This is a genomic window from Vibrio sp. T20 (assembly GCF_007858795.1).
Taxonomy (GTDB): Bacteria; Pseudomonadota; Gammaproteobacteria; order Enterobacterales; family Vibrionaceae; genus Vibrio; species Vibrio satsumensis.
Window position 1 is genome coordinate 56,970 of sequence record NZ_VFEB01000080.1, and the last position, 57,671, is coordinate 114,640.

50 protein-coding genes, 8 tRNA genes and 1 pseudogene (2 of these 59 cut by a window edge) are annotated in these 57,671 nt (G+C 44.9%); 46 read left to right on the forward strand and 13 right to left on the reverse strand.

Features of this window, described 5'->3' with window-relative positions:
* The 12 genes from relA to rpoS form a co-directional block, all read left to right on the forward strand.
* Nucleotides 1–285: the 3' end of a GTP diphosphokinase gene (relA, locus tag FTW16_RS07670; protein WP_060982689.1), read on the forward strand. The gene continues 1,938 nt to the left of window position 1, outside the view; only the last 285 of its 2,223 coding nucleotides appear in the window; the start codon falls outside the window, past its left edge; its stop codon occupies nt 283–285.
* Nucleotides 286–546: 261 nt separating this feature from the next.
* Nucleotides 547–1,344 (forward strand): nucleoside triphosphate pyrophosphohydrolase, encoded by a 798-nt coding sequence (mazG, locus tag FTW16_RS07675; protein ID WP_146490604.1) that lies wholly within the window; start codon nt 547–549, stop codon nt 1,342–1,344.
* Between the two features lie 150 nt (nt 1,345–1,494).
* On the forward strand, nt 1,495–3,135 hold the full coding sequence (locus tag FTW16_RS07680) for a CTP synthase (RefSeq protein WP_017063214.1): 1,641 nt from the start codon (nt 1,495–1,497) through the stop codon (nt 3,133–3,135).
* 81 nt (nt 3,136–3,216) lie between these two features.
* Nucleotides 3,217–4,515, forward strand: coding sequence for a phosphopyruvate hydratase (eno, locus tag FTW16_RS07685; protein WP_017059033.1), 1,299 nt, complete (start codon nt 3,217–3,219; stop codon nt 4,513–4,515).
* A gap of 624 nt (nt 4,516–5,139) precedes the next feature.
* On the forward strand, nt 5,140–5,421 hold the full coding sequence (gene ftsB, locus FTW16_RS07690) for a cell division protein FtsB (RefSeq protein WP_010435786.1): 282 nt from the start codon (nt 5,140–5,142) through the stop codon (nt 5,419–5,421).
* Entirely contained in the window at nt 5,421–6,122 is a 702-nt protein-coding gene (ispD, locus tag FTW16_RS07695) for a 2-C-methyl-D-erythritol 4-phosphate cytidylyltransferase (RefSeq protein ID WP_146490605.1), read from the forward strand. Before ftsB ends, ispD begins: the two co-directional genes overlap by 1 nt.
* Nucleotides 6,123–6,124: 2 nt before the next feature.
* Nucleotides 6,125–6,604, forward strand: coding sequence for a 2-C-methyl-D-erythritol 2,4-cyclodiphosphate synthase (gene ispF, locus FTW16_RS07700; RefSeq protein WP_086711987.1), 480 nt, complete (start codon nt 6,125–6,127; stop codon nt 6,602–6,604).
* A gap of 22 nt (nt 6,605–6,626) precedes the next feature.
* A complete protein-coding gene (gene truD, locus FTW16_RS07705; protein ID WP_146490606.1) occupies nt 6,627–7,673 on the forward strand; it encodes a tRNA pseudouridine(13) synthase TruD in 1,047 nt (348 codons plus the stop codon).
* Nucleotides 7,674–7,754: 81 nt separating this feature from the next.
* Nucleotides 7,755–8,498 (forward strand): 5'/3'-nucleotidase SurE, encoded by a 744-nt coding sequence (surE, locus tag FTW16_RS07710; RefSeq protein ID WP_086711985.1) that lies wholly within the window; start codon nt 7,755–7,757, stop codon nt 8,496–8,498.
* Nucleotides 8,499–9,125 (forward strand): protein-L-isoaspartate(D-aspartate) O-methyltransferase, encoded by a 627-nt coding sequence (locus tag FTW16_RS07715; protein WP_146490607.1) that lies wholly within the window; start codon nt 8,499–8,501, stop codon nt 9,123–9,125. It begins immediately after the preceding gene.
* Between the two features lie 34 nt (nt 9,126–9,159).
* Nucleotides 9,160–10,074, forward strand: a complete 915-nt coding sequence (gene nlpD, locus FTW16_RS07720) for a murein hydrolase activator NlpD (protein ID WP_050620526.1) — start codon at nt 9,160–9,162, stop codon at nt 10,072–10,074.
* Nucleotides 10,075–10,172: 98 nt separating this feature from the next.
* Nucleotides 10,173–11,153, forward strand: a complete 981-nt coding sequence (gene rpoS, locus FTW16_RS07725) for an RNA polymerase sigma factor RpoS (RefSeq protein WP_146490608.1) — start codon at nt 10,173–10,175, stop codon at nt 11,151–11,153.
* A gap of 139 nt (nt 11,154–11,292) precedes the next feature.
* Here the strand turns inward: rpoS and mutS are convergent, their stop codons facing one another.
* Nucleotides 11,293–13,854, reverse strand: coding sequence for a DNA mismatch repair protein MutS (gene mutS / locus FTW16_RS07730; RefSeq protein WP_146490609.1), 2,562 nt, complete (start codon nt 13,852–13,854; stop codon nt 11,293–11,295).
* A gap of 124 nt (nt 13,855–13,978) precedes the next feature.
* Between mutS and pncC the strand changes: the two genes are divergently transcribed.
* The 22 genes from pncC to luxS all read left to right on the forward strand — a co-directional run bounded on the left by pncC (nt 13,979) and on the right by luxS (nt 32,723).
* On the forward strand, nt 13,979–14,473 hold the full coding sequence (pncC, locus tag FTW16_RS07735) for a nicotinamide-nucleotide amidase (protein ID WP_146490671.1): 495 nt from the start codon (nt 13,979–13,981) through the stop codon (nt 14,471–14,473).
* 139 nt (nt 14,474–14,612) lie between these two features.
* A complete protein-coding gene (recA, locus tag FTW16_RS07740; protein ID WP_017056586.1) occupies nt 14,613–15,653 on the forward strand; it encodes a recombinase RecA in 1,041 nt (346 codons plus the stop codon).
* Between the two features lie 332 nt (nt 15,654–15,985).
* Nucleotides 15,986–18,568 (forward strand): alanine--tRNA ligase, encoded by a 2,583-nt coding sequence (alaS, locus tag FTW16_RS07745; RefSeq protein WP_146490610.1) that lies wholly within the window; start codon nt 15,986–15,988, stop codon nt 18,566–18,568.
* Nucleotides 18,569–18,788: 220 nt separating this feature from the next.
* Nucleotides 18,789–19,970 (forward strand): aspartate kinase, encoded by a 1,182-nt coding sequence (locus FTW16_RS07750; RefSeq protein ID WP_146490672.1) that lies wholly within the window; start codon nt 18,789–18,791, stop codon nt 19,968–19,970.
* 92 nt (nt 19,971–20,062) lie between these two features.
* Nucleotides 20,063–20,260, forward strand: coding sequence for a carbon storage regulator CsrA (gene csrA / locus FTW16_RS07755; RefSeq protein WP_004415691.1), 198 nt, complete (start codon nt 20,063–20,065; stop codon nt 20,258–20,260).
* A 474-nt stretch (nt 20,261–20,734) separates the two neighbouring features.
* Nucleotides 20,735–20,827 (forward strand) — tRNA-Ser (locus FTW16_RS07760).
* Nucleotides 20,828–20,870: 43 nt separating this feature from the next.
* Nucleotides 20,871–20,947: transfer RNA gene (locus FTW16_RS07765), tRNA-Arg, on the forward strand.
* 44 nt (nt 20,948–20,991) lie between these two features.
* Nucleotides 20,992–21,084, forward strand: a tRNA-Ser gene (locus FTW16_RS07770).
* 89 nt (nt 21,085–21,173) lie between these two features.
* Nucleotides 21,174–21,250: transfer RNA gene (locus FTW16_RS07775), tRNA-Arg, on the forward strand.
* A gap of 53 nt (nt 21,251–21,303) precedes the next feature.
* Nucleotides 21,304–21,380 (forward strand) — tRNA-Arg (locus FTW16_RS07780).
* Nucleotides 21,381–21,438: 58 nt separating this feature from the next.
* A tRNA-Arg gene (locus FTW16_RS07785) sits at nt 21,439–21,515 on the forward strand.
* Nucleotides 21,516–21,572: 57 nt separating this feature from the next.
* Nucleotides 21,573–21,649: transfer RNA gene (locus FTW16_RS07790), tRNA-Arg, on the forward strand.
* Nucleotides 21,650–21,730: 81 nt separating this feature from the next.
* Nucleotides 21,731–21,807 (forward strand) — tRNA-Arg (locus FTW16_RS07795).
* 375 nt (nt 21,808–22,182) lie between these two features.
* Complete coding sequence (locus FTW16_RS07800) at nt 22,183–22,440, forward strand: oxaloacetate decarboxylase subunit gamma (protein WP_146490611.1); 258 nt, start codon at nt 22,183–22,185, stop codon at nt 22,438–22,440.
* A gap of 31 nt (nt 22,441–22,471) precedes the next feature.
* Entirely contained in the window at nt 22,472–24,247 is a 1,776-nt protein-coding gene (gene oadA, locus FTW16_RS07805; RefSeq protein WP_146490612.1) for a sodium-extruding oxaloacetate decarboxylase subunit alpha, read from the forward strand.
* 9 nt (nt 24,248–24,256) lie between these two features.
* Nucleotides 24,257–25,387, forward strand: coding sequence for a sodium ion-translocating decarboxylase subunit beta (locus FTW16_RS07810; RefSeq protein ID WP_019825842.1), 1,131 nt, complete (start codon nt 24,257–24,259; stop codon nt 25,385–25,387).
* Between the two features lie 174 nt (nt 25,388–25,561).
* A complete protein-coding gene (locus FTW16_RS07815; protein ID WP_146490613.1) occupies nt 25,562–26,515 on the forward strand; it encodes an NADP-dependent oxidoreductase in 954 nt (317 codons plus the stop codon).
* A 6-nt stretch (nt 26,516–26,521) separates the two neighbouring features.
* Nucleotides 26,522–26,983: a YqaA family protein gene (locus tag FTW16_RS07820; RefSeq protein WP_146490614.1), complete on the forward strand. Its 462-nt coding sequence runs from the start codon at nt 26,522–26,524 to the stop codon at nt 26,981–26,983.
* 9 nt (nt 26,984–26,992) lie between these two features.
* Entirely contained in the window at nt 26,993–29,851 is a 2,859-nt protein-coding gene (locus FTW16_RS07825) for a M16 family metallopeptidase (RefSeq protein ID WP_146490615.1), read from the forward strand.
* A 99-nt stretch (nt 29,852–29,950) separates the two neighbouring features.
* A complete protein-coding gene (gene gshA, locus FTW16_RS07830; protein WP_146490616.1) occupies nt 29,951–31,519 on the forward strand; it encodes a glutamate--cysteine ligase in 1,569 nt (522 codons plus the stop codon).
* A 10-nt stretch (nt 31,520–31,529) separates the two neighbouring features.
* Nucleotides 31,530–32,180 carry a hypothetical protein gene (locus tag FTW16_RS07835; protein WP_032554094.1) on the forward strand — a complete coding sequence of 217 codons (651 nt, stop codon included), beginning with the start codon at nt 31,530–31,532 and terminating at the stop codon, nt 32,178–32,180.
* 24 nt (nt 32,181–32,204) lie between these two features.
* The gene (luxS, locus tag FTW16_RS07840; RefSeq protein ID WP_146490617.1) at nt 32,205–32,723 is read left to right on the forward strand and encodes an S-ribosylhomocysteine lyase; all 519 of its coding nucleotides are present in this window, start codon (nt 32,205–32,207) and stop codon (nt 32,721–32,723) included.
* Between the two features lie 132 nt (nt 32,724–32,855).
* Here the strand turns inward: luxS and FTW16_RS07845 are convergent, their stop codons facing one another.
* A complete protein-coding gene (locus FTW16_RS07845; protein ID WP_019825852.1) occupies nt 32,856–34,127 on the reverse strand; it encodes an HlyC/CorC family transporter in 1,272 nt (423 codons plus the stop codon).
* A gap of 127 nt (nt 34,128–34,254) precedes the next feature.
* Nucleotides 34,255–35,049 carry an inner membrane protein YpjD gene (locus tag FTW16_RS07850; RefSeq protein WP_019825854.1) on the reverse strand — a complete coding sequence of 265 codons (795 nt, stop codon included), beginning with the start codon at nt 35,047–35,049 and terminating at the stop codon, nt 34,255–34,257.
* Between the two features lie 200 nt (nt 35,050–35,249).
* On the opposite strand from FTW16_RS07850, the gene ffh reads away from it, so the two are divergent.
* The 5 genes from ffh to rplS all read left to right on the forward strand — a co-directional run bounded on the left by ffh (nt 35,250) and on the right by rplS (nt 38,864).
* Entirely contained in the window at nt 35,250–36,644 is a 1,395-nt protein-coding gene (gene ffh, locus FTW16_RS07855) for a signal recognition particle protein (protein ID WP_146490618.1), read from the forward strand.
* A 212-nt stretch (nt 36,645–36,856) separates the two neighbouring features.
* Nucleotides 36,857–37,105, forward strand: a complete 249-nt coding sequence (gene rpsP, locus FTW16_RS07860; RefSeq protein ID WP_004410028.1) for a 30S ribosomal protein S16 — start codon at nt 36,857–36,859, stop codon at nt 37,103–37,105.
* A 24-nt stretch (nt 37,106–37,129) separates the two neighbouring features.
* Entirely contained in the window at nt 37,130–37,684 is a 555-nt protein-coding gene (gene rimM / locus FTW16_RS07865; protein ID WP_017063236.1) for a ribosome maturation factor RimM, read from the forward strand.
* A 26-nt stretch (nt 37,685–37,710) separates the two neighbouring features.
* Complete coding sequence (gene trmD, locus FTW16_RS07870) at nt 37,711–38,451, forward strand: tRNA (guanosine(37)-N1)-methyltransferase TrmD (RefSeq protein ID WP_019826347.1); 741 nt, start codon at nt 37,711–37,713, stop codon at nt 38,449–38,451.
* A 59-nt stretch (nt 38,452–38,510) separates the two neighbouring features.
* Nucleotides 38,511–38,864 (forward strand): 50S ribosomal protein L19, encoded by a 354-nt coding sequence (gene rplS, locus FTW16_RS07875; protein ID WP_004735514.1) that lies wholly within the window; start codon nt 38,511–38,513, stop codon nt 38,862–38,864.
* A gap of 294 nt (nt 38,865–39,158) precedes the next feature.
* Here rplS and yacG read toward each other — a convergent pair whose 3' ends face one another.
* From yacG to nadC, 8 genes are all read right to left on the reverse strand, one after another.
* Nucleotides 39,159–39,356: a DNA gyrase inhibitor YacG gene (gene yacG, locus FTW16_RS07880; protein WP_019823814.1), complete on the reverse strand. Its 198-nt coding sequence runs from the start codon at nt 39,354–39,356 to the stop codon at nt 39,159–39,161.
* An 80-nt stretch (nt 39,357–39,436) separates the two neighbouring features.
* Entirely contained in the window at nt 39,437–40,177 is a 741-nt protein-coding gene (gene zapD, locus FTW16_RS07885; RefSeq protein ID WP_086711973.1) for a cell division protein ZapD, read from the reverse strand.
* Between the two features lie 26 nt (nt 40,178–40,203).
* Nucleotides 40,204–40,818 (reverse strand): dephospho-CoA kinase, encoded by a 615-nt coding sequence (coaE, locus tag FTW16_RS07890; protein ID WP_146490619.1) that lies wholly within the window; start codon nt 40,816–40,818, stop codon nt 40,204–40,206.
* A gap of 2 nt (nt 40,819–40,820) precedes the next feature.
* On the reverse strand, nt 40,821–41,690 hold the full coding sequence (locus FTW16_RS07895; RefSeq protein ID WP_146490620.1) for a prepilin peptidase: 870 nt from the start codon (nt 41,688–41,690) through the stop codon (nt 40,821–40,823).
* 65 nt (nt 41,691–41,755) lie between these two features.
* On the reverse strand, nt 41,756–42,985 hold the full coding sequence (locus FTW16_RS07900; RefSeq protein ID WP_146490621.1) for a type II secretion system F family protein: 1,230 nt from the start codon (nt 42,983–42,985) through the stop codon (nt 41,756–41,758).
* 15 nt (nt 42,986–43,000) lie between these two features.
* Complete coding sequence (pilB, locus tag FTW16_RS07905) at nt 43,001–44,686, reverse strand: type IV-A pilus assembly ATPase PilB (protein WP_146490622.1); 1,686 nt, start codon at nt 44,684–44,686, stop codon at nt 43,001–43,003.
* Nucleotides 44,686–45,171, reverse strand: a complete 486-nt coding sequence (locus FTW16_RS07910; protein WP_146490623.1) for a prepilin-type N-terminal cleavage/methylation domain-containing protein — start codon at nt 45,169–45,171, stop codon at nt 44,686–44,688. The genes pilB and FTW16_RS07910 overlap by 1 nt, the downstream gene beginning before the upstream one ends.
* A 252-nt stretch (nt 45,172–45,423) precedes the next feature.
* Complete coding sequence (nadC, locus tag FTW16_RS07915) at nt 45,424–46,314, reverse strand: carboxylating nicotinate-nucleotide diphosphorylase (protein ID WP_146490624.1); 891 nt, start codon at nt 46,312–46,314, stop codon at nt 45,424–45,426.
* Between the two features lie 83 nt (nt 46,315–46,397).
* Here nadC and ampD point away from each other — a divergent pair.
* The 5 genes and pseudogenes from ampD to lpdA all read left to right on the forward strand — a co-directional run bounded on the left by ampD (nt 46,398) and on the right by lpdA (nt 54,579).
* Nucleotides 46,398–46,996, forward strand: a pseudogene (gene ampD / locus FTW16_RS07920) (1,6-anhydro-N-acetylmuramyl-L-alanine amidase AmpD).
* 483 nt (nt 46,997–47,479) lie between these two features.
* Nucleotides 47,480–48,241 carry a pyruvate dehydrogenase complex transcriptional repressor PdhR gene (gene pdhR, locus FTW16_RS07930; RefSeq protein WP_016768209.1) on the forward strand — a complete coding sequence of 254 codons (762 nt, stop codon included), beginning with the start codon at nt 47,480–47,482 and terminating at the stop codon, nt 48,239–48,241.
* A 62-nt stretch (nt 48,242–48,303) separates the two neighbouring features.
* A complete protein-coding gene (gene aceE / locus FTW16_RS07935) occupies nt 48,304–50,967 on the forward strand; it encodes a pyruvate dehydrogenase (acetyl-transferring), homodimeric type (protein ID WP_086711966.1) in 2,664 nt (887 codons plus the stop codon).
* A 26-nt stretch (nt 50,968–50,993) separates the two neighbouring features.
* Complete coding sequence (aceF, locus tag FTW16_RS07940) at nt 50,994–52,907, forward strand: pyruvate dehydrogenase complex dihydrolipoyllysine-residue acetyltransferase (protein ID WP_146490625.1); 1,914 nt, start codon at nt 50,994–50,996, stop codon at nt 52,905–52,907.
* A gap of 241 nt (nt 52,908–53,148) precedes the next feature.
* Complete coding sequence (gene lpdA, locus FTW16_RS07945; RefSeq protein WP_146490626.1) at nt 53,149–54,579, forward strand: dihydrolipoyl dehydrogenase; 1,431 nt, start codon at nt 53,149–53,151, stop codon at nt 54,577–54,579.
* A 193-nt stretch (nt 54,580–54,772) separates the two neighbouring features.
* Here lpdA and FTW16_RS07950 read toward each other — a convergent pair whose 3' ends face one another.
* Entirely contained in the window at nt 54,773–55,378 is a 606-nt protein-coding gene (locus tag FTW16_RS07950; RefSeq protein WP_019824386.1) for a LuxR/HapR/OpaR family quorum-sensing transcriptional regulator, read from the reverse strand.
* Nucleotides 55,379–55,715: 337 nt separating this feature from the next.
* Between FTW16_RS07950 and hpt the strand changes: the two genes are divergently transcribed.
* Nucleotides 55,716–56,246 (forward strand): hypoxanthine phosphoribosyltransferase, encoded by a 531-nt coding sequence (hpt, locus tag FTW16_RS07955; RefSeq protein ID WP_017633235.1) that lies wholly within the window; start codon nt 55,716–55,718, stop codon nt 56,244–56,246.
* Nucleotides 56,247–56,320: 74 nt separating this feature from the next.
* Here the strand turns inward: hpt and can are convergent, their stop codons facing one another.
* Nucleotides 56,321–56,989 (reverse strand): carbonate dehydratase, encoded by a 669-nt coding sequence (can, locus tag FTW16_RS07960; RefSeq protein WP_017633236.1) that lies wholly within the window; start codon nt 56,987–56,989, stop codon nt 56,321–56,323.
* A 286-nt stretch (nt 56,990–57,275) separates the two neighbouring features.
* Here can and FTW16_RS07965 point away from each other — a divergent pair, with 286 nt between their 5' ends.
* Nucleotides 57,276–57,671 carry the start of a SulP family inorganic anion transporter gene (locus tag FTW16_RS07965; protein WP_186728040.1) on the forward strand. It continues 1,236 nt past the right edge of the window, so only the first 396 of its 1,632 coding nucleotides appear in the window; the start codon lies at nt 57,276–57,278; the stop codon falls past the right edge of the window.

Below are 57,671 nucleotides of genomic sequence, written 5' to 3' on the forward strand. Positions count from 1 at the left end.
CCAGAACGTATTATTGATACTGTCTGGGGCAATGGCTTCGTCGGTTCTTACATCCTAACTCTGCGCGTTGAAGCGCTAGAGCGTAATGGCTTGTTGAAAGACATCACCTCACTGTTCTCGAACGAGAAGATCAGCGTGACAACAATGAAGAGCCGCATCGATTACAAGCGTCAGCTATCGGTAATGGATTTCGATTTGGAAGTGACCAATATTGAGATTCTGAGTCGAGTGACAAGTCGTGTCGAGCAGATCAAAGATGTAATGAGCGTCAAAAGACTAGGCTAGCTTTTACGTCGTACTTGGCTTTCTAACCGTGTTAACTGCACTATACTCGCTTCATCACATAGGCAAGCTATGCTCAGAAGTCTCGTAAGTTTGTTGCCTTGTTAGAAGAACCAATTACTTAGTAAAAACCGAACAATGCATTGAATGACGCGTTGGTTTAACAAGAAAAATAGAAAGGTGAGTGGTTTTAGCTGCTCACCTTTTTTAGTTTTAACAGAAGTTTTAAATTTAAAAATCAAAGACAGTGAATAGGAAGAAAAGATGAATCACCCGATTGAACAACTTGAACAGATTATGACTAAGCTGCGCGATCCAGAAGGTGGCTGTCCTTGGGATTTGAAACAAAATTTTGAAACCATTGTTCCGCATACTATCGAAGAAACCTACGAGGTGGTGGATGCGATTCATAATAAAGATTGGCCAAACCTACAAGAAGAGTTAGGTGATCTGTTGTTTCAGGTGATTTTCTACAGCCAGCTAGCGAAAGAGCAGGGGCTATTTGAGTTTTCTGATGTGGTTGATGGCATCAATGAGAAGCTAACGCGCCGCCATCCACATGTGTTCTCTGATACCGAGTTTGCGAGTGATGAAGAGATTAATGCCAATTGGGAAGCCGAAAAAGCCAAAGAAAAAGCGCAAGCAGGCAAAACTCCAGAAAGTATTCTAGACTCAATACCAAACTCTCTACCCGCGCTTTCACGTGCTACAAAGATTCAAAAACAGGTAGCGAAGTATGGCTTCGATTGGGACTCTATTGGCCCAGTGGCTAATAAGGTTTTAGAGGAAGTCGATGAGGTGCTAGAGGAAGCTCTTCAAGTGACGCCTAATGAAGATTTGGTTGAAGAAGAGTTAGGTGACTTGCTGTTTGCGACGGTCAATTTGGTGCGACATTTAGGTAAAAATCCAGAGTCGGCGCTCAATAAAGCCAATTTGAAGTTCTCACGTCGTTTTAAAGGGGTGGAACAAAAAGTTCGTCAGCAGGATAAAATTTTGAACGACTTTTCACTACAACAGCTTGATTCCATGTGGGATGAAGTCAAAGTGGCGGAGAAAAGATAACCAAAGCTTTTATCATGAATTGATTTGAAGCAAAAAATAAAAAATAGCAGTGTGATAGATTTCACGTTGTGGCGATAAGGGGCTTCTGGTATATTTTCATCCCGTCCAGAAGTAGTCCATTTCCCTCATTCAACCAATTTCAGGTTAAACATGACGACAAATTACATTTTTGTTACTGGCGGGGTTGTATCCTCTCTAGGTAAAGGTATTGCTGCAGCATCTCTTGCGGCTATTTTAGAAGCTCGTGGTCTTAAAGTGACTATGATGAAGCTTGACCCTTACATCAACGTTGATCCAGGCACTATGAGCCCGACTCAGCACGGTGAAGTGTTCGTTACGGAAGATGGCGCTGAAACTGACCTTGACCTTGGTCACTATGAGCGATTCATTCGCACCAAGATGACTAAGCGTAACAACTTCACTGCAGGTCGTGTTTACTCAGACGTACTCGCGAAAGAGCGTCGCGGTGATTACCTAGGTGCAACTATTCAGGTTATCCCACACATCACTAACTCTATCAAAGAGCGTGTAATTTCTGGCGCAGCTGGCCACGATATCGCGATCGTTGAAGTTGGTGGTACGGTTGGTGATATCGAATCTCTACCATTCATGGAAGCGATTCGTCAGCTAGCAGTAGAACTAGGCCGTGAACGCGCAATGTTCATGCACCTTACTCTAGTGCCATACCTAGCAGCTGCGGGCGAAGTTAAAACTAAGCCAACGCAACACTCTGTAAAAGAGTTGCTGTCTATTGGTATTCAGCCAGACATCCTAGTTTGTCGTTCAGACCGCAACATTCCTTCGAATGAGCGTAAGAAAATTGCTCTGTTCTGTAATGTGCAAGAAAATGCAGTTATTTCTATGCGCGATGTTGACTCTATCTACAAGATCCCTCAGCTTATTAAAGCTCAAGGCACTGATGAACTTGTATGTAAGCGTTTCGGCATTACAGCTCCAGAAGCAGACCTGTCTGAATGGGAACAAGTAATTTACGAAGAAGCTAACCCAACGGGTGAAGTGACGATTGGTATGGTTGGTAAGTACATTGAACTACCAGATGCATACAAATCAGTAAATGAAGCACTAAAACACGCAGGCTTGAAAAACCGCCTAAGCGTTAATATTAAATACGTAGATTCACAAGACGTTGAGTCTCGTGGCGTAGAAGTTTTAGAAGGCCTAGATGCAATCCTAGTTCCTGGTGGCTTTGGTGACCGTGGTGTTGAAGGTAAGATTCTTGCTGCTCAATACGCTCGTGAAAACAAAGTACCGTACTTAGGTATCTGTCTAGGTATGCAAGTAGCACTTATCGAGTACGCTCGTAACGTTGCGAAAATGGAAGGGGCACACTCTTCTGAATTCTGTACTGAAACTAAGTACCCAGTTGTTGGTCTTATCACTGAGTGGACTGATGGCGAAGGTAAAGTTGAAGAGCGTACAGAAACATCTGACCTTGGCGGCACAATGCGTCTTGGTTCACAGCTTTGTCACCTAGCTAAAGGGACGAAAGCTTACGAATTATACGGTAGCGCGACGATCCATGAACGTCACCGTCATCGTTACGAAGTGAACAACAATCTTCGTCCACAAATCGAAAAAGCTGGCCTAAAAGTATCGGGTCTATCTGCGGACAAGAAACTGGTTGAAGTCATTGAGAACCCGAACCACCCATGGTTCGTTGCTGCTCAATTCCACCCAGAGTTCACTTCAACACCTCGCGATGGTCACCCATTGTTTGCAGGTTTCGTTAAAGCGGCTGGTGAGTTCCAGCGCGGCGAGTTAGAAAAGTAAAAAGGAATACAGGTAGCTGCGTAAGTTGTGCTGCTACCTTTAAATTTGACATTTATATATTCAACGAGAAGGAAACATTCAATGTCTAAGATCGTTAAAGTTCTAGGTCGTGAAATCATCGATTCACGTGGTAACCCAACTGTAGAAGCTGAAGTACACCTAGAAGGCGGTTTCGTAGGTATGGCTGCTGCTCCATCTGGCGCATCTACTGGTTCTCGCGAAGCTCTTGAGCTACGTGACGGCGACAAATCACGTTTCCTAGGTAAAGGTGTTCTTAAAGCTATTGAAGCTGTAAACGGCCCAATCGCTGAAGCTCTAGTTGGTACTGACGCTAAAGCACAAGCTGACGTTGACCAAATCATGCTTGACCTAGACGGTACTGATAACAAGTCTAAGTTCGGCGCGAACGCTATCCTAGCTGTATCTCTAGCTAACGCAAAAGCTGCTGCTGCTGCGAAAGGCATGCCTCTATACGAGCACATCGCTGAGCTAAACGGTACTGCTGGTCAGTTCTCTATGCCTCTACCAATGATGAACATCATCAACGGTGGTGAGCACGCAGATAACAACGTTGACATCCAAGAGTTCATGATCCAACCAGTTGGCGCTAAGACTCTTAAAGAAGGTCTACGTATCGGCGCTGAAGTATTCCACAACCTAGCTAAAGTTCTTAAGTCTAAAGGCTACAGCACTGCAGTTGGTGATGAAGGTGGTTTCGCTCCTAACCTTAAGTCTAACGCTGAAGCTCTAGAAGTTATCGCAGAAGCTGTTGCAGCTGCTGGTTACGAACTAGGTAAAGACGTTACTCTTGCTATGGACTGTGCAGCATCTGAGTTCTTCGACAAAGAAGCTGGCATCTACAACATGAAGGGCGAAGGTAAAACTTTCACTTCTGAAGAGTTCAACCACTACCTAGCTGAGCTAGCGAACAACTTCCCAATCGTTTCTATCGAAGACGGTCTTGACGAGTCAGATTGGGATGGTTTCAAGCACCAAACTGAACTTCTAGGCGACAAGCTTCAAATCGTTGGTGACGATCTGTTCGTTACAAACACTAAGATTCTTGCTGAAGGTATCGAGAAAGGCGTAGCTAACTCTATCCTTATCAAGTTCAACCAAATCGGTTCTCTAACAGAGACTCTAGCTGCTATCAAGATGGCTAAAGACGCTGGCTACACTGCAGTAATCTCTCACCGTTCTGGCGAAACTGAAGATGCAACTATCGCTGATCTAGCGGTAGGTACAGCTGCAGGTCAAATCAAAACTGGTTCTATGAGCCGTTCTGACCGTGTTGCTAAGTACAACCAACTTATCCGTATCGAAGAAGCTCTAGGTTCTAAAGCTCCTTACAACGGTCTTAAAGAAGTTAAAGGTCAATAATTCCTAGCGAATTGTTAACTTAAAGCTTTTGAAACGCTCTACTTCGGTAGGGCGTTTTTTTATGTTTGTAAAAAAATGGTAGAAATAAGCTCTAGGTTCTAAAGCTCCTCCTTTTTACAACGAAAGCGGTCTTAAAGAAGTTGAAGGTCAATAATCTCTCTGGTTTTTAAACCACAGGAATTATTAACCTAAGCTTTAAATGCCTCGCTGATGCGGGGCATTTTTTTGTCTGTAGGAAAGTGAGGCAAAGAGGACCTAGATTCTAAAACTCCTCCTTTTTACAACGAAAGCGGCCTTAAAGAAGTTAAAGGTCAATAATTCACTTTGAATTATTAGCTTAAAGCTTTTGAAACGCTCTACTTCGGTAGGGCGTTTTTTTTGCCTGTAAAAAAGTGAGGTGAAGAACCTCTAGGCTCTAAAGCTATCTTTTTGATACCGAAAGTTCGTCATTCCCTAGACTAACGAAGAAAGGAGTAGGGAACTTCATTGTTACCACTCACTATTCTGTCCAATAATTCCCTGACTTCTTAATTCCCTGACACCGCATATCTCGCACCAATAAGCTCATTATGGTATATATGTGCCTTATTCTAGTTCCTTCTTTTTCAACCGGCGAAAGGTGTTATGCGAATTTTTGCTTTAGTACTGCTCATAGTGTTTGGCTGGCTACAACACACACTGTGGCTCGGTAAAAATGGTATCTCTGATTACTACGGTGTGAACAACGAAATCCAAGTTCAACAACAAGTAAACGAAAAGCTACATATTCGAAATGCAGAAATGTTTGCTGAAATTGACGATCTACGCCAAGGCTTAGACGCGATAGAAGAACGCGCACGTCATGAGCTTGGTATGGTCAAAGAAGGCGAAACGTTTTATCGCATCATTGGTGAGGAATCCCATTAATGTCGACTCAACTTCAAAGCGTGATTGCCGTTGTACCTGCAGCAGGCGTCGGTAGCCGAATGAGGGCTGATCGCCCTAAGCAATATCTTAAAATTCACGGCAAAACGATTTTAGAGCACACCCTCGAGAAATTACTGTCTCACCCACAAGTCGCTCAAATTGTCGTTGCGATCAGCGATGATGACCCATACTACCCTGAACTAGCACTCAATCAGAATCCACAAGTGATCAGAGTGTCTGGCGGAAGCGAGCGAGCGGACTCTGTGCTCTCTGCGCTAAACTATATCGCTGAGCAGCAACTTGGTGATTGGGTAATGGTTCACGATGCGGCAAGGCCTTGTGTTCAGCTAAGTGATATCGACAAGCTAATTTCTGGTGCGATGAGCCATGATGTGGGCGCTATTTTAGCGGCTCCAGTTCGTGACACCATGAAGCGAGGTTCCCAGGGGCAGATCGAGCATACCGTTGAGCGAGCCGATTTATGGCATGCTCTTACGCCGCAAATGTTCAGAGCAAAGCCTCTGTGGAATGCATTAAGTGAGGCGTTGCACCAAGGCGCTTCGATTACTGATGAAGCCTCAGCCTTCGAATGGAAAGGTTTATCGCCCGCTATAGTGGCAGGGCGCTCAGATAATTTTAAGATTACTCAGCCTGAAGATTTAGCGCTTGCTGAGTTCTATTTAAGTCAGAATAAGGAATAATGATGATTCGTATTGGCCATGGCTTTGATGTACATAAGTTTGGTGGTGAAGGCCCAGTAATTATTGGTGGTGTAAGCATCCCTTACGAGCAAGGTCTTATTGCACACTCAGACGGTGATGTTGCCCTTCATGCGTTGTGTGACGCTTTATTAGGTGCGATTGCTGCGGGTGATATTGGTCGTCATTTCCCAGATACTGACGACGAATGGAAAGGTGCAGATAGCCGTGAACTGCTGAAAGATGTTTATCGTCGAGTAAAAGAGCAAGGTTACGTGATTGGTAATGCTGATATTACTATCATGGCGCAAGCTCCAAAGATGGCGCCTCATATAGACTCTATGTGCCAAGCTATTTCTCAAGACTTAGAAACCAGCATTAGCAATGTGAATGTAAAAGCGACGACCACTGAGCGTTTAGGTTTTACAGGTCGCAAAGAGGGCATCGCATGTGAAGCGGTGGTCCTAATTACTAAAAGTGCGTAAGCACCAACACGAAAAGAACAGCATGTCAGATATTTTATCTTCATTGGCTTATCTAAACGGTAAACCAACTGCGAAAGCAAAACTAAAAGCAAAAGCCGAACACTTTGTCGTTAATGAAGACTTGGGTTTTGAGTTTACTGGTGAAGGCGAGCACCTAATGGTTCGTATTCGTAAAACTGGTGAAAACACGAGCTTCGTGGCAAACGAGCTGGCTAAAGCTTGCGGTGTTAAGTCGAAGGACGTGAGCTGGGCAGGTTTAAAAGACCGTCACGCGGTTACTGAGCAGTGGTTGAGTGTACACCTACCAAAAGGTGAGCCTGACTTTTCAGCTTTTTTAGCACAGTACCCAAGCATTGAGATCTTGGCGACAGCACGTCACAACAAAAAGTTACGTCCGGGTGATTTAGTTGGCAACCAATTCGAGCTGACTTTGTCTGAAGTAACAGATTGTGATGATGTCGTAAAACGTTTGGAAAAAGTCGCTCAAGTCGGCGTGCCAAATTATTTCGGTGCTCAGCGTTTTGGTAATGAAGGTAACAACTTATCTGAAGCTCGTCGTTGGGGCCGTGATAACGTTCGTACTCGTAACCAGAATAAGCGCAGCTTGTACCTTTCTTCGGCTCGCTCGTGGATTTACAACCTGATCCTGTCAGACCGTATTGAGCAAGATGCGTTTGCATCGGCATTGGTTGGCGATATTGTCATGAAAGACGGCGCTCAACTAGCGGTAACAGCGGACAATATTGAAGCAGTAAACCAAGACATCGCGAATGGCGCAGCATTGGTTACTGTTGCTTTGGCTGGTGATAATGCCTTACCAACAACAAATGAGTCTCAAGCGTTAGAGCAAAAACATCTTGATTCTGAACCTGACCTAATGGCGCTGATTCGCGGTAACCGCATGCGCCATGACCGTCGTGAAGCATCGTTAAAACCAACGGGTCTAACTTGGGAAGTGAACGAAGATAATGTCACTCTTAAGTTCTCTCTAGACGCAGGTTGTTTCGCAACCGCTATCGTTCGTGAGTTGGTTGAAGAAGTACACGTAGAGAGAACCTACGAGCAATAACGATTCTGCTTGGAGCTGGGTCACTTGATATTGGAATTTAAGTGACTTGGCTTAGCATGGAAACAAAAGAAAGGATACAAGATGAAGATTTTACTCAGCAATGATGATGGTGTGCACGCTCAAGGTATTCATGAGCTGGCAAATGAGCTACGTGATCTTGCTGAAGTTATCATTGTTGCCCCTGACCGTAATCGCTCGGGTGCGTCAAATTCATTAACTTTAGAACAGCCTCTGCGTGTTCAAGAGATTGCTGAAAATACCTATTCGGTACAAGGAACACCGACTGACTGTGTGCATTTTGCGTTAAACGAACTGCTAAAGAATGATATGCCGGATCTGGTGTTAACGGGTATTAATCACGGTGCTAACCTTGGTGATGACGTGCTTTATTCAGGCACGGTAGCAGCAGCAATGGAAGGGCACTTTCTAGGCGTTCAATCGGTAGCGTTTTCTCTGGTGGGAAAAAAACATTTTAAGACAGCGGCAACGATTGCTCGTCGTATTGTCGAACAACATTTAGCAAACCCAATCCCGACCAATCGTTTGTTGAACGTGAACGTTCCTGATTTAGCCTTAGAACAACTGTCAGGTACTCAGGTGACACGCCTAGGTGCTCGTCATCACGCTGAAGATATGATCAAGCAAAAAGACCCGCGTGGTCACGATATCTATTGGCTAGGCCCTCCGGGCAAAGAGCAAGATGCCGGTGAAGGTACCGATTTTTACGCGATTGAGCATGGTTTTGTATCGGTAACACCGTTACAAGTTGATCTAACGGCGCATGAGTCGCTGGGTGCGATGGCAACATGGTTAGGGGAGAAGTAAGTGAGTAATCCGCAAGCTGAGCGTTTAATTACTTTTCTGATTGAAAATGGTATTCAGGATCAAAAGGTTCTTGATGCGATCTACCAACTGCCGAGAGAGAGTTTTTTATCACAGGCGATGTATCACCAAGCCTATGATAATAATGCGCTGCCTATCGGTCAGGGTCAGACAATCTCACAGCCGTACATTGTTGCTAAAATGACAGAGCTACTTGAATTACAACAAGATAGCTGTGTCTTGGAGATCGGAACGGGTTCTGGTTACCAAACTGCGGTATTGGCTCAACTTGTTGATCATGTTTATTCGGTTGAAAGAATAAAGTCGCTACAATGGGATGCAAAACGTAGGTTGAAGCAACTCGATTTCTACAATATCTCAACTAAACACGGTGATGGTTGGCAAGGTTGGTCTTCAAAAGCCCCTTTTGATGCGATTATTGTCACCGCCGCTGCAGAGTCGATTCCTCAAGCGCTTCTGCAACAGCTGAAAGATGGTGGTCGTTTACTGATTCCAGTTGGTGATGACGAACAGCAACTATTGAAGATCGTTCGACACGGCGATGAGTTTTTATCGAGTGTTATCGAGATGGTGAGATTTGTACCTCTTGTTCCTGGTGAGCTAGCTTAATAAAAGACTAATGGTGTAGGTGGATAGAGAGTCGATGCGTTCGAAGTTGTTAAAAGGAAGTACTTTACTGCTTAGCTGTGCCCTTGTTGGGTGTGCAGCGAATTCGCCTGCGCCCGTTTCAAGCCTAAACAAGAATTACTCATCGATTGATCGTGGTAGTTATCGTGGCAGTTACTATGAAGTTAAAAAAGGCGACACCCTTTACTTCATTGCTTATGTCACCAATAAAGACGTTAAAGACCTCATCGGTTATAACAAGTTGTCTGCTCCTTACACTATCCACCCAGGGCAGAAGCTTAAGTTGTGGCGTCCTAGCTATAATGCGCCAGCGTATGGTAAGTCAACGGTAGCGGCAGCAGCAGTTGCAGCGCCTGTCGCCGCATCCACAACGTCATCTGCGGCAAGTAAACCGAAAACCACACCACAAAAGAGCAAAAACTCTAAACCGGCTCCAGCTCAAACTACCACCAAAGTGGTGAAAAAAGATCCACCAAAGAAGGTTGAACAATCCAAATCAAAGGAGTATGTTGGGTCTAAAGGTAAACAGAATGTTACACCGTCCACCAAACCAACAAGTGATAAAGTATCCAAATGGTTATGGCCAACTAAAGGGAGAGTAATCAAGAATTTCTCTGTAGGCGAACAAGGAAATAAAGGCATAGACATAGCAGGACAGCGAGGTCAGCCAATAGTATCTACTGCAGGGGGAACGGTTGTTTATTCGGGTAATGCATTACGAGGCTACGGCAATCTAGTGATTGTGAAGCACAATGATAATTACTTAAGTGCATACGCGCATAACGACCGACTATTAGTATCTGAAGGGCAAAGTGTGAAACCAGGGCAGAAGATTGCAACAATGGGAAGCTCTGGAGCCAGCAGTGTTAGGCTGCACTTTGAGATTCGTTACCAAGGTAAATCTGTTAATCCAAAACGATATTTACCTTAAATACAATATGCAAAAATTACGTATTGTATGGAGTGACATAGTCATTTAGCGACATATGAAGTTGTAATGTCATGCTAATTTCGCCAGGGGGAGGCGTTATGAGTATAAGCAATGCAGTAACCAAAGAAGAGTTCGATCTTGACCAAGCAACCACGGAACCGGAAGCTCTTGGAAAAGCAAAACGAACAGCTACTAAGAAAACCGAAGCAAAAGAAGAAGTTGAAGTTACGTCTAAAAGTTTAGATGCCACTCAACTCTACTTAGGCGAAATTGGTTTCTCACCACTACTAACCGCAGAAGAAGAAGTGCTATACGCACGTCGAGCTCTACGCGGTGATGAAGCAGCACGTAAACGCATGATCGAAAGTAACCTGCGTTTAGTGGTAAAAATTTCACGTCGTTATAGCAACCGTGGCCTTGCACTTCTCGATCTAATCGAAGAAGGCAACCTAGGTTTGATTCGCGCCGTAGAGAAGTTTGATCCAGAGCGTGGCTTCCGCTTCTCAACTTACGCGACATGGTGGATTCGTCAAACCATTGAACGTGCGTTAATGAATCAGACTCGCACTATCCGTTTGCCAATCCATGTTGTGAAAGAGCTGAACATCTACCTACGTACTGCAAGAGAGCTATCACAAAAGCTTGACCATGAACCAACGGCAGAAGAAATTGCTTCTAAGCTAGATAAACCTGTTGGTGATGTGAGCAAGATGCTTCGTCTAAACGAACGAGTGAGCTCTGTTGATACGCCAATTGGTGGTGACGGTGAGAAAGCGCTGTTGGATATTATTCCAGACATCAATAATTCAGATCCTGAGGTTTCAACTCAAGATAGCGATATCAAGAACTCGTTAATTTTCTGGCTTGATGAGCTGAACCCGAAACAGAAAGAGGTGCTTGCGCGTCGATTTGGACTTTTGGGTTATGAACCGTCAACATTAGAAGAGGTGGGCCGCGAAATCAGCCTGACTCGTGAACGTGTTCGTCAAATCCAAGTTGAAGGTCTTCGCCGTCTGCGTGAGATTCTTATCAAGCAAGGTCTGAATATGGAAAACCTGTTCAACGTAGAAAACGACTAATTGAACGGATGATGCTTCTCTAAATAGAAGAAAAATAAAAACGCTGACTTTAAGTCAGCGTTTTTTGTTTGTGGCTTTGGTATTTCATACCGTCTAATCAAAATAGCAGTACGGCAAGAACAAACTACTTGGTAAGAAACTAAAGCAGCTTCTTCAAGCGGTAAAGTTCTTCTAATGCTTGGCGAGGAGTTAGATCATCAGGATCAACATTCGCAAGTGCTTGTTCTACTTCGCTTGGTTCAGGGATCAGACTTAGTTGGTTTGCAATATCAACGCCGCTTGGCTTCGATGTCGGAGACTCAAGACTCAATGCTTCGAGCTGTGTTAGCTTCGCGCGAGCGTTCTTGATCACCGCTTTTGGTACACCAGCCAATCCTGCAACCGCTAGGCCGTAAGATTTACTTGCTGCACCTTCTTGAACTGCGTGCATAAAGGCAATGCTGTCACCATGCTCAACCGCATCTAGGTGTACGTTTGCTAGCGTTGGAAGTTGGTTTGGTAACTCGGTTAGCTCAAAGTAATGCGTTGCAAACAGTGTCATCGCGTTGATTTGATTAGCTAACCATTCTGCACTTGCCCAAGCTAATGACAAACCATCGTAAGTACTGGTACCACGACCGATTTCATCCATTAGCACAAGGCTGTTTGGTGTTGCGTTATGCAGGATATTGGCAGTTTCTGTCATCTCAACCATGAAGGTTGAACGGCCAGAAGCCAGATCATCCGATGCGCCAATACGCGTAAAGATACGGTCGATAGAGCCGATGGTCGCGCTTTCTGCAGGAACATAACAACCGATATGAGCCATCAATGCGATGAGTGCCGTTTGGCGCATATAGGTCGATTTACCACCCATATTTGGACCTGTGATGATCAGCATCTTACGTTGATCATTAAGGTCGATAGGGTTAGCAATAAAGGGTTCGTCCATCACTTGTTCAACAACAGGGTGACGACCTGCTTGGATCTGCACACCTGCAGCTTCTGTCATGGTTGGACGACAGTAATCCAGCGTATCTGCACGCTCAGCCAAGTTTTGTAGAACATCAAGCTGAGATACTGAAGAGGCGATGTTTTGTAGGCGCTCTAGATACGGCAGTAGTAAGTCAAACAACTCTTCCCACAGCTGTTTCTCGATAGCGAGTGCTTTCGACTTAGAGTTAAGCACTTTGTCTTCGTGCTCTTTTAGCTCGGGAATGATGTAACGCTCAGCGTTTTTCAGCGTTTGACGGCGAACATAATGTGGCGGCACTAGGTGGCTTTGTCCGCGGCTCACTTGAATGAAGAAACCGTGTACGTTGTTGTAACCAACTTTTAGAGTGTCGATACCATGACGTTCACGCTCTTCTTGCTCAAGCTTATCCAGAAACTCAGTTGCACCTGCTGCAAGGTCACGCCATTCATCTAGCTCGGTATTATAGCCTTCTGCGATCACACCACCGTCACGGATAACCACCGGTGGGTTCTCTTTGATCGCTCGCTCGAGTAGTTCAGAAACTTCGTCCACAGGAGAAGCATATTGAGCAAGTTGAGTTAGGTACGGGTGCTTAAGTTGCGTTAGCGTTTCAGCAAGCTCTGGCAAGTATTCCATTGCTTGGCGAAGTCGTGCCATATCGCGAGGGCGAGCAGAACGAAGTGCAAGACGAGCAAGAATACGCTCGATATCACCAATTTGCTTTAAGGTTGGCTGTAGCTCTGTGAATAGAGCCAAATCTTTCATCTCACCAATCGCATCTAGGCGCTGATCGAGCGCAGAGATATTGCGCATTGGTTGATGTAACCAACGCTTAAGCATACGGCTACCCATTGCTGTTGCGGTGTGATCAAGTACTTCGGCAAGGGTGTTATCAGTACCACCACCAAGATTTTGCGTGATCTCTAGATTGCGGCGAGTCGCTGCATCGAGGATCACAGAGTGATCTTGTTTATCCATCGTCAGTGAACGGATATGTGGAAGGGCTGTACGTTGAGTATCTTTTACGTATTGGATCAAACAACCAGCCGCACATAGACCCAGTTTTGCGCTTTCTACGCCAAAGCCTACCAGATCACGAGTACCAAATTGCTTATTTAATTGCTGCTTAGCAGTGTCTAATTCAAATTCCCATACAGGGCGACGGCGATTGCCATTACGGCTTGCCATTAGATTTACTGGCTCGAAATCTTCAGGGAACAGTAGCTCACGTGGTGAGGTTCTCTGCAGTTCTGCTGCCATTGCTTCTTCCGTTTCTGGTTCGCAAAGTTGGAATCGACCGGAGGTAATATCAAGTGTCGCGTAACCAAATTTACCGTTGTGGTGGTAAATGGCTGCAATTAGGTTATCAACGCGCTCAGAAAGTAATGCTTCATCGGTCACGGTACCGGGTGTAACGATACGTACAACAGCACGCTCAACAGGGCCTTTTGAAAGTGCTGGATTACCAATCTGTTCACAAATTGCTACGGATTCACCAAGTTGTACTAACTTTGCAAGGTACCCTTCAACGGCATGGTAAGGAACACCCGCCATAGGAATAGGCTCACCATTTGATGAGCCACGTTTAGTCAGTGAAATATCGAGGAGTTGAGAAGCTTTTTTAGCATCATCATAGAAAAGCTCGTAGAAATCGCCCATGCGGTAGAACAGCAGAATTTCTGGGTTTTCTGCTTTCAGTTTTAGGTACTGCTGCATCATGGGAGTATGTTTTTGATCGGCTTTCACAGTTAACTTCTTTCGTTTATTTCTATTGCGGCTTAGGATACGTGAAAGCGTTTCGTGCGAAAAGCGGCTGATGCGAAAAGATGCGAATCCAAATGATATGACAGTAAATAAAGGGAAGTTGATGATGCAGATGACTCAAGACCTTAGTGAACAGCTTGGACATTTACTCGCTAAACACAAACAAGTGTTAGTGACGGCTGAATCTTGTACTGGCGGAGGTGTTGCGAGTGCAGTCACCGATATTGCGGGCAGCTCTGGGTGGTTTGATCGCGCTTTTGTTACGTACAGCAATGAAGCCAAGCAAGAGATGATAGGTGTACAGCTTAAAACCTTAATTGAGTTCGGCGCTGTGAGTGAGCCTGTCGTAATAGAAATGGCGAGCGGGGCATTGCAACATTCAAATGGGACGCTCTCTGTATCAATCAGTGGCATTGCTGGCCCAGGTGGCGCGACCGAAGATAAGCCTGTTGGTACGGTATGCTTCGCGTGGAAAGCGCTAAATGGCTGGGATAAAGTAGAAACGCATGTATTTACAGGCGACAGATCACAAGTACGCCAACAAGCTACGCACCATGCCCTGCAAGTTATTTATGATTACCTATCAATGGAAGGTAAGTAACATTTGCACAAATTATTTTCATACAGGTATAGACACTGTATGAATCAACAGTATAATGAAAGTCAATTAGTCACCCCTATGTGGGTTAGAAATAGATTCTAGATCGCTTGTTGAGACAACCGATTATGTGGAGATAGAAATGGACGAGAATAAACAAAAAGCGTTAGCCGCAGCCCTTGGTCAGATTGAAAAGCAATTTGGTAAAGGTTCTATCATGCGTCTTGGTGATAACCGCACAATGGACGTAGAAACTATTTCTACAGGTTCTCTATCTCTAGATATCGCACTAGGTGCTGGTGGCCTACCGATGGGACGTATCGTAGAAGTTTACGGTCCAGAATCATCAGGTAAAACAACGCTAACGCTTGAGCTTATTGCTGCAGCACAGAAAGTGGGCAAAACGTGTGCATTCGTTGATGCGGAACACGCACTAGACCCTATCTATGCTCAAAAGCTTGGTGTTGATATCGATGCACTTCTTGTTTCTCAACCAGATACTGGTGAGCAAGCGCTTGAAATCTGTGATGCACTGGCTCGTTCAGGTGCAATCGACGTTCTTGTTATTGACTCAGTTGCAGCACTAACACCAAAAGCAGAAATCGAAGGCGAAATGGGCGACAGCCACATGGGTCTTCAGGCTCGTATGCTTTCTCAAGCGATGCGTAAGCTGACGGGTAACCTAAAGCAGTCTAACTGTATGGCTATCTTCATCAACCAAATCCGTATGAAAATTGGTGTGATGTTCGGTAACCCAGAAACAACAACTGGTGGTAACGCGCTTAAGTTCTACGCATCTGTTCGTCTTGATATCCGCCGTACTGGTGCGATCAAAGATGGTGATGAGGTTGTTGGTAACGAAACCCGTATCAAGGTTGTTAAGAACAAGATTGCTGCACCGTTTAAACAAGCTGAAACTCAAATCCTATATGGCAAAGGCTTCAACCGTGAAGGTGAGCTTATCGATTTAGGCGTTAAGAACAAGCTGGTAGAAAAAGCGGGCGCTTGGTACAGCTACAAGGGCGACAAGATCGGCCAAGGTAAAGCTAACGCTGGTAAATACCTGCGTGAAAACCCAGAGGTTGCTCTAGAGATCGATACTAAGCTTCGTGAATTGCTACTGACTCCTGCTGTTCTTGAAGAGAAAGACGTAGAGAAAGAAGAAGAAAACGAAGAGCTATAAGCTGACGTTTTACAGAGTAGATGTTTGAAAGAAGCATCTGCTTTGAAAGAATTTAAAGCCTCGCATATTTTATGCGGGGCTTTTTTATTGATTCAGCTCCGTAGAGCATGTCTTTGGTCAACTCTCTTTCGTTGAGTGAGTTTCTTAGTTACTAGGTCGTCAATTTAGTTCTGCTTTTCCGCGGCTAGATATAGTGGAATATTCTTCATTTTATCGAATTCCCACTAAAATCCTGCCCAAGGGTGTCTTTTCTACAAGAAAACTAGTCGAAGCCTTAACCATGATCTACAATACGGCAAAATTCTAACTCGACTATTTTCAGGAAGAGCTGCATGTACATGAGCACTGATGAGGTTCGCAACGCGTTCCTTAAGTTCTTTGAGAGCAAAGAACACCAAATCGTAGACAGTTCATCGTTAGTTCCACATAACGATCCAACCCTGCTATTCACTAACGCAGGTATGAACCAATTCAAAGATTGCTTCTTAGGCGCCGAAAAACGTGCCTACACTCGAGCAACTACGGCTCAGCGTTGTGTACGTGCGGGTGGTAAACACAATGACCTTGAAAACGTAGGTTTCACGGCTCGTCACCACACGTTCTTCGAAATGCTAGGCAACTTCAGCTTTGGTGACTACTTCAAAGAAGAAGCGATTGGTTTTGCTTGGGAATTCCTGACTGAAACTCTTCAACTGCCAAAAGACCGTCTGTTGGTAACGGTATACGAGACAGATGATGAAGCATTCGATATCTGGAACAAGAAAGTAGGTGTACCTGCTGATCGTATCGTTCGCATTGGCGACAAAGAAGGCGGCAAACAGTTCGAGTCTGATAATTTCTGGACGATGGGTGACACAGGTCCTTGTGGTCCATGTACTGAAATCTTCTACGATCACGGTGAGCACATCTGGGGCGGCCGTCCTGGTACACCTGAAGAAGATGGTGACCGCTTCATCGAGATCTGGAACAACGTATTCATGCAGTTCAACCGTCACGCTGACGGCACAATGGAACCGCTACCTAAGCCTGCTGTAGATACAGGTATGGGTATTGAGCGTATTTCTGCAATCATGCAGGGCGTTCACTCTAACTACGAAATTGATGTATTCCAAAAGCTAATCAAAGCGACAGCGGAAGTTGTGGGTCATGACGACCTATCTAACCAATCGCTACGCGTTATTGCTGACCATATCCGTTCTTGTTCATTCCTAATCGCTGACGGCGTTATGCCTTCAAACGAAGGTCGTGGCTACGTTCTACGTCGTATTATTCGTCGTGCAGTTCGTCACGGTAACAAGCTTGGCGCACAAGGCGTGTTCTTCCACAAACTTGTGGGTGTATTGGCTGAAGTGATGGGCTCTGCGGCAGATGAACTTAAGAAACAACAAGAGCTTGTTGAAAAAGTACTTCGCATTGAAGAAGAGAACTTCGGTCGTACTCTAGAGCGCGGCATGGTTATTCTTAATGACGCACTAGACGCACTTGAAGGCAAAGAGCTTGACGGCGAAACAGTTTTCAAACTTTACGACACATACGGTTTCCCAGCTGACCTTACTAACGATGTAGCACGTGAACGCGACTTTACTATCGATGAAGAAGGCTTTGAGAAGGCGATGGAAGCACAGCGTAAGCGTGCTCGTGAAGCTGGTCAATTCGGCACTGATTACAACGCAACGATCAAAGTAGACACTAACACCGAGTTCTGTGGTTACACAGCTACTGAAGGTGCTGGTGAAATCTCTGCGCTATTTGTTGATGGTGAAGAAGTCTCTTCACTATCGGCTGGCGACAAAGCAATCATTATTCTTGAAGAGACACCATTCTACGCTGAGTCAGGCGGTCAATGTGGTGATGCTGGTACACTAAAAACAGCTTCGGGTCTTTTCAAAGTACAAGATACTCAGAAGCTAGGTAACGCATTTGCGCACCACGGTGAGCTAGTTGAAGGTGTATTTGCTAAGGGCGATAAAGTAGAAGCAACGGTTGACGCTGAGCGTCGTGCTGCTATCTCACTAAACCACTCTGCAACTCACTTGCTTCACTCTGCACTGCGCGAAGTTTTAGGTGAGCACGTTGCTCAGAAAGGTTCTTTAGTTAAGCCTGACAATCTACGTTTTGACTTCTCTAACCTTGAAGCGGTAACACCGGTACAGATTAAAGAAGTAGAGCGCTTGGTTAACGCACAAGTTCGTAAGAACCACGTGATTGAAACCAACATCATGGATATCGAGTCAGCGAAAGAAAAAGGTGCAATGGCACTGTTTGGCGAAAAGTACGATGATGAAGTTCGCGTTCTATCTATGGGCGATTTCTCTACTGAGCTTTGTGGTGGTATCCACGCAAGCAACACGGGTGATATCGGCCTGTTCAAGATCACTTCTGAAGGTGGTATTGCTGCGGGTATTCGTCGTATTGAAGCGGTAACGGGTGAAGCTGCTCTAGATGCAGTAGAAGCTCAGGTTAACGCTTACGAAGAGAAACTTACTGAATCCGCTAAGAAAGCGAAATCGCTAGAGAAAGAAATCCAACTGCTTAAAGAAAAGATGGCTGCTGCAGAAAGCGCAAACATCATGGGCAAAGTAGAAGAGATCTCTGGTACTAAAGTTTTGGTTGCTGCAATTGAAGGCGCAGACAACAAGAACCTACGTACTATGGTTGATAACGCTAAAAACCAAGTAGGTAGCGGCATCATCCTGATCGCAAACGTAGCAGACGGTAAAGTTGGCTTGATTGCTGGTGTAACCAAAGACCTAATCGGCAAAGTAAAAGCGGGTGACCTCGTTAAGATGGTTGCTGAGCAAGTTGGCGGTAAAGGCGGTGGTCGTCCAGATATGGCTCAAGCGGGCGGTACAGACGTTGAAGCACTGCCAGAAGCGCTTAAATCTGTGCGTACTTGGCTAGAAGAGCGTCTTTAAGCTTAAGTAATTGATACAAAGATGCCCAATCAGTTGATTGGGCATCTTTTATTTTGCCTATTGGAAGCGTGTTTAAACAAGGTTTGATTGAGATTAACCAAGAAGTCTAATGGTGGCGTTAGACTCCTTGGTTAATTTTTTATTGCTTCGCCCTGACGCGGAGTATGTGTTTTTTTGTCATATATAGACATTGGTCTTGGGAAGGTGAGGACGGGTGAAAATGCCTCTTATCGTGCAGAAATTTGGTGGAACGTCGGTGGGTTCAATTGAACGAATCCATCATGTAGCAGAAAAAATCATTGAAGCGAAAAATGAAGGGAACCAGATCGTGGTTGTCGTTTCTGCTATGTATGGTGAAACAAATCGGTTAGTTAACTTAGCCACACAAATTGATAGCGTACCAAACGCTAGAGAACTGGATGTGTTGTTAACGGCTGGCGAGCAAGTTTCCATGGCCTTGTTAGCAATGACGTTACACAAGTTAGGTTATGAAGCGACATCAATGACTGGCTATCAAGCCAAGATACACACTGATTCTAATCATAATAATGCAGCGATTGAGCGTATTGATACTGCTCCTATTCAAGCTCTGCTAGATGACAACCAGATTGTCATTGTTGCAGGCTTTCAAGGGTTCAATGCGAAAGGCGATATCACAACATTAGGTCGCGGTGGTTCAGATACTACAGCGGTAGCGCTTGCGGGTGCTTTGCAGGCGAAAGAATGCCAGATCTATACTGATGTTGATGGTGTTTATTCTTGTGACCCTAGAGTTGTGAAGCAATCTCAGAAATTAGATACTTTAGACTTCCCTTCTATGGAAGAGATGGCCCGCCGAGGCGCTAAGGTTTTACATCTTCCATGTGTTCAGTATGCATGGCAGCATAACGTGCCATTGCGAGTGCTTTCAAGCTTTGAACAAGGCGAGGGCACATTGATCGCAGGTAATCAGTGTTTGAATGATATTGCTGGTATCGCCATCCAAAGAGATATGGTGCGTATCGAGTGTTTGAATGAAGATTTACCGTCTTTCATTTCACATTGCCAACTGTTGGGGATCGAAGTCTGTAGTGTGATCGAGGAAACAGAACGGGCAGCACTCATTATTAAACAAGACATAAGTGCCAAATTAAAACTAGTTTTTGCTGAGAAAATCCGTAATAGTGAACAGGTTAGTTTGTTAACTGTGGTAGGAAGCCGAACACAAGAAATTGTGGTCAGTTCACATGGATTGTTGTCTGAAGGCGAAATTGATGTACAACATCACTTATTGCAGCAGCAGTCTTTAACTTTGGTGATATCACCAACGCAAGTCGATATGGCTGCTAACATATTACACAATGCATACATCGTAGCGCGTGAAACACAGGGTTATCCTAAAAAAGAAGTGCATTTTGGTTAAATAAACTCAATCGATAGTTTACGAAAATATAACTTTTGTTGGATAATGCTCTCGTAGCTAGATAAATTTAGAGATTACTCAAGGAGCAAAGAATGCTAATTTTGACTCGCCGCGTTGGCGAAACACTGATGATTGGTGATGAAGTAACAGTTACTGTACTAGGCGTTAAAGGTAACCAAGTACGTATCGGTGTTAACGCACCTAAAGAAGTATCTGTTCACCGTGAAGAGATCTACATGCGCATTCAAGCTGAAAAAGGTAATGGTAACGTTGCATCTGGCAACTACTAATACTTTTGCGTAGAGAAGAGGCTAGCATTGTTGCTAGCCTTTTTTGATCTTGGGGAATAGAAACGCTCATTGGGACATAGATAGGTTGGATAGCGGATCGGTCTCAAAGTGGTGAAGTGAATGCTTTGTGATGTTGTGAGATACAGACAAGGTTGAACAGAACTGTTGCTCTGTATTTTGTTTGGCAAAATTCAAGATTTATTAGCTTCCCCTATGGCGCAAATACGCATCCCGTAGTATTGTGCCATCAGCGGTAGCACTTGCTGCTGGAGAAATTAGATAATTGTTTTCGGCTGTTTATTATTGCCAATCTTTCACCTTAATTTTTAAGGAAAAAAGCGCGATTTGAATGTTATAAGTTCAATTTGCAAGCGCTTTGATTAAATAGCAAACGGTTGAGTGTTTTTGTCCAATTTTTTTCAATAAAGTGTTTGACATATTTTCGGTAAAACGTAATATGTGCCTCCGCAAGACGGTGAGGTGGCCGAGAGGCCGAAGGCGCTCCCCTGCTAAGGGAGTATGTGGTTTGTAGCTGCATCGAGGGTTCGAATCCCTCCCTCACCGCCATTTCTTGTGAGTCTAAAATTAGCAATTTAGACAATGTAAATGTGCGTCCTTAGCTCAGCTGGATAGAGTACCTGGCTACGAACCAGGCGGTCGGAGGTTCGAATCCTCCAGGACGCGCCATTCTCTCTTCTCTTACTTGTAAGTGATGTGAGAATAATGAATTAGGTGAGGTGGCCGAGTGGCCGAAGGCGCTCCCCTGCTAAGGGAGTATGTGGTTTGTAGCTGCATCGAGGGTTCGAATCCCTCCCTCACCGCCATTCATTACAGGCCAATGGCCTTTTTTTTTCTTCGTAGCAAGAAGAATGTGATATGTTTCACAACTTCATTCTTAATGAATGAACACCGTGCGTCCTTAGCTCAGCTGGATAGAGTACCTGGCTACGAACCAGGCGGTCGGAGGTTCGAATCCTCCAGGACGCGCCACTATTTAAGGGTCTATTGATCCTCGTATTGACTAAGTTGATACTAAAACCCGTGCGCTCTTAGCTCAGCTGGATAGAGTACCTGGCTACGAACCAGGCGGTCGGAGGTTCGAATCCTCCAGAGCGCGCCACTATTTAGGGTTTCCTTCGTGAACTCCTGATATTGCGAATACCAATATCGAAAACTGCGCGTCCTTAGCTCAGCTGGATAGAGTACCTGGCTACGAACCAGGCGGTCGGAGGTTCGAATCCTCCAGGACGCGCCACTATTTAGGGTTTCTTTGTGAACTCCTGATATTGGGAATACTGATATCGAAAACCGTGCGTCCTTAGCTCAGCTGGATAGAGTACCTGGCTACGAACCAGGCGGTCGGAGGTTCGAATCCTCCAGGACGCGCCACTATTTAGGGCTTTTTTCTTATGAGAATGAAATCCTTATATTGATACGTTGTTAGTAACAATGAATTGATATTAAAACCGTGCGCTCTTAGCTCAGCTGGATAGAGTACCTGGCTACGAACCAGGCGGTCGGAGGTTCGAATCCTCCAGAGCGCGCCACATTATTAAAAAAAGCCTCGTTTATACGAGGCTTTTTTTATGCCTGCTATATAAATGTTGATTAAATGTTAAATTTACATAACATTTAACTTGTTGTATTTTAAGTACTTCTTGAATGCTTCTTTGTTATTCCACCTTTCTCATATCATTTCTCAGAAAAGCCCCGTTTAAGTCACAGTTTAAATATCTAAAAATGACTCATTTGACAGATTTATGTGATCTGATAGGCGAATAATTAACCTTATGTGTGCGTTATCCGTAACAGAACCTTAAACAAAATTGACAAACTTTTACCAATCGAGATAATCCATGGGTCGGGATCACTATTCGCTGAAATCCTGTACGTATGTCAGGATGACGAAGAAAGGAAGCAACATGACTAATATTGGAAGCCTGCTAGGAGATGCGGCGACTCTAATGATAACGGGGATGTCCGTTGTCTTTATTTTCCTAACTATTCTAGTTTACCTCGTTCGGTTGATGTCAAAACTGGTACCAGAAGAAGTACCAGAGCCGATCGCAGCACCTAAAAAAAATAAAAAATCACAATCAACCCCTTCAGCTGTTAGTCCACAGGTAGTGGCAGCAATTTCGGCCGCGGTTCATCAATACCGTGCGTCTACTGCTAAGTAGCATTTAAAGGATTAAAAAGGAGTTTATGAGCATGTCTAAACCACTAGCTATCACAGATGTGGTACTTCGTGACGCGCACCAGTCACTATTTGCTACTCGTATGCGTATCGAAGATATGCTGCCAATTGCGGCAGAACTGGATAAAGTCGGTTACTGGTCACTTGAGACCTGGGGCGGCGCGACGTTTGATTCGTGTATCCGTTTTCTTGGCGAGGATCCATGGGAGCGTTTGCGTGAGCTGAAAAAAGCGATGCCAAACACACCAATGCAGATGCTACTGCGTGGTCAAAACCTATTGGGCTACCGTCACTACGCGGATGATGTAGTAGAAAAATTTGTTGAACGTGCCCATAAAAACGGCATGGACGTATTCCGTATTTTTGATGCGATGAATGACGTACGTAACTTTGAGAAAGCGGTGAAAGCAACGATTGATGTTGGTGGTCACGCTCAAGGTACCTTGTCTTACACAACCAGTCCGGTTCACAACTCTGATACTTGGGTTGATCTGGCTAAGCGTCTAGAAGACCTAGGTTGTCATTCACTATGTATCAAAGATATGTCAGGTTTATTAAAGCCTTATGAAGCGGAAGAGTTAATTACACGCATCAAAGCATCGTGTGATGTTCCTCTAGCGCTACATAGCCACGCGACAACCGGTCTATCGACAGCAACAGCGGTTAAAGCGGTTGAGGCGGGTATCGATATTCTAGACACGGCGATCTCTTCAATGAGCTGTACTTACGGTCACACGCCAACTGAAACGGTTGTGGCTATGTTAGAAGGTACAGAGCGTGACACGAATCTTAAGCTTGACCAAATTGAACCTATCGCGTCTTACTTCCGCGATGTACGTAAAAAGTACGCAAAATGGGAAGGCCAGCTAAAAGGCGTCGATTCTCGTATCTTGATTGCTCAGGTTCCTGGCGGCATGTTGACTAACATGGAAGGTCAGCTGAAAGAACAAGGCGCAGCCGATCGTATGGACGAGGTTCTTGAAGAGATCCCACGCGTACGTAAAGAGCTTGGTTACATTCCTTTGGTAACACCAACTTCTCAAATTGTCGGTACTCAAGCGGTTATTAACGTACTAACGGGTGAGCGCTATAAGAGCATCACGAAAGAGACTGCAGGTCTGCTGAAAGGCGAATACGGCCAAGCACCTGCGGAAGTAGATGCTGAACTGCAAGCAAAAGTTCTGGATGGTGCAGAGCCAATTACTTGTCGCCCTGCTGATTTGCTTAAGTCAGAAATGGATACGCTGACTACGGATCTTTTAGAGAAAGCGAAATCAGAAGGCATTTCTCTAGCTGAAGATACCGTTGATGATGTACTGACTTACGCACTTTTCCCACAAGTAGGTCTTAAGTTCCTTAAGAACCGTCGTAACCCAGAAGCATTTGAACCAGCACCAACGGCAGAAGTTGCGACTCCAGTAGCTGCAGCTCCAGCGCCTGCTTCTGGTGGTATCGAAAGCTACAGCGTGAAGGTTGATGGTCAAGTTTACGATGTCGAGGTTGGCCCACAAGGTGAACTAACATCTGTTGCGCCATCTGCAAAACCTGCTCAGGCTGCACCTGTAGCAGCTTCTGACGCTGAAGCGGTTCCTGCTCCATTGGCGGGTAACATCTTTAAAGTTAACGTTCAGGCGGGTGCTGAGGTTGCTGAAGGCGATGTTCTACTTATCCTAGAAGCGATGAAGATGGAAACGGAAGTTCGTGCTGCTCGTGGTGGTATCGTTCAAGAACTGAATGTTAAAGAAGGCGATGCAGTTACTGTAGGCGCTCCACTACTAAGCTTAGCGTAAGGGAGCACCATGGAAGGATTGATGACCTTATGGTCTGAAACAGGGATTGCGAACTTTGAGTTCGGCCAGATCTGTATGATGTTGGTTGGTTGCTTATTGTTGTTTTTGGCAATTCGCAAAGGATTTGAACCGTTACTTCTACTACCGATTGGTTTTGGTGCTGTATTAGCGAACATTCCAAATGCTGGGTTTACTGATCCAGGTGGTTTGCTTTACTACGTTTACTACATTGGTATTGAAACGGGTATTTTCCCACTGCTGATCTTTATGGGTGTTGGTGCGATGACGGACTTCGGTGCGTTGATTGCGAACCCTAAAACATTATGGTTAGGGGCTGCGGCTCAGTTTGGTATCTTCGCGACGCTATTTGGTGCGATCTTGCTGAACTATGTTCCAGGAATGGAATTCTCGATGGCCGACGCTTCTTCCATTGCGATCATTGGTGGTGCCGATGGCCCAACCGCGATTTTCTTGGCGAGTAAGCTCTCTCCTGATCTTTTAGGTGCGATTGCAGTAGCGGCGTATAGCTATATGGCATTGGTTCCTATTATTCAGCCGCCAATCATGAAGGCGTTAACGTCTCCTGAAGAGCGTAAGATCAAGATGGCTCAACTTCGTCACGTTAGCAAAGCAGAGAAGATTCTCTTCCCGCTTGCTGTACTACTGATGACGATTTTGTTCCTACCTTCAGCGACACCTCTAGTGGGTATGTTCTGTCTGGGTAACTTGATGCGTGAAGCGGGTGTGGTTGATCGCCTATCGAAAACAGCGCAAAACGAACTGATTAACGTTGTGACTATTTTCCTTGGCCTCGGTGTTGGTTCTAAGCTTCAAGCGGATACTTTCTTGAACTTAGAGACACTGGGTATTCTTGGCTTAGGTGCGGTCGCGTTCAGTATTGGTACTGCGGGTGGTGTATTGATGGCGAAGGTTCTAAACCGCTTCTCGAAAGAGGACATCAACCCATTGATTGGTGCAGCTGGTGTATCAGCGGTTCCAATGGCGGCACGTGTTGTGAACAAGGTAGGCCTTGAGGCAAACCCTCAGAACTTCTTGTTGATGCATGCGATGGGCCCGAACGTAGCAGGTGTACTTGGTAGTGCGGTTGCGGCGGGTATTCTATTAGCGCTAGTCGGTTAATGGATTACTTAGGTCATGTATCGTTACGTTAATTGGTCGTCAATTTACGAATGAGCGGTTAACTTAGCCTTATTAAATGGTTTATAGTCAAAGGGATGCTTTCGCATCCCTTTCTTTTTTTATTAATTAGGGTGCTTGCTCATTAGAGCTTTTATCAATCAAGGAAATGTGGAAATGGAAAATAAACAGATTGCGATTACTCAATTCGGCGGTGTCGAAAACCTTAGTATTCAAACTAGTGCGATTCCAGAGCCTAAGGCTGGAGAAGTGGTGGTTAAAGTTTCCTTTTCGGGCATTAATCCGATTGATGTGAAAACCCGTGCTGGCCTTGGTTGGGCAGCAGCACAAAACAAAGACAATCTACCTTGGGTGCCGGGATATGATATTTCGGGGCAAATTGTAACGCTAGGCGATCAGGCTGAACGTTTTACTGTTGGTGATAACGTGGCAGGGTTTATTGGTTTTCCACTGCAAGGTGGCGGTTATAGCCAATTCGTATGTGTTCCAGAAGCGGCACTCAGCATGGTTCCTGATTCTGTCACCCTAGAAGCGGCAGCGGCATTACCACTTGCTAGTCAAACAGCAGCCCAAGCACTCAATAAAGCCGAAGTAAAAGAAGGCGATCGCGTGCTTATCTTAGCGGGCGCAGGCGGGGTTGGTCACCTTGCGGTTCAAATCGCAGTGGCAGCAAAAGCAGAGGTTTACACGACCTGCAGCGAAGCCAATCTCGACTATCTTGCAACGCTAGGCGCTCATGCTATCAACTATAAGTTTGCCCCAGCTTCAGAACGAGTTTCTGATGTTGATGTGTTGATTGATTTGGTCGGTGGCGATACCGCGCTTGATGCGTTGAAGTGCCTGAAAGACGGTGCGAGAGTCGTGACAGTACCAACTTTGTCTGCTGAGTTGATTTGTGAGAAAGCCACGCTCCTAGGTTTTACTGCATCAGGCATGTTGGTTGAACCAAACACTGAGCAAATGGACACCATGCTTTATATGGTGAGTGTTGGATTGCTTAAAACAGAAATTCAAGGTATCTACCAACTAGACGAAGCACAGTCGGCGCATCTGCAGGTTGAAAGCGGACACACTAGAGGCAAGGTACTGCTTAAGATGCAAGAAGGTTGATATGCAGTGTTAGAATTCTTTAATTCCCTTTTTGAAAACATAGCGCTGTGGTTCTCTGACTCGGCGCTTTGGGTACTCTTCATCAGTGGCTTCTTGAGTGCCACATTATTGCCCGGTGGCTCAGAAGCCAGCCTTGTTGCAGCATTGAGCTTAGATCAATTCTCTACATCGTCGATTATTCTCATAGCGACACTCGGTAACACCTTAGGCGGCCTGACCAATTATTGGATTGGTTTGTGGTTGCCCAATCGAACTCAATCTGAAAAGCATGGTCATAAGGCTATGGCTTGGCTGAGCCGTTATGGTTACTGGGCACTGTTATTCAGTTGGTTACCCGTTATTGGTGACCCTTTGTGTCTGGCGGCGGGTTGGTTGAGAATGAAATTTATCCCTAGCGTTATTTTGATAGCGATTGGCAAAGCCGCTCGCTACAGCTTACTTGCTGCTATCTACTTCGGTTTTTTCTAAGGAGAACCTATGAAAAAGGTTTTACTTGGTACATTTTCTCTTATCGCCATTGCCGGCTGTTCTTACAATGTACCTAGCTCAACATCCTTCTTTTCCTCATTACCAGAAGGTGTCACTCTTTTAGAAGAGGTAAAGCTCTCTAAAGATAAAGTGGTGATTCCTTACACCAAATATCAGCTTGAAAACGGCCTGACAGTTATTCTTTCCCCTGATGATTCCGATCCATTGGTGCATGTTGATGTGACCTATCACGTAGGTTCAGCACGTGAAGAGATTGGTAAGTCGGGTTTTGCTCACTTCTTCGAGCATATGATGTTCCAGGGATCTGAGAACGTTGGTGACCAGCAGCACTTTAAGATCATCACTGAAGCGGGTGGTTCGTTAAATGGCACAACTAACCGTGACCGTACCAACTACTTTGAGACAGTTCCATCTAACCAACTAGAGAAAATGTTGTGGTTAGAATCAGACCGAATGGGTTTCTTATTGGATGCGGTTTCTCAGAAGAAATTCGAAGTTCAAAGAGGTACGGTTAAAAACGAGCGTGCTCAAAGTTACGAAAATCGTCCTTATGGCTTGATGTGGGAACGTATGGGTGAAGCGCTTTACCCTGAAGGCCACCCTTACTCATGGCAACCAATCGGTTATGTCGAAGATCTCGACCGAGTTGATGTGAATGACCTCAAGGCCTTCTTCCTACGTTGGTATGGCCCAAATAATGCCGTGCTAACGATTGGTGGTGATATCGACGTTGATGACACGCTAGAGTGGGTGAACAAGTACTTTGGCCCTATTCCTCAAGGCCCAGAAGTTAAGGCGGCAGAGAAACAACCTGCTGTGCTAACTGAAGATAAGTACATCACCCTAGAAGATAATATCCGTCAGCCGATGGTGCTTGTTGGTTGGCCTACAACGTATCGCGGTGAAGAGACGCAAGCGTCACTGAATGCATTGTCTAACGTGTTAGGTTCAGGTACCAACAGCTACCTATACCAAAACCTCGTAAAAACACAAAAAGCAGTAAGTGCAGGATCTTTCCATGATTGTGCTGAACTTGCTTGTACCATGTATGTGTATGCGATGGGTAACTCCGGTGAAAAAGGCGATCTGACGGTTCTTAATAAAGAGCTGATGGATACTCTAGAGCAATTCTCGAAAGAGGGTGTTGAACAAGAACGTTTAGACCAGATCACAGGCATGGCAGAAGCGAATGCCGTTTTTGCATTGCAAAGCGTAAAAGGTAAGGTGTCGCAACTCGCGTCTAACCAAACCTTCTATGATCAGCCAGATCGCATTGAGTCCCAGCTGGATCAAATCCGTGCCGTCACGCCTGAAAGCGTGAGCAAGGCCTACCAAGATTTCATCGAAGGTAAGCATAAGGTGACTTTGAGTGTGGTTCCGAAAAAACAGCTTGATTTAGCCGTTCGAGAAGCAACATTTACCACGCCACCACGTACTTTGCCTGAATACAGTAAAGTAACGGAAGGCCAACTTAACTTCAGAAGAGCAACGGACACCTTTGATCGCAGTGTGATGCCTGAGGTAACCTTTGGTGTCGAAGCGACAATGCCAGAGCTGTATCGCATGCACTTTGCAAACGGTACTGATTTGATTGGTACTGAAACCAGCGAAACGCCGACGGTACAAATGCAAATCCAACTACCTGCAGGTGAGCGTTATGTTCGTAAAGGACAAGAGGGCCTAGCAAACCTAACAGCCGCTATGATGGAAGAAGGCTCTACTAAACGAACGGTTGAAGAGCTACAGGCGACTCTAGATAAGTTGGGTAGCAGCGTGAGTATCAGTGCTGGTAGTTACACCACTGATATTTCAATTTCTACGCTAGAGAAAAACCTGCCTCAAACCTTAGCGATTGTGCAAGAAGTTTTGCTTGAGCCTAAGTTCGATGAGCAAGACTTTGAACGTGTTAAGAAACAGATGCTAGAAGGGGTGGTGTATCAGCATCAACAACCAAGCTGGATGGCATCTCAAGCAACCCGTGAAGTGCTGTTTGGCGATAGTATTTTTGCTCGTGCGAGTGATGGAACTAAAGAGTCTCTAGAATCGTTAACTCTGGGCGATGTAAAACAGTTTTACAGTCAACACTATACTCCGGAGGGAGCTAATATTGTTATTGTAGGGGACATCTCGAAGAAAGAGGTTGGAAAGCAGCTACAATTCTTTGAGCAATGGCAAGGCGAGGCGGCACCGCTGACACGCCCACAGATTGTCAAAGACCTGACTGAGCAGCGTTTGTATTTGGTTGATAAGCCAGGTGCGCCACAGAGTATCGTTCGTTTAGTTCGTAAAGGTCTGCCTTTTGATGCTACGGGTGAGTTGTATAAGAGCCAGTTAGCTAACTTTAACTTAGCGGGTAACTTTAATAGCCGTATTAACCAGAACTTGCGTGAAGACAAAGCCTACACTTACGGTGCAAGCGGTTACTTCGCAAGTACTCGAGAAACAGGCGCGGTGGTATTTAGCGCGCAAGTAAGAGCTAACGCGACAGTGCCATCGATTCAAGAGTTTATTAATGAACTGAATGAGTTTAGCCAAAGTGGATTAACTGACGAAGAGGTGAAATTTATGCGCCTTGCCGTCGGTCAACAAGATGCACTCAAATACGAAACACCAAGTCAGAAAGCTGGGTTGTTGAGTAATATTGTTGCATTGAGCCTTGATGAAGATTACCTACAACAGCGTAATCAGATAGTTGAGACGGTCTCAAAAGAGACATTGAATGAACTATCGAAGAAATGGTTCGACCCGAATGATTATCAAATAATTGTGGTTGGCGATGCGGCTTCGCTTCGCCCGCAATTAGAAAAGTTAGATATTCCAATAGAAGAGCTTGAAATCATTCGTTAGAGTACACATTAAAGGGGGAGGGAAGAGACTCTACTTTTCTCCTCCAACCTAATTTATGATAGTTCTAATCAGAACGATATAAGATAAGTGAACTGAATTTTGACTGATTTTGCTGCGCGACTAAAGCAAGTTGCAACCAACCCTAAGACCTTCTCTCAATTTGGTCGTGGTGTTGAAAGGGAAACATTACGCTACACGGAAGATGGGCACCTTGCTACTGGGCCGCACCCTAAGGCTTTAGGATCTGCGTTGATGAACGAATGGGTAACGACCGATTTCTCTGAGTCGCTACTGGAATTTATCACGCCTGTTTCTAACGACGTTCCGACGCTTTTGAATCAGTTGTCTGATATACATCATTTCACGCAAACCAAGTTAGACGGCGAAAAACTATGGCCGCTCTCTATGCCTTGTTATGTTGGTAGTGAAGACTACATTCAGCTTGCGCAATACGGCACGTCTAACAACGGTAAGATGAAGACGCTATATCGTGAAGGCCTAAAGCGTCGTTACGGTAGTCTGATGCAGATTATTTCTGGTGTTCACTTCAACTTCTCTTTCCCTGAAAGCTTTTGGGATAGCCTATTTGGAGAACAAACAGAAGAAGCGCGTTGTGAAGCGAAGTCAGATGCTTACTTTGGTTTGATTCGTAACTACTATCGCTTTGGTTGGTTAATCCCATACTTCTTCGGTGCTTCACCTGCGTTATGTTCTTCTTTCATCAAAGGAAGAGAAACTAACCTGCCTTTTGAAAAGATTGGCGAGACACTGTACTTACCAAAAGCAACGGCACTGCGCCTAAGCGATCTTGGTTACACCAACAGTGCGCAAAGCGTATTGAAAATTGGCTTCAACAGCCTAGACCAATACCTTGAAGGTTTGAATCAAGCGATTCGTACACCATCAGAAGAATTCGCAGAGATTGGCACTAAGGTTGATGGTGAATACCGTCAATTGAATAGCAACGTACTGCAAATTGAGAATGAGCTTTATGCTCCAATTCGTCCTAAGCGTGTAGCGAAAAATGGTGAGAAACCATCTGAAGCACTAGCACGTGCTGGTGTTGAGTACATCGAGGTTCGCTCTCTAGACGTAAACCCATTCAGCTCAATTGGTATCACGGAGCAACAAGTTCGCTTCTTAGATCTATTCCTAACGTGGAGTGTGCTAACTGACTCTGCTGAGATGGATAACTGTGAGCTTGAGTGCTGGCGCGACAACTGGAACAAGGTGATCCTAGAAGGTCGTCAAGTCGGTCTAGAACTGCAAATTGGTTGTTACGGTGAGCGCTTGTCTCTGCAAGATTGGGCGAAGCGCGTGTTCAAAGATCTACGCTCAATTGCTGAGATGATGGATGCAGAACAAGGCGGTCGAGCTTACCAAGAAACCTGCGATACGCTTGAAGCTTGGATTGATAACCCAGAGCTAACCATTTCTGGCCAATTGCTAGAAGAGACTAAAAAGTTAGGTGGCTTAGGTAAAGTTGGCTGTGCGCTAGGTAAAACGTACGCTCAACAGCACAAGGCACACCAATACATAGTGTATTCAGCTGAGCTGATGGAAGCAGAGGTTCAACGCTCTGTGATTGCTCAGCAACAAAGTGAAGAAGCGAGCACTCAAGATTTTGACAGCTTCTTAGCGGATTATTTTTCGTATTTAAAAGCATAGCGAGACGTTGGTGGAAAGGAAGCAAGCCTTATTAGGTAAGCCTACTCGTGTGAGTAGTAAATGGTTACCTGTAGTCACTGTCGGTGTTGTCTCTAGCCTTTTGGTTGGTTGTGCAACACCACCGCCGAAACAGCAAGACAACCTATGTAGCATCTTCAGAGAGCATCCATCGTGGTACGAAGATGCCTTAGATATGCAAGAAGAGTGGGGCACTCCTATCAACGTAGCGATGGCTTTTGTAAAACAAGAGAGTAGCTTTCGTCATGATGCGCGCCCACCAAAAGATTACATTCTTGGGTTTATTCCTTGGGGCCGTGTAAGCAGCGCTTATGGCTATGCTCAAGCTCAGGACCCAGCTTGGGAAGATTTCCAAAAAGCGACCAACAATGGCGGTTCAAGAACCAATTTTGATGATGCGCTGATGTTTATAGGTTGGTACACCAGCGAAACGCGTCGTCAGTTGGGTATCTCACTATGGGACCCATATAACCAATACCTGGCTTATCATGAAGGCCGTGGTGGTTATAAGCGCAAGTCATACAACAGCAAACCATCGTTGATTAAAGTAGCGCGTAAAGTCGAACAACAAGCAAAAGATTATGGATGGCAGCTGAAACAGTGCCGCAAAGAACTAGAAGACAATCGAAGCTGGTTTTTCTAAAGCCAGCCGTCACGGAGAAGAGCAATGCCTTTATTAGATAGTTTCACTGTTGATCACACACGCATGAACGCACCTGCAGTTCGTGTTGCTAAAACAATGCAAACCCCAAAAGGGGATACCATCACTGTGTTTGACCTGCGTTTTACTGCGCCAAACAAAGACATCTTATCTGAGAAAGGTATCCATACTCTAGAGCACCTATACGCTGGCTTCATGCGTAATCAATTGAACGGTTCAGATGTAGAGATCATCGATATTTCACCTATGGGCTGCCGCACTGGTTTCTATATGAGCCTGATTGGTACACCGACAGAGCAACAAGTGGCTGACGGTTGGTTGGCCGCGATGAAAGACGTACTGAAAGTTGAGAGCCAGAATAAGATCCCTGAGCTGAACGAATACCAATGTGGTACCGCAGCAATGCACTCTTTGGATGAAGCGAAAGAGATCGCTAATGCGATCATCGCTGCTGGTATCTCTGTAAACAAGAATGATGAACTGGCACTGCCAGAGTCTATGCTGCAAGAGCTTAAAATCGACTAATCATTGTTAGCGGTGAGTTAGATATTAAAAGGCCCGGTTCAATGAACCGGGCCTTTTTTGTCAACGTATTTTAGGGCTAGGCTGTTGTCGCATGTGAGCTTGTGATTACTTAGCTATTCTAATAAGCCAATTTTATCCATTTACGATCTGCGGGAACACACGTACCAGTTTGATTCGGTTCTCTTCGAGCTCAACAATTTCCATTGGATGACTGGCAACCTGAACACTGAGGTGACTCTCTGGAATATCTTCAAGATGTTCTAGTATCAAACCATTCAGCGTTCTTGGGCCATCGGTAGGCAGTGCCCACTGTAAGCCTTTGTTGATGTCTCGGATATTGGCGCTGCCTTCAATCAAGAAGCTGCCATCGCTTTGCGGAGTAATTTCTTCAGATAAGCTTGGCGCAATTGAGGTGGTAAACTCACCTACGATCTCTTCTAGAATATCTTCAAGGGTAACCAAACCATTGATATCGCCATACTCATCAACAATCAAACCGATACGCTGTTTATTGCGCTGAAACTTAAGCAGTTGAATATTGAGTGGTGTTGCTTCAGGAATGAAGTAGATCTCATCCGCTGCACGCAACAGGGTCTCTTTATTGAATTCGTTCTTTTCAAGCATCAATCGGTAAGCTTCACGTAGCCTAAGCATACCAACTACTTCATCTATTTGGTCACGATACAGCACCACGCGGCCATGGGGCGAGTGAGTCAGTTGACGAACGATAGATTTCCAGTCGTCATTGATGTCGATACCAGTAATCTCATTACGCGGCACCATGATGTCGTTCACGGTGACATGTTCCAAATCCAGAATAGACACCAACATATCTTGGTGACGCTGAGGGATTAAGCTACCTGCTTCATTTACCACGGTTCTAAGCTCTTCTGAGCTCAAGTGGTCGGTCGCATCGTGACTGGCTTTAACACCTAAGATACGAATGAAGCCGTTGGTAATGAAGTTGACCAAGATTACCAATGGTGACAGCACCTTCATCAGTATCATCAAAAGGATGCTACTCGCGTAAGAGACACGTTCAGGAAATAGAGAAGCGATGGTTTTTGGTGTTACCTCGGCGAATACGAGGATCACTAGAGTCAGGGTACCGGTAGCGATAGCTACACCGATATCCCCGTAGATGCGCATACCAAGAATAGTAGCGATCGCAGATGCAAGAATGTTGACGAGATTGTTGCCGATGAGAATGAGGCCAATCAATCTGTCTGGGCGATTCAGAAGTTTTTCTACGCGTTTGGCACCTTTATGACCCGTATTGGCCAAGTGCTTTAAACGGTAGCGGTTCAGGGACATCATGCCCGTTTCGGAACCAGAGAAATAACCGGAAATTACAATGAGACACGCGAGTAGCGCAAATAAGATACCCGTTGATATGTCGTCCAAAACTATTCTTTTCCTATTTGTGTATCTTGATTAATTTATGACCGAACATGGTCGAGATGTCAATTGAATGTATTGCACTCAATATTTTAAAGGCAAGGTATGTGAGACCTTGCCTTTATTTTACAGACTAGTTCAGGATGATTTCCTGAACGAAGCGGCTACCGAAGTAGGCTAATGTGAGCATGCTGGCGCCGGCTAGGGCGAACCAAGTGACTTTCTGTCCACGCCAACCTTTCTGATAATGACCCCATAGAAGGATGGAGTAGATAACCCAAGCGATAAAAGACAACACAGCCTTGTGTGCTTTACCTTGAGCAAACATATCTTGTACGAAAATGAGACCTGTCAACAAAGTACCCGTTAATAAGCCATTACCAATCAGAATGATCTTGAAAAGCTGTCTTTCTACCATCATTAAAGGAGGTAGGTTAGGGTTGATCACCAACGCTTTTTTCTTTTTAAGTTTGTGATCTAGCCACGCGAGCTGCAGAGCGTACAGTGCACCGATAGTGAGTGTCGCGTATGAGAATAGAGCCAAAGATATATGAACGAGCAGTTTAGGGTCATTCTCTAGATGCTTGATGAAGGTGCTTGGAAGAAAAGTAGCAGCCATCAAGTTTAGTGCAGCGAAGCTATAAACGACGGGCAAGATAAACCACAAACGAGTTTTGAGCATAGCGCCGCTCATAACCACAGATATGATTAAGCTGATTAATGAAGCAACGTTCAAGATACTGAGGTTTTGGCCACTAGCATTAAAAATCAAATCGCCAAGCAACCAAGCATGGAAAGCTAGAGCAAGTAATGCGCTGATAAACACCGTTTTTACACGGATTCCTGTTTGGTGCACGAGACCTGGAATGATCGTGGAAATAGCCATTGTATAAAGAAAGGCTGCTGCGATCGCAATAAGACTGTCCATGGTATCCATTTAAATGATTACTAATTGGTGAATTATACCTCGCATCGCTCTTTGGGGCTATGGCGAACCTCATTCAATTCCAAGTGAATAATGTCTCACATCACAAGGACGGATGATTAAGGCTCTACAACGGGTATGACTCTAATCCGCGCTAATGTATACTCACAGTAATAGTCGCAGTTTTGAGCGAAGAGAAAACTATGTTTGATAATTTAACGGATCGTCTATCCAAAACGCTGAAGAACATCAGCGGTAAAGGTCGTCTGACCGAAGACAATATTAAAGAGACGCTGCGTGAAGTACGTATGGCGCTACTTGAAGCCGACGTTGCACTGCCAGTTGTCCGCGATTTTGTTAAGCGCGTAAAAGAAGGCGCTGTAGGTGTTGAGGTTTCTAAATCTCTAACGCCTGGTCAAGAATTTATTAAGATCGTTCAAGCTGAACTTGAAGCGGTGATGGGTGAGTCTAACGAGGCTCTTAACCTAGCAGCGCAGCCGCCAGCAGTTATCTTAATGGCGGGTCTACAAGGTGCGGGTAAAACTACATCGGTAGGTAAGCTATCTAAGCTTCTAACTGAGCGTGACAAGAAGAAAGTCTTGGTTGTGTCTGCCGACGTTTACCGTCCAGCGGCGATCAAACAGCTTGAAACGTTAGCAAGCGATGTTGGCGTAGACTTCTTCCCATCTTCAGCTGATCAAAAGCCTCTTGATATTGCAAACGCTGCAATCGATCACGCGAAGAAGAAATTCTACGACGTGCTACTTGTCGATACTGCCGGTCGTTTGGCTATCGATGAAGAGATGATGGGCGAGATCAAAGAGCTTCATACTGCAATTAATCCAGTAGAGACACTGTTCGTTGTTGATGCAATGACAGGTCAAGATGCTGCGAACACGGCAAAAGCTTTTGGTGATGCGCTACCACTAACCGGTGTTATCTTGACGAAAGTTGATGGTGATGCGCGTGGTGGTGCTGCTCTGTCTGTTCGTCATATCACAGGCAAACCGATTAAATTCTTAGGTGTTGGTGAAAAGACTGACGCACTAGAACCGTTCCACCCAGATCGTGTTGCTTCTCGTATCTTAGGTATGGGCGACGTACTGTCTCTTATTGAAGACCTACAGAAGAACGTTGATACCGAGAAAGCTGAGAAACTGGCTAAGAAGTTCAAAGAGAAGAAAGGCTTTGACCTTGAAGACTTCCGTGAACAGCTAGGTCAGATGCAAAACATGGGCGGCATGATGGGCATGATGGATAAGCTTCCAGGCATGTCTCAGCTACCAGATAACGTTAAAGATAAAGTTGATGACAAGATGTTCAAGCAGATGGAAGCGATCATCAACTCTATGACTATGAAAGAGCGTCAACGCCCTGATTTAATCAAAGGTTCACGCAAAAAGCGTATTGCCGCTGGTTCTGGTACACAGGTACAAGATGTAAACCGTATGCTTAAGCAGTTCACCCAAATGCAGAAGATGATGAAGAAGATGCAGAAAGGTGGCATGAAAGGCATGATGCGCAACATGCAAGGCATGATGGGCGGCGGTGGAGGTATGGGCGGAATGGGTGGTGGCTTTAACCCGTTTGGTCGATAATCTACAAATGTAAGCTTTAGCTACGTTACTTTTCATAGTGTTAGCCGTGTCACAGAAAGTGTACGGCAGCTATGTTGGTGAAAAAATAGCTAAAGCCCTTGCATTGCACCGGAATAAGAGTAAAATTCCGGGGCTTTAATTTGGCACGAGACCCCAAGCTATTTACTTATACTTGGGGTTAATTATTTTATTAAGAAAGCAAAGAGGACGACATGGTAACCATTCGTTTGGCACGTCACGGTGCAAAGAAGCGCCCATTTTATCAAATCGTAGTTGCGGATAGCCGTAACGCTGCAACTGGCCGTTTCATCGAGAAAGTAGGTTTCTTTAACCCTACTGCTCAAGGTCAAGAAGAAGGTCTACGTCTAGACCTAGATCGTGTTAACCACTGGGTTGGTCAAGGCGCATCTCTATCTGATCGTGTAGCTAAGCTAGTTAAAGACGCTCAAAAAGCGGCTTAATTCTTTTTTAAAGAGAAATAGCTTATGTCGATGAAGGGTAAAGAAACTATGAGCGAGCAAAACAATAGAATTGTCATGGGTAAACTTGGGTCTACCTATGGTATTCGTGGCTGGCTTAAAGTGTTCTCCTACACAGACAATGCTGAAAGCATATTTGATTACAGCCCTTGGTATTTAAACCTAAAGGGTAAGTGGGTTGAGTACAAAGTTGAGAGCTGGAAACGTCATGGCCAAGGTTATGTATGTAAGCTAGCGGGATTAGATGTTCGTGAAGACGCGCAACTGATGACTAACTTTGAAATTGCTATTGACCCTGCTTCGTTACCTGAATTGTCAGAAGATGAATTCTACTGGCGCGAATTGTTCGGTATGCAAGTTTTTACCACTAAAGGTTACGACCTTGGTGAGGTCACTGACCTATTAGAAACTGGCTCGAACGATGTTCTAGTAATCAAAGCAAATCTTAAAGATGCTTTTGGCCAAAAGGAACGGTTAGTACCGTACCTTGAAGAGCAAGTGATCAAGAAAGTTGATCGCGAAGCTCGCCGGATCGAAGTTGACTGGGATCCTGGATTCTAACTCCAAATTACAGAGCGAGAGAACACATGTGGGTTGGCATTATTAGCCTTTTTCCTGAAATGTTCCGTTCTGTTACTGATTTTGGAGTAACAGGTCAAGCGGTTAAAAAAGGTCTTTTATCTATTGAGACATGGAATCCTCGTGATTTCACTCATGATAAACATCGCACTGTTGATGACAGACCTTACGGTGGTGGTCCTGGCATGTTAATGATGGTTCAGCCTTTGCGCGACGCTATCAAAACAGCCAAGCAAGCAGCACCGGGAAAGACGAAAGTGATCTATCTTTCACCTCAAGGTCGTAAACTCGACCAGAAAGGTGTTGAAGAGCTGGCAACAAACGAGAATTTACTTCTTATTTGTGGTCGCTACGAAGGGGTAGATGAGCGCATCATTCAATCTGAAGTTGACGAAGAATGGTCGATTGGAGATTTTGTGATGACGGGTGGCGAACTGCCAGCCATGACGCTGATTGATTCAGTATCTCGGTTTGTTCCGGGTGTACTTGGAGATTTCGCTTCAGCAGAAGAAGATTCTTTTGCAAATGGTTTGCTAGATTGTCCCCATTATACGCGCCCTGAGGTGCTAGACGATAAAGATGTGCCATCGGTACTCAAGTCTGGAAACCATAAGGACATTCGTCGCTGGCGATTAAAACAATCGTTGGGCCGAACTTGGCTAAGAAGACCAGAACTCCTGGAAAACCTAGCTCTGACTGACGAACAGGAACAATTACTGGCTGAATTCATTAAAGAGCAACGCTCTTAACGAAAAGCAAGCAGTAACCTATTAAATTTAGTATCAGTTTATTCTAGGAATTTATACAAATGAGCAACATCATCAAGGCTCTTGAAGAAGAGCAACTAAAATCAGACCTTCCTAAATTCGCACCAGGTGACACTGTTGTAGTTCAGGTTAAGGTAAAAGAAGGTGACCGTGAGCGTCTACAGGCTTTCGAAGGCGTTGTAATCGCTATTCGTAACCGTGGTCTACACTCTGCATTCACAGTTCGTAAGATCTCGAACGGTGAAGGCGTAGAGCGTGCGTTCCAAACTCACTCTCCAATGGTTGATAGCATCGAAGTTAAACGCCGTGGTGCAGTACGTCGTGCCAAGTTGTACTACCTACGTGAGCGTTCTGGTAAGTCAGCTCGTATTAAAGAGAAGCTTACTAAGAAGTAATTCTTTTTGCATTCTATCGATAAAAGCGGAGCCATTTGGCTCCGCTTTTTTGTGCCTGCTAGTTAGAGCTTTGAAAGTAAGAGATCCCCAACTCTTTCGTTCCTCACTCTTGGGGATGACGACTGGAAAGTAGGCTTAAATGCAACCGTCATTTCCTAGACTGACGAAGGAGTAGGGAATCTCTTTTGGCAAACACCAAACTATCGGCAATAAAAAAGGATTGACGCAAACGCCAACCCTTTAATCATTTTTCCGAATCTCGAATCTCGAATCTCGAATCTCGAATCTCGAATCTTAGTACTGATCTTCCGACCAACCATCGCTATCAGACATGTCTGGTGCGCCAGCGATGCTGTTTTCTTCGTCTGCCCATTCACCGAAATCAATCATCTGACATTGCTTGCTGCAAAACGGGCGGTGTGGGCTTTGTTCACCCCATTCAACGTCAGTATTACATTGAGGGCATTTAACGATGGTGATTTTCTTCGACATAGTGATTCTTAATTTGAGGGATAATAATAGTGAGTTTAGGCTCGAGTGAGGACTCAAGCCAAACTATAAAAGGAAACTAATTAGGTGCAGATCGCCAATTCAAACTCGATATCTTGAGTACAAGCTTGCCCCGTCTCAAAGCTCATGAACTTAACAGCAAAGCGGTTTTTGTGACCTGAGATCATCGGGTAGGCACCGTATTGCATTGGAATCGAAAGACGAAGGATATTCGCTTCATCGGCATCGCTCTGAAAGAAGCCAGCACGAGCGATTTGCTCTTTAAAGTGCCCTGTTTCCCTGGTGAGCTTCAACCATAGTGTTAGCGCTTCATACAGAGGCTGTAGGCTATCCATCCAAGCTTTAGCATCTCTCATTCTCTTATCGAGCGGAAGGTGCAGCCAATAATGCAGTGCGGGTAAATCAAAGCAGCATGAGCCACCTGGAAGATTAAAGCGTTGGCGAATCGCACTTAGGAAGCGGTCTTCCTTAAGTGATTGCCCGAAACGCTCTGCCTGCATCAGATCACGATAGATGTTACCAATGTCAGTAAGCAATGATGTCAGCATCTCTTGATCGACACCTTCAACATCTAACCAGCTTTTGTAGGTTACACGTTGTTTCTCAATATCTTTTGCGAGTTCGCTCTTGAGTTGGATCTGTTCGAAGATTTCAATCAGATCAAAGATGGAACGGAAAAAGAGTTGATACTGTTGAGCATCGGAAAATGTAGAAGACAAGTGTAGCTGCCTCAAGAGTGATTCGACTCTTAAGTAGATGCGTGTTTTCTCATTTAGAGGATGTTCAAATTTATGGGTGATCATCGAGCAAACCTTCATTCAACATTGTTCTATTCTGACCCATCTACAGCACTGATTGCCAGATACTTTTGATGTAAATCTGTGATTTGAGGCAAAAGTTCTTGGTTTTTAGTATGGTTTTTAATCACGTCATCTGCAACTGCTAAGCGTTGTTCTCTTGAAGCCTGTGATTTTAAAATTGATGCAACTTGTTCCCTAGAAACATTATCACGACTCATCGTTCGTTCTATTTGCACTTCTGCTGGCACATCAACGATTAATACGCGATCGGTCATGCCTTGCATTTGGTTTTCAACCAATAGCGGTGCGACTAATAAACCATACGGGGATGTGATTTTAGACAGGTCACTGTCAATTTTGTCACGGATCATGGGATGAAGAAGATCATTGAGCCACTGCTTCTCTTTAGGATCAGAGAAGATCAGCTCACGCAGCCTACTTCGGTTGAGTTTTCCATCGTCAAGCAAGATAGACTCACCAAAGTGGTCTGTAATCTGCTTTAAGCCGTCACTGCCCAAAGCGACTACTTCACGTGCCACGATATCAGCATCAACAATATCAATATTAAAGTGTTCATTGAACAGGTTAGCGACGGTGGTTTTGCCACTGGCGATACCACCACTTAATCCGATAATGATTGCCATGGTTAAATTCCTAGTACAGAAGTGAAATACCAGCCCATGATGTCGTTGCCCCACATCAAACTCACCCAACCCGCAATCGCAAGGTAAGGTCCAAATGGAAAGGCTTTATCTATGCCTTGTTGTTTCAAGCGAAGTTGAATCAATCCGAAAACTAAGCCGACAAGTGAGGATAGAAGAATGATCATTGGGAGGTGTTGCCAACCAAGCCAAGCGCCAAGCGCAGCTAATAACTTGAAATCACCGTAACCCATGCCTTCTTTGCCTGTTAACAGCTTGAACAGCCAATAAACCGACCAAAGTGCTAGGTAACCTGCCATTGCACCAACCACGGAATCTTGAAGCGATACTGGGCTGATATTAAACAGAGCTAACGCGATACCGGACCAAACTAAAGGTAAGGTAATGTGATCAGGCAACAGCATAGTATCGAGATCGATAAAGGTTGCGGTAATCAATGCAAACGTGAAAAAAATCAAAGCAATAGCGTAGTAACTGAAACTAAAGTGGCTAGCAACCATTGTACAAAGTATTGCGGTAAGCAGTTCGACCAAAGGGTAGCGAGCGCTGATTGGATTGGCACAGCTGTGACACTTACCTTTTAAGAACAACCAGCTTAACACTGGAATATTGTCGACGATTCTTAATTGGGTTTTGCATTTCGGGCAGGTTGAACGAGGAATGCTGAGATTAAACTTTCCCTCTGGTGCTGGAATTTTATATTGAGAGAAATATTCCGAGCACTCTTGTTGCCATTCGCGTTCCATCATAATCGGTAAACGGTGTATGACTACGTTGAGGAAGCTGCCGATAAGAAGGCTAAAAATGAAAGCTAATACGGGGAATAGCCAAGGATAGTAGTGAAATACTTCCATAGTGTCCTTTACCACTTAATCAAAGTGAGCAGAGATTGCTGCTCATGGGTGTTTAGTTGCTTTAACTATCCTAACACACTCATAAGATTAAAGATCGGTAAGTACATCGCAACCACAAGCCCACCAACCACGGTGCCTAAAAACACGATGATCAGTGGCTCTAGAATCTTGCCTAAATTGTCGACAGTGTTGTCTACTTCAAACTCGTAAATCGAGGCGACTTTGTTGAGCATATCATCAAGATTGCCAGACTCTTCACCAATCATCACCATCTGCAACACTATTTCGGGGAAGGCGTTGGTATTACGCATTGCGATATACATCGGCATGCCAGCAGCTGTTTCTCGGTGAACTTCAATGATTGCCGATTCATAATGCAGGTTGCCTGCGGTTTTGGCTGTGGTTTTGAGGCTCATTAAAATCGGAATACCAGAGCTAAAGCTTGTTGATAAGGTTCGGCTAAATTTGGCAATAGAGGCTTTGGCTAATATGCCACCGAGAACAGGAAAACGTAGTCCTAGCCGACTGACAGACAGTCTGATCGAGTGGGAACGCTGACACAGTTGGTAAATAATCAGGACAACAAGTCCGATGCCTACAGCCGTATAAAAACTGTAAGCCTGCATCCAATGGGAAAGGTAGAGTACTTGTTGAGTGAACCAAGGTAGGTCGGCGCCAAAGCCTGAAAACATCGACTCAAATTCCGGAATCACCATGGTCAGCATTAAATAAGAAACGGTCAGTGCTACCGTGACCACCATGGCAGGATAAATCAGTGCTTTGACGACTTTAGACTTTAACTGCTCGCTTTTTTCTCGATAGGTCGCTAAGCGTTCGAACACTTGTGCGAGGTTGCCGGAGAGTTCGCCTGTCGCGACCAAATCAGTATAGAGGTCATCAAAGTGACGACTTGCAGTTCGCATCGCTTTTGAGATTGGCGTGCCGGCTTCTACACCTTTGCATATGTGCGATAAAATCGATTTCATTTCTGCTTTGCGGTGATTGTCTGAGACCAACTTGATGGCTTGCACGATAGGCACGCCAGTAGCCAGCATGGTAGCGAGCTGCCGAGTTAAAATAGTGATGTCCTTGGCTTTGACTCTATGGGTTAAACGAGTGACGGCTGAGATGCTTTTCTTTTTGATTTTCTTAATCTGAATGTACTGCTCTTTGAGCTTTTCTCGTACTTCCAATTCGGTGAGCGCTAAGGTCTGCCCAGACACTTTCTTGCCTGAGCTATTAATGCCTTTCCAGTGATAGCTTTTTAATTGTGATTGTTTGGACTTGCTACTCATTGGTGCTCCATTCGGTTATAGGTACAGAACACGTTGCAGTTCTTGATAGCTGGTGGTGCCTTCAAGCAATTTATCTAGCCCTGACTCTTGCAGAGTTCTCATGCCTTCTCGACGCGCGAGATCTTCAATCGCTAGCGCATTGGGTTGACTGATAAGGCTGGTCTTGAGCTTGTCGGTAAAAGGCATCACTTCATAGATACCCACTCGGCCTGAGTATCCCTGATTACATTCATTACACCCTTGGGGATTAGCGTTGTAGATGGTTCGGCTGTTAGGAATCGAGTGACGCAGGAATATGTCCGGTGAGTCGTCAACTTCTTTGCAATGGTTGCACAATCGTCTTGCTAGTCGTTGAGCGATAATCAAACTCAGTGATGAAGCTAGGTTAAAGGGTTCTATCCCCATATGAGCGAGTCGAGTGACGGTTTCCGCTGCAGAGTTAGTGTGTAGTGTCGAAAGCACTAAGTGACCAGTTTGCGATGCTTTGATCGCTATCTCTGCGGTTTCTAAGTCGCGGATCTCTCCAACCATCACCACATCGGGATCTTGTCTTAAAAATGATCGCAGCGCCTCAGCAAATCCAAAGCCGATCTTAGGTGTTACTTGTACCTGATTGATACCACATAGGTTAATTTCCACCGGGTCTTCAGCTGTTGAGATGTTGCGTTCCGTAGTGTTGAGCACTCTAAGGCCTGTATAAAGGGAGACGGTTTTTCCGCTGCCAGTAGGCCCTGTCATTAAGATCATCCCTTGTGGGCGTTTTAGCGCGTTGAGATAGAGTGCTTTTTGGTCTTCGCTATAACCGAGCTTGTCGATATCGAGATTGGCCGCACTGCTATCAAGCAGTCGCAGTACTATTTTTTCTCCCCATAAAGTTGGTAGTGTAGATACACGCATATCAATTGCTAGGTCGTCATTCAGGCGCAGTTTTATGCGTCCATCTTGAGGTAAGCGACGTTCGGCAATATCAAGCTTGGCGAGTATTTTAAGACGAGCAGATAAACGGCGACTTAAATGGGAAGCGGGTTGTTGGATCTCAACAAGGATGCCATCACAACGCAGGCGTACTCGGTAGTGCTCTTCATAAGGTTCGAAGTGGATATCTGATGCGCCTTTACGCACCGCATCAACTAATATTTGATTGATAAAACGGCTAACAGGGGAGTCGTCTTTGCTGAGGTCTTCAATTGAAGTCATCTCATCATCAGAGACTTCAACCAGGTTGGCGAGTTCGTCTTGGGTGATCTCTTTGCGCTTGGAGTCTTGCCCAGAAATAGAGCGTCCATACAGTTTTCGTATTGCACCTTCTAGTTCTGAGTAGTTAGCGACAACCAATTCTATCTGTAATCCGGTCGCAAAGCGGAAATCATCTTCAGCTTGTAAGTCAGTTGGATCGGCCGAGGCAAGTGTGAGAGTTGAACTAGAAACTGAAATTGGAATAGCGTGATACTTGGTGATCAGCTCGCGAAGCCCTAATTGGTCGCACAAGACTTCATAGTCAACATTGGCAAGCTGTATTAACGGCAAACCGAAGATGGCTTGAATATTATGTGCGAGACTCTCGCTAGTGAAGAAATCAAGAACGAGTAAAGCTTCAGGTGTAGCAACACCCGAAGTTTGTACATGTTCCGCCACGGCTTGTTCTTGAGTCGGGCTAAGCAAGTTAGCCTGACGTAGAACCGTGGGGAGGTTGGTGAACATTATGTATTTGGACAGTAGTCAGCAGAACCTAAGTCGCAAGTAATCTCCCATGTAACCCCATGGGTGGTTAATGTAGGTTCTAAAGCAAGAGTTCCTGATTTTTTGAGCCCAGCTTTACCCTTAGTACCATCAACCGTTGCTGTTACTTTTCCTGTGATGACGGCCGATGAGGCACTATTTGCTGGTGTAGTAACAATTACGGTCGAAGTTATGGAAAATTTATCGTCTGAAGCTTTATCAAAAGTTTGGGTTGAAGGAACTCCGTTGTTACTCGAAGAACAAGTAGCATTGCCGCTCAATAGACATACACTTACCCCTGTTTTTATCGCAGAAGATGCATTGAGCATTTCAGTTGCGTGCGTCTTGTTTGTATAGTTTTGGTAAGCCGGAACAGCGAAAGCTGACAAAATGCCAATAATCGCCACCACTATCATCAATTCAATCAGCGTAAAGCCTTTCTGATTTTTTCTTTTGTTGTTATTCATTATCTAATACCATTCTTTAGTTTGTTTCAGCGCAAGCACTGGTTGATGAAAAGAATAGAAGTCGAAATGTAGAAGTGGAATGGTGTTCAGGTGTGGTCGCGAGTGGTTTTGTATTTATTAGTGTGGTGTTTCATATAGCGCGCAAATTTATGCGATCAACTTAAATAACTGCCTGAAATACTGATAATTAAGGCAATAAAAAGGCACTGTCATTAACAGTACCTTTATAGAAACTATTTACTATTCAGTCAATTACGATTTGAATCTCATTGATAGATCCATTGCTTTTAGGTGCTTGGTCAATGCGCCTACCGAGATGTAATCAACACCCGTTTCAGCGAACTCAGCGATGGTATCTAGCGTCACGTTACCAGAGTTTTCTAGTGCTGCACGTCCAGCGTTGATTTTAACTGCTTCACGCATCATATCTGTGGTGAAGTTGTCTAGCATGATGATGTCTGCGCCAGCGCTGATCGCTTGCTCTAGTTCTGCTAGGCTTTCCGTTTCTACTTCCACAGGTTTACCAGGGTTTAGCTCTTTTGCTGTAGAGATAGCTTTCTCAATGCCACCACAAGCGATGATGTGGTTTTCTTTGATTAGGTAAGCGTCGAAAACACCGATACGGTGGTTGAAACCGCCGCCACAAGCGACTGCGTATTTTAGTGCACTACGTAGACCTGGGATGGTTTTACGAGTATCTAACAGACGGCACTCTGTGTGTTTGATTTTGTCTGCGTAGATAGCTGTTGCCGTCGCACAACCAGACAGTGTTTGAATAAAGTTCATTGCGTTACGCTCACCCGTTAATAACGCGCGTGCTGGGCCTGTTAGTGTGCAAAGCGTTTGGTTTGGTTCAACCTTGTCGCCATCTTCGACGTTCCACTCGATAGTCACTTCACCGCCCAGTTGCTTAAACACTTCATCAGCCCAAGCTTTACCACAGAACACGCCGTGCTCACGGGTAATGATGGTGGCACTGTTGACTGCGTCTGCAGGGATTAGACTTGCCGTAATATCAGCCGCTGGATCTAACGTTCCACCTAGATCTTCTTTGATGGTCTCAGCGACTGCACGAGTGATTTCTAGAGGCAGTTGCTGTTTTAAGTAGTCAAGGCGTTGGTGGCTGTTATGTGTGTTTTTCATCGCAAATCTAATCTTGAAAGGGAGTGGGAATGGAATGATACTCTTGCTTAACTTCAAATTAAAGAGGCTAGCGCGACTGCTCTATGGGCAAGGTCACAATCTATGTGCTGGCAAAAAAGAAAGTGAGACCAAGATGACGATCTGCTCCAATGGATGGTACGACAACGCTCGGCATGTTCCTTCCCCATATTTTGATACAAGACCAAATGTCGATGATATCTCTCTGCTGGTGGTTCACAATATTAGCTTGCCTCCGGGGCAATTTGGTGGGCCTTACATCGAACAGTTTTTTACAGGTAAGCTAGACCCGTCAGAACACCCATTTTTTAAGGTGATTCACCAAATGGGCGTATCAGCACACTGCTTAATTCGTCGTGATGGTGAGGTTGTTCAGTTTGTTTCGTTTCTTGATCGTGCTTGGCATGCCGGTCAGTCGAGCTTTGCAGGTAGAGAGCGGTGTAATGATTACTCGATTGGTATTGAACTGGAAGGCAGTGACTTTGTTGCTTACACCGAGCTGCAGTATCAAGCGCTTGCCCAATTAACAGAAACGATCGTATCGACTTTCCCTCAAATCACCACCGAGCGTATCACTGGCCATCAATACATAGCACCTTTACGCAAAACAGACCCAGGTTTGGTCTTCGACTGGACAAAATTTAAAGGCAAATTGCGCTTCTAATTCTTCATATTCTTCATGGCTCTGCCAATTACAGAGCCTTGCTTAATCAACGTTTAGCATAACCACTTGTGAATTTTTGTTGTTGCTATGTAAAGAAAGTGGTGGATGGAAGAGCAGCAATAAACCAAGAGTGTGACGAGCTTATCAAACGCCCATTTGTTAAAGGTTATGAACAGGATTTCCATCCTAAATGTGCGTTTGGTTTGATTTTTAAACAAGTGACACTAATCTTTCTGAAACAATTCATTTTTATCCTGAAATTTTCTAGCACGAAACCTCCCCAAAAGTATTAGCCCTGTAAATGGTAAGACCAATTTGGTTGCCGTTTTAAATTTCATTTGTTAAGTCACGGTTAATTCACCCTGCATTCTATGATGCAGGTCAATTTTACACTGGACAGTGGCGTTTTAATTATGTTAATTTCTGCCCAACTTAAAATTGGTATTACCAATTGTCAGCGAAGAAAAAGAAGAACAACAAACTATGGCTTATCAAAGGATTCGTCAGCCAAAACTCTCCGATGTTATCGAACAAGAGTTAGAAAGGTTGATAGTGGAAGGAACACTGGCTCCTGGGCAGCAGCTGCCGCCTGAGCGCGAACTGGCGAAACAGTTCGATGTGTCTCGTCCTTCAATCCGAGAAGCGATACAACGTTTAGAAGCAAAACGCTTGCTTACTCGCCGTCAAGGTGGGGGGACGTTTGTTAGCGAAAATATCTGGAAAAGCTTTTCAGATCCTTTGCTTAATTTGTTGTCCTCCCATTCTGAAACCCAACTAGACTTGTTGGAATCGCGTCACGCGATGGAAGGGATTTCGGCTTACTTCGCGGCATTGCGTGGCACTGATGAAGACTTTGCTCGTATTCAAGCATGCCAAGAAAAGATTCATGGCGCGCAAGATAAAGGTGATATTGAAGCCGAATCTGCAGCGGTGATGGCTTTTCTTATTGCTTTAACAGAGGCCGCGCACAATGTGGTGTTATTACACATTGTTCGTAGTTTGGCTCCGTTACTCGAACAAAACGTCTTAGAGAATTTAAAGCTGTTGCATCGTCGTAAAGACGTTGTGGAGAAAGTGAGTATACATCGAGCTAACATTGTAGATGCGATCGTTTCAGGACAGCCAGAACAGGCGCGTGAAATGTCACACTCTCATTTAGCTTATATCGAAGAAACATTGCTGGATTTGACTAAAGAAGAATCGCGCCGCGAACGTTCTTTACGTCGAATTCAACAGGGTAAATAGCCGTAATACTTCGGCTTTTTACGTGTTTAGTAGAATCCAACTAACAAAAAGGATAGATCGCCATGTCTGACATGAAGCATGACGTTGATGCTCTGGAAACTCAAGATTGGTTAGAAGCTCTTGAGTCAGTAGTACGTGAAGAAGGTGTAGAACGTGCACAGTTTTTACTAGAACAAGTTCTAGATAAAGCGCGTTTAGATGGTGTTGATATGGCTACAGGCATCAACACAAACTACATCAACACAATTCCAGCAGCACAAGAGCCAGCTTACCCTGGTGACGTAACTCTTGAGCGTCGTATTCGTTCGATTATTCGCTGGAACGCAATCATGATCGTATTGCGCGCTTCTAAGAAAGACCTAGACCTTGGTGGTCACATGGCTTCTTACCAGTCAGCAGCAGCGTTCTACGAAGTATGTTTCAACCACTTCTTCCGTGCTCCAAACGAGACTGACGGTGGCGATCTAGTTTACTACCAAGGTCACATCTCTCCAGGTATCTACTCTCGTGCATTCGTTGAAGGTCGTCTAACTGAAGAGCAGCTAGATAACTTCCGTCAAGAAGTTGATGGTAAAGGTATCCCTTCTTACCCGCACCCTAAACTGATGCCTGAGTTCTGGCAGTTCCCTACAGTATCTATGGGTCTAGGTCCGATCTCTGCGATCTACCAAGCTCGTTTCCTTAAGTACCTAGAAGGCCGTGGTCTTAAAGATACTTCCGCGCAACGCGTATACGCGTTTCTAGGCGACGGTGAGATGGATGAGCCAGAATCACGTGGTGCTATCTCTTTCGCTGCGCGTGAGAAGCTAGATAACCTATGTTTCCTAATCAACTGTAACCTACAGCGTCTAGATGGCCCTGTAATGGGTAACGGTAGCATCATCCAAGAACTTGAAGGCCTATTTAAAGGTGCAGGTTGGAACGTTGTTAAAGTTATCTGGGGTAGCAACTGGGATTCTCTACTAGCTAAAGACACTACTGGTAAGCTTCTTCAACTAATGAACGAAACTATCGATGGTGACTACCAGACATTCAAATCTAAAGATGGCGCATACGTACGTGAGCACTTCTTTGGTAAGTACCCAGAAACAGCTGCACTAGTTGCAGACATGACTGACGACCAAATCTTCGAACTGAAGCGTGGTGGTCACGATTCTTCTAAGCTGTTCGCTGCATTCAACAATGCAAAAGAGACAGGTGGCAAACCAACAGTAATCCTAGCTAAAACAGTTAAAGGTTACGGCATGGGTGAAGCTGCAGAAGGTAAGAACATCGCTCACGGTGTTAAGAAGATGGACATGACTCACGTACAATACCTACGTGACCGTCTAGGTCTACAAGATCTACTTTCTGATGAGAAAGTATCTGAGCTTCCTTACCTGACTTTGGAAGAAGGTTCTGCTGAGTACGAATACTTACATGCTCGTCGTAAAGCCCTACAAGGTTACACGCCAGCACGTCTGCCTAAGTTCACTCAAGAATTCAAAGTTCCTGAGCTAGACGCATTCGCACCTCTACTAGGTGAACAGAAGCGTGATATCTCTACAACTATGGCTTATGTACGTACGCTAAACATCCTACTGAAAGACAAAAACATTGGTAAGAACATCGTTCCTATCATCTGTGATGAAGCTCGTACATTCGGTATGGAAGGTCTATTCCGTCAGGTTGGTATCTACAACCCACACGGTCAAGAATACACACCTGAAGATAAAGGCATCGTTTCTTACTACAAAGAAGCAACGTCTGGTCAAGTACTTCAAGAAGGTATCAACGAGCTAGGTTCTATGGCTTCATGGGTTGCAGCTGCAACTTCATACAGCACGAACGACCTACCAATGATCCCGTTCTACATCTACTACTCAATGTTCGGTTTCCAACGTATTGGTGACATGGCATGGCTAGCAGGTGACCAACAAGCTCGTGGCTTCCTACTAGGTGCTACAGCTGGTCGTACAACACTGAACGGTGAAGGTCTACAGCACGAAGATGGTCACTCGCACATTCAAGCGAACACGATCCCTAACTGTATCTCTTACGACCCAACGTTCGCTTACGAGCTAGCAGTAATCATGCAAGACGGTATCCGTCGCATGTACGGTCCTGAGCAAGAGAACGTTTACTACTACCTAACAGTAATGAACGAGAACTACGCAATGCCAGCAATGCCAGAAGGCGCTGAAGAAGGCATCCGTAAGGGTATCTACAAGCTTGAATCTCACGCTGGTGCTAAGGGCAAAGTTCAACTAATGAGCTCTGGTACTATCATGAACGAAGCGCGTAAAGCAGCTGAAATTCTAAGCGAAGAGTACGGCGTAGCATCTGACGTATTCTCAGTAACGTCGTTCAACGAACTAACTCGTGACGGCCAAGCGGTAGAGCGTGACAACATGCTTCACCCTGAAGCTGAAGAGAAAGTACCGTACATCACGACTGTTCTTGGTAAAGAACCTGCAATCGCAGTGACTGACTACATGAAGAACTACGCTGAGCAAGTACGTGCGTACATGCCAACTGAGTCTTATAAAGTACTTGGTACAGATGGTTTCGGCCGCTCTGATAGCCGTGCAAACCTACGTCGTCACTTCGAAGTTAACGCTGGCTACATCGTGGTTGCAGCTCTAACTGAACTGGCTAAACGTGGTGACATCGAGAAATCAGTAGTTGTTGAAGCAATTGCTAAGTTCGATATCGACACTGAAAAAACTAACCCGCAATACGCATAAGACTGGCATTAAGGTAGGTAAATACAATGACAATCGAAATTAATGTACCAGACATCGGTGCTGACGAGGTTGAAGTAACTGAGATTCTTGTAAACGTTGGCGACAAGGTTGAAGAAGAGCAGTCACTGATTACTGTTGAAGGCGACAAAGCTTCAATGGAAGTTCCAGCGTCTCAAGCGGGTATCGTTAAAGAAATCAAAGTAGCAGAAGGCGATTCTGTTTCTACTGGTTCTCTTATCATGATCTTCGAAGCGGAAGGTGCTGCAGCAGCACCGGCTGCGCCAGCAGTTGAAGCGGCGGCACCAGTTGCTGCAGCTCCTGCAGCGGCAGCCCCTTCTGTTGCGAACGAACTGAAAGAAGTTCACGTACCAGATATCGGCGGTGATGAAGTTGAAGTAACTGAAATCATGGTTGCTATCGGTGACGCAGTAGAAGAAGAGCAATCTCTTCTTACTGTTGAAGGTGACAAGGCTTCAATGGAAGTTCCTGCACCATTCGCTGGTATCGTTAAAGAAATTAAGATCGCTTCTGGTGATTCAGTTTCTACTGGCTCTCTAGTAATGGTATTCGAAGTAGCTGGTTCAGCACCTGCAGCAGCTCCGGCTCCTGCGGCGGCAGCGCCAGTTGCAGCAGCTCCAGCAGCGTCTGCTGAGAAAGAAGTAAACGTTCCTGATATCGGTGGCGACGAAGTAGAAGTTACTGAAATCATGGTAGCGGTTGGCGATACAGTAGAAGAAGAGCAATCTCTAATTACTGTTGAAGGCGACAAAGCTTCAATGGAAGTTCCTGCACCATTCGCTGGTACAGTAAAAGAGATCAAGATTGCAGCTGGCGACAAAGTGTCAACTGGCTCTCTAATCATGACTTTCGTTGTGGCCGGCACTCCGGTTGAAGGCGCAGCTCCTGTTGCAGCACCTGCACAAGCAGCAGCTCCAGCGGCGGCACCTGCTCCTAAAGCTGAAGTACCTGCAGCGGCTCCAGCTGGTGGCGACTTCCAAGAGAACGGTGACTACGCGCACGCTTCTCCAGTTGTTCGTCGTCTTGCTCGTGAATTTGGCGTTAACCTTTCTAAGGTTAAAGGTACTGGTCGTAAGAGCCGTATCCTTAAAGAAGACGTTCAGTCTTACGTTAAAGATGCACTTAAGCGTCTAGAGTCTGGTGCAGCAGCATCTGGCAAAGGCGGCGACGGTTCTGCTCTTGGTCTACTACCATGGCCAAAAGTTGACTTCAGCAAGTTCGGCGAAACTGAAGTTCAGAAACTTTCTAAGATCAAGAAGATCTCTGGCGCAAACCTACACCGTAACTGGGTAATGATTCCTCACGTTACACAGTGGGATAACGCAGACATTACTGAGCTAGAAGCATTCCGTAAAGAACAGAACGCAATCGAAGCGAAGAAAGACACTGGCATGAAGATCACTCCACTTGTGTTCATCATGAAAGCTGTTGCTAAAGCGCTAGAAGCATTCCCAGCGTTTAACTCTTCTCTTTCTGAAGATGGCGAAAGCATCATTCTTAAGAAGTACGTAAACGTGGGTATCGCTGTTGATACACCAAACGGTCTAGTTGTTCCTGTATTCAAAGACGTGAACAAGAAAGGCATTTACGAGCTATCTGAAGAGCTAATGGCTGTTTCTAAGAAAGCACGTTCTGGTAAGCTAACAGCGGCAGACATGCAAGGCGGTTGTTTCACAATCTCTAGCCTTGGTGGTATTGGCGGTACTGCATTTACTCCAATCGTAAATGCTCCAGAAGTAGGTATCCTAGGTGTATCTAAGTCTGAAATTAAGCCAGTTTGGAACGGTAAAGAGTTCCAACCACGTCTACAGCTTCCACTGTCTCTATCATACGACCACCGTGTGATCGATGGTGCTGAAGGTGCACGCTTCATTACTTTCCTAAACAGCGCACTATCTGACATTCGTCGTCTAGTACTGTAATTGAGAAAGTAATTATTAAGGTGGCTTTCGGGTCACCTTAATTCTTTATATAAAGACTATTTTTAGAGAACAGTTTCCCGCATTTCTCATAAAGCGGAAGGGAATTGTTGTCTAGCTCACAGGCTAACTTAAAGCTACTTTCACACTGTTAACATCTCTGTAAAATGTTTCCTGTTTGAAAGCCCAATAATTTAAGAACATCTACTCAGCCTGTTAGGGATAATGACTACAAGAGGTCACAATGAGCAAAGAAATTAAAGCCCAAGTTGTTGTACTTGGTTCAGGTCCTGCTGGTTACTCAGCGGCATTCCGTTGTGCGGATTTAGGTCTAGAAACAGTACTAGTTGAACGTTACAGCACTCTTGGTGGTGTATGTCTAAACGTTGGTTGTATTCCATCAAAAGCACTTCTTCACGTTTCTAAAGTAATCGAAGAAGCTAAAGCGATGGCAGAGCACGGCGTTGTATTCGGCGAGCCACAAACGGACATCAGCAAGATCCGTATCTGGAAAGAAAAAGTAGTAGACCAACTAACTGGCGGTCTTGGCGGTATGGCTAAGATGCGTAACGTTACTGTTGTTAACGGTTTCGGTAAGTTCACAGGTCCTAACAGCATTCTTGTTGAAGGCGAAGGCGAAGCAACAACGGTTAACTTCGACAACGCAATCATTGCTGCGGGTTCTCGCCCAATCAAGCTTCCTTTCATCCCACATGAAGACCCACGTATTTGGGATTCTACGGATGCACTTGAGCTAAACGAAGTTCCTGAGAAACTGCTTATCATGGGCGGTGGTATCATCGGTCTTGAAATGGGTACGGTTTACCACTCTCTAGGTTCTAAAGTAGACGTAGTTGAGATGTTCGACCAAGTTATCCCTGCTGCGGATAAAGACATCGTTAAAGTCTTCACTAAGCGTATTAAAAACAAGTTCAAGCTAATGCTTGAAACTAAAGTAACAGCTGTTGAAGCGAAAGAAGACGGTATCTACGTTTCAATGGAAGGCAAAAAAGCACCAGCTGACGCTGAGCGTTACGATGCTGTTCTTGTTGCTATCGGTCGTGTTCCAAACGGTGCACTTATCGACGCTGAAAAAGCAGGTATCGAAGTTGATGAGCGCGGTTTCATCAATGTTGATAAGCAAATGCGTACTAACGTTCCTCACATCCACGCGATCGGTGACGTTGTTGGCCAACCAATGCTTGCTCACAAAGGTGTGCATGAAGGTCACGTAGCTGCTGAAGTTATCTCTGGTAAGAAGCACTACTTCGACCCTAAAGTAATCCCATCAATTGCGTACACTGAGCCAGAAGTTGCTTGGGTAGGTAAGACTGAGAAAGAAGCGAAAGCGGAAGGCCTAAACTACGAAGTTGCTACTTTCCCTTGGGCTGCTTCTGGTCGTGCAATTGCTTCTGACTGTGCAGACGGTATGACTAAGATGATCTTCGATAAAGAGACTCATCGCGTAATCGGTGGTGCTGTTGTTGGTACTAACGGTGGTGAACTTCTTGGTGAAATTGGCCTAGCAATCGAAATGGGTTGTGACGCAGAAGATATCGCTCTTACTATCCACGCTCACCCAACTCTACACGAGTCTGTTGGTCTAGCTGCGGAAGTATTCGAAGGTTCAATCACTGACCTTCCAAACAAAAAAGCTGTGAAAAAGAAGAAGTAATTCTTTCTTAGCCACTCGCTAATGTTTTTAAAAGCCGCTGATTCGTCAGCGGCTTTTTTATGTCTAAAGAAAAGAGCAGAAACATTTCACTTCGAGATGCGAGTACGCTGCGCTTCGGGATGCGAAGAGCGACTACACACCACAAAAAAAGGGCTGACCCATTAGGCCAGCCCTTTAACAATTTATCTCGAATCTACTTATAGATGCACAGCATGTTTAGGTAGCTATCGGTTAAGCTTGAAAGCTCTTCTGGCGTTTCCACACGTTTCGCTTGAATGAACAGCGAGTAGCAGATGCCGTGGAATAGGTTCGCAAGATGTTTAGGGTCGTGATCGTCGCAAACTTCGCCGCGTTCAATCGCTTTGCTAAACATGTTTTGTACTAACATTTGGTTAGTGCGGTTTGTGGTTACGAATAGAGGCCATACTTCATCACGAGTCGAAGCGCTCCATTCGAACCATACGTTCAACCAATGGCTATCTTGAGCCACTAACGTCACCATTTCAGTCGCAATATTATGTAGGTTTTGTTTTGCGTGAATATCTAAGTCGATATTGTCTGAAAGGAAGTTAGAGAATTGGCGTACAACGTGATTCAGTACTTCATCAACCAGATCTTCACGGGTTGGGAAGTAGTTAAATACGGTTGCTACAGACACTTGAGCAATATCTGCAATGTCTGCGTGTCCACCACGGCCAATGCCACGGCGAGAGAACACTTCAAGTGCGATTTCCATCAATTGAAGTTTTCTTTTTAGGGGTGAAAGCCTAGTTCTAGGTCTCTTAGAGATTGAGTCCATTTTGTTTTCCTTGCCAACGAATTTCTTATATTAATGATTTTATTATTATTTAAGCCAAGATGAGTGTAATGGTGCATATGCGAATGGTCAATCCTTTGAGCTTATTTAATAGACAGTTACATCAAACTTGATACATAAAGCGTGATCAGTATTGATGTGAAAGGAAGCGAGTATCGGAGAAGGCATCAACGCGTATTATCGTTGATAATCTAACAGTAAATTTGAACCATAAGGTGGTGTGGGTATTTGAGCAGTGCTAGACTTACGCACAAATTGAGCGGCGCCGATGGCAGAACTGTCTACACTTGTCGCAATCACCAAATAAAATGAGAGCAGTATGAAGCATACAGTTGAAGTCATGATCTCTGAGCAAGAAGTTCAGGATCGAGTGAACGAACTAGGCAAACAGATCACGGAACACTACAAGGGTAGTGAAGATCTAGTTTTAGTTGGCTTATTACGTGGATCTTTTGTCTTTATGGCGGATCTTGCTCGTGCTATCGATTTAACTCACCAAGTTGATTTCATGACTGCGTCTAGCTACGGCAACGGCATGGAAAGCTCACGTGATGTTCGTATTTTGAAAGACTTGGATGATGATATCCAAGGCAAAGACGTTCTGCTTGTTGAAGACATTATCGATACAGGTAACACACTGACTAAAGTGAAAGAGATTCTGAGCCTACGTGGACCTAAATCTATCGAAATCTGTACGCTACTAGACAAGCCTTCTCGTCGTGAAGTGACGGTGGATACTAAGTGGATTGGTTTTGAAATTCCTGACGAGTTCGTTGTTGGTGTTGGTATCGACTACGCACAGAAATATCGTCACCTGCCGTACATCGGTAAAGTTGTACCTCAAGAGTAATCATTACGCTTGTCGAATAGAAGTCATTAAAAAGCCCGCATCAAGCGGGCTTTTTGTATTTATAGCGGAATGGTCTAGCCTTGCTGGCTAAGAAGAGGTGTCGTTAAGATTTTATTCAATGCCTCTAAATGACTGTTCTCTAGGGTATCGTTACTCGAGCAACGTACGCCAAGGTCTTGTAACTTGCCATCGCCAATGCCGTAAACCACACCGTGGATTTCAACCTCTTGGCCTCTCTCCCATGCGTTTTGCATAATGGTTGAGTTACCTAGGTTATAAACCTGTTCTGCGACGTTAATCTCGCACAGTTTGTCACCCCATTGCTCACGAGGAAGCCCTTCGATCTGCTTACGGTATTTTAGGTAATTGTCGCGGATGTGAAGTAACCAGTTATTGATTAGACCAAGTTTAGGGTTATCAATCGCCGCGTTAACACCGCCACAACCGTAGTGGCCACAAACAATAATGTGTTTAACTTTGAGTACATCGACCGCGTACTGCACAACAGACAGGCAGTTTAGGTCGGTATGAACCACTTGGTTAGCAACGTTTCGATGAACAAACAGTTCGCCAGAATACAAACCAGTGAGACGCTCGGCCGGTACACGGCTATCAGAGCAGCCGATCCATAGGAAACCAGGGTTTTGACCCTCTTCAAGCGTTGTAAAATACTCTGGTCGCTCTGAGCGAATTTCTTCTGACCATTTAGAGTTGTTTTCAAAAAGCTGTTTAATCTCTGGCATTTTGCGTCTTACATCCCTTAATTAAGAATCTCAACTATACACAATGTTACAAATTCAATCTCGTAAAAACTGTGTCAAATAGTACTCATCTGACGTGTACTAGTCGTTAAAATCATTAACTTAGTGTAGAAGCTATGATCCGGTTATAAGACATGAATAATGTGATTGAATTAACACTTTCTGAACACTTGATACATTTGTTAAAGTGATAAGGTTTGTCATTTCATCATCAGGAAGGTGTGTTTTGTTTGGAAGTCGTTTTACGGATATCAATCTCAAAGGGGATATGTTTGGCGGTGTCACTACAGCCATCATCTCGTTGCCTTTAGCATTGGCATTTGGTGTTGCTTCTGGCGCGGGCGCGGAAGCTGGCCTTTGGGGCGCCATCATGGTTGGCCTATTTGCGGCATTGTTTGGTGGCTCGAGCAGCCTGATTTCTGAGCCGACCGGCCCGATGACGGTGATCATGACGGCAGTCATGACCAGCATGGTGGCCAAGTATCCTGAAACCGGAATGGCAATGACCTTTACCGTGGTAATGATGGCTGGTGCTTTTCAGATATTACTCGGTACATTAAAGCTCGGAAAATACGTTACTTTGATGCCATATAGCGTGATCTCCGGGTTTATGTCGGGCATCGGCGTTATTCTAATTATTCTGCAGTTGTCCCCTTTATTAGGA

Bases quoted from the DNA above. Each gene is read 5' to 3' on its own strand.
- zapD (WP_086711973.1), bottom strand. From the start codon at position 40,177: ATGATCACCCATAAATTTGAACATCCTCTAAATGAGAAAACACGCATC.
- ftsB (WP_010435786.1), top strand. From the start codon at position 5,140: ATGCGAATTTTTGCTTTAGTACTGCTCATAGTGTTTGGCTGGCTACAA.
- FTW16_RS07900 (WP_146490621.1), bottom strand. From the start codon at position 42,985: ATGAGTAGCAAGTCCAAACAATCACAATTAAAAAGCTATCACTGGAAA.
- can (WP_017633236.1), bottom strand. From the start codon at position 56,989: ATGCCAGAGATTAAACAGCTTTTTGAAAACAACTCTAAATGGTCAGAA.
- pilB (WP_146490622.1), bottom strand. From the start codon at position 44,686: ATGTTCACCAACCTCCCCACGGTTCTACGTCAGGCTAACTTGCTTAGC.
- lpdA (WP_146490626.1), top strand. From the start codon at position 53,149: ATGAGCAAAGAAATTAAAGCCCAAGTTGTTGTACTTGGTTCAGGTCCT.
- FTW16_RS07680 (WP_017063214.1), top strand. From the start codon at position 1,495: ATGACGACAAATTACATTTTTGTTACTGGCGGGGTTGTATCCTCTCTA.
- FTW16_RS07815 (WP_146490613.1), top strand. From the start codon at position 25,562: ATGGAAAATAAACAGATTGCGATTACTCAATTCGGCGGTGTCGAAAAC.
- eno (WP_017059033.1), top strand. From the start codon at position 3,217: ATGTCTAAGATCGTTAAAGTTCTAGGTCGTGAAATCATCGATTCACGT.
- rimM (WP_017063236.1), top strand. From the start codon at position 37,130: ATGTCGATGAAGGGTAAAGAAACTATGAGCGAGCAAAACAATAGAATT.
- FTW16_RS07825 (WP_146490615.1), top strand. From the start codon at position 26,993: ATGAAAAAGGTTTTACTTGGTACATTTTCTCTTATCGCCATTGCCGGC.
- surE (WP_086711985.1), top strand. From the start codon at position 7,755: ATGAAGATTTTACTCAGCAATGATGATGGTGTGCACGCTCAAGGTATT.
- pncC (WP_146490671.1), top strand. From the start codon at position 13,979: ATGCAGATGACTCAAGACCTTAGTGAACAGCTTGGACATTTACTCGCT.
- truD (WP_146490606.1), top strand. From the start codon at position 6,627: ATGTCAGATATTTTATCTTCATTGGCTTATCTAAACGGTAAACCAACT.
- FTW16_RS07800 (WP_146490611.1), top strand. From the start codon at position 22,183: ATGACTAATATTGGAAGCCTGCTAGGAGATGCGGCGACTCTAATGATA.
- alaS (WP_146490610.1), top strand. From the start codon at position 15,986: ATGTACATGAGCACTGATGAGGTTCGCAACGCGTTCCTTAAGTTCTTT.
- nadC (WP_146490624.1), bottom strand. From the start codon at position 46,314: ATGAAAAACACACATAACAGCCACCAACGCCTTGACTACTTAAAACAG.
- ispD (WP_146490605.1), top strand. From the start codon at position 5,421: ATGTCGACTCAACTTCAAAGCGTGATTGCCGTTGTACCTGCAGCAGGC.
- coaE (WP_146490619.1), bottom strand. From the start codon at position 40,818: ATGGCAATCATTATCGGATTAAGTGGTGGTATCGCCAGTGGCAAAACC.
- luxS (WP_146490617.1), top strand. From the start codon at position 32,205: ATGCCTTTATTAGATAGTTTCACTGTTGATCACACACGCATGAACGCA.
- mazG (WP_146490604.1), top strand. From the start codon at position 547: ATGAATCACCCGATTGAACAACTTGAACAGATTATGACTAAGCTGCGC.
- rplS (WP_004735514.1), top strand. From the start codon at position 38,511: ATGAGCAACATCATCAAGGCTCTTGAAGAAGAGCAACTAAAATCAGAC.
- nlpD (WP_050620526.1), top strand. From the start codon at position 9,160: ATGCGTTCGAAGTTGTTAAAAGGAAGTACTTTACTGCTTAGCTGTGCC.
- rpoS (WP_146490608.1), top strand. From the start codon at position 10,173: ATGAGTATAAGCAATGCAGTAACCAAAGAAGAGTTCGATCTTGACCAA.
- trmD (WP_019826347.1), top strand. From the start codon at position 37,711: ATGTGGGTTGGCATTATTAGCCTTTTTCCTGAAATGTTCCGTTCTGTT.
- hpt (WP_017633235.1), top strand. From the start codon at position 55,716: ATGAAGCATACAGTTGAAGTCATGATCTCTGAGCAAGAAGTTCAGGAT.
- rpsP (WP_004410028.1), top strand. From the start codon at position 36,857: ATGGTAACCATTCGTTTGGCACGTCACGGTGCAAAGAAGCGCCCATTT.
- FTW16_RS07910 (WP_146490623.1), bottom strand. From the start codon at position 45,171: ATGAATAACAACAAAAGAAAAAATCAGAAAGGCTTTACGCTGATTGAA.
- FTW16_RS07950 (WP_019824386.1), bottom strand. From the start codon at position 55,378: ATGGACTCAATCTCTAAGAGACCTAGAACTAGGCTTTCACCCCTAAAA.
- FTW16_RS07895 (WP_146490620.1), bottom strand. From the start codon at position 41,690: ATGGAAGTATTTCACTACTATCCTTGGCTATTCCCCGTATTAGCTTTC.
- ispF (WP_086711987.1), top strand. From the start codon at position 6,125: ATGATTCGTATTGGCCATGGCTTTGATGTACATAAGTTTGGTGGTGAA.
- yacG (WP_019823814.1), bottom strand. From the start codon at position 39,356: ATGTCGAAGAAAATCACCATCGTTAAATGCCCTCAATGTAATACTGAC.
- ffh (WP_146490618.1), top strand. From the start codon at position 35,250: ATGTTTGATAATTTAACGGATCGTCTATCCAAAACGCTGAAGAACATC.
- pdhR (WP_016768209.1), top strand. From the start codon at position 47,480: ATGGCTTATCAAAGGATTCGTCAGCCAAAACTCTCCGATGTTATCGAA.
- csrA (WP_004415691.1), top strand. From the start codon at position 20,063: ATGCTAATTTTGACTCGCCGCGTTGGCGAAACACTGATGATTGGTGAT.
- FTW16_RS07750 (WP_146490672.1), top strand. From the start codon at position 18,789: ATGCCTCTTATCGTGCAGAAATTTGGTGGAACGTCGGTGGGTTCAATT.
- aceF (WP_146490625.1), top strand. From the start codon at position 50,994: ATGACAATCGAAATTAATGTACCAGACATCGGTGCTGACGAGGTTGAA.
- FTW16_RS07810 (WP_019825842.1), top strand. From the start codon at position 24,257: ATGGAAGGATTGATGACCTTATGGTCTGAAACAGGGATTGCGAACTTT.
- FTW16_RS07850 (WP_019825854.1), bottom strand. From the start codon at position 35,049: ATGGACAGTCTTATTGCGATCGCAGCAGCCTTTCTTTATACAATGGCT.
- aceE (WP_086711966.1), top strand. From the start codon at position 48,304: ATGTCTGACATGAAGCATGACGTTGATGCTCTGGAAACTCAAGATTGG.
- recA (WP_017056586.1), top strand. From the start codon at position 14,613: ATGGACGAGAATAAACAAAAAGCGTTAGCCGCAGCCCTTGGTCAGATT.
- oadA (WP_146490612.1), top strand. From the start codon at position 22,472: ATGTCTAAACCACTAGCTATCACAGATGTGGTACTTCGTGACGCGCAC.